40 protein-coding genes (1 of these 40 only partly in view) are annotated in these 44,023 nt (G+C 72.9%); 21 read left to right on the forward strand and 19 right to left on the reverse strand.

Going from position 1 to position 44,023, the window contains the following annotated elements; genetic code table 11:
• Window positions 1–532: the 3' portion of a lysophospholipid acyltransferase family protein gene (locus tag ACZ4TV_RS27675; protein WP_468137720.1), read on the forward strand. Its footprint begins 191 nt before the window's first position; the window shows 532 of its 723 coding nt (coding positions 192–723); its start codon lies beyond the left edge, outside the window; the stop codon is at window positions 530–532.
• Between the two features lie 61 nt (window positions 533–593).
• Here ACZ4TV_RS27675 and ACZ4TV_RS27680 read toward each other — a convergent pair whose 3' ends face one another.
• The 6 genes from ACZ4TV_RS27680 to ACZ4TV_RS27705 all read right to left on the reverse strand — a co-directional run bounded on the left by ACZ4TV_RS27680 (window position 594) and on the right by ACZ4TV_RS27705 (window position 6,814).
• Window positions 594–1,196: a transglutaminase-like domain-containing protein gene (locus ACZ4TV_RS27680; protein WP_468137721.1), complete on the reverse strand. Its 603-nt coding sequence runs from the start codon at window positions 1,194–1,196 to the stop codon at window positions 594–596.
• 74 nt (window positions 1,197–1,270) lie between these two features.
• Window positions 1,271–2,365, reverse strand: coding sequence for a threonine aldolase family protein (locus tag ACZ4TV_RS27685; RefSeq protein ID WP_468137722.1), 1,095 nt, complete (start codon window positions 2,363–2,365; stop codon window positions 1,271–1,273).
• On the reverse strand, window positions 2,344–3,105 hold the full coding sequence (locus ACZ4TV_RS27690) for an SDR family NAD(P)-dependent oxidoreductase (RefSeq protein WP_468137723.1): 762 nt from the start codon (window positions 3,103–3,105) through the stop codon (window positions 2,344–2,346). Before ACZ4TV_RS27690 ends, ACZ4TV_RS27685 begins: the two co-directional genes overlap by 22 nt.
• 26 nt (window positions 3,106–3,131) lie before the next feature.
• Window positions 3,132–4,538, reverse strand: a complete 1,407-nt coding sequence (locus ACZ4TV_RS27695; RefSeq protein WP_468137724.1) for a DUF6421 family protein — start codon at window positions 4,536–4,538, stop codon at window positions 3,132–3,134.
• An 81-nt stretch (window positions 4,539–4,619) separates the two neighbouring features.
• Entirely contained in the window at window positions 4,620–5,693 is a 1,074-nt protein-coding gene (locus ACZ4TV_RS27700; RefSeq protein ID WP_468137725.1) for an alpha/beta hydrolase, read from the reverse strand.
• On the reverse strand, window positions 5,693–6,814 hold the full coding sequence (locus ACZ4TV_RS27705) for an LLM class flavin-dependent oxidoreductase (protein ID WP_468137726.1): 1,122 nt from the start codon (window positions 6,812–6,814) through the stop codon (window positions 5,693–5,695). Before ACZ4TV_RS27705 ends, ACZ4TV_RS27700 begins: the two co-directional genes overlap by 1 nt.
• A gap of 49 nt (window positions 6,815–6,863) precedes the next feature.
• Between ACZ4TV_RS27705 and ACZ4TV_RS27710 the strand changes: the two genes are divergently transcribed.
• Both ACZ4TV_RS27710 and ACZ4TV_RS27715 read left to right on the forward strand, forming a co-directional pair.
• Window positions 6,864–7,523 carry a helix-turn-helix transcriptional regulator gene (locus ACZ4TV_RS27710; RefSeq protein ID WP_468137727.1) on the forward strand — a complete coding sequence of 220 codons (660 nt, stop codon included), beginning with the start codon at window positions 6,864–6,866 and terminating at the stop codon, window positions 7,521–7,523.
• A gap of 190 nt (window positions 7,524–7,713) precedes the next feature.
• On the forward strand, window positions 7,714–8,406 hold the full coding sequence (locus tag ACZ4TV_RS27715; RefSeq protein WP_468137728.1) for a glycerophosphodiester phosphodiesterase: 693 nt from the start codon (window positions 7,714–7,716) through the stop codon (window positions 8,404–8,406).
• A 22-nt stretch (window positions 8,407–8,428) separates the two neighbouring features.
• Here ACZ4TV_RS27715 and ACZ4TV_RS27720 read toward each other — a convergent pair whose 3' ends face one another.
• Window positions 8,429–8,968, reverse strand: a complete 540-nt coding sequence (locus tag ACZ4TV_RS27720; RefSeq protein ID WP_468137729.1) for a GNAT family N-acetyltransferase — start codon at window positions 8,966–8,968, stop codon at window positions 8,429–8,431.
• A 131-nt stretch (window positions 8,969–9,099) separates the two neighbouring features.
• Between ACZ4TV_RS27720 and ACZ4TV_RS27725 the strand changes: the two genes are divergently transcribed.
• The 4 genes from ACZ4TV_RS27725 (at window position 9,100) to ACZ4TV_RS27740 (ending at window position 12,148) form a co-directional block, all read left to right on the forward strand.
• Complete coding sequence (locus tag ACZ4TV_RS27725) at window positions 9,100–9,690, forward strand: DUF5134 domain-containing protein (RefSeq protein WP_468137730.1); 591 nt, start codon at window positions 9,100–9,102, stop codon at window positions 9,688–9,690.
• An 81-nt stretch (window positions 9,691–9,771) separates the two neighbouring features.
• A complete protein-coding gene (locus tag ACZ4TV_RS27730; protein ID WP_468137731.1) occupies window positions 9,772–10,713 on the forward strand; it encodes a M56 family metallopeptidase in 942 nt (313 codons plus the stop codon).
• 52 nt (window positions 10,714–10,765) lie between these two features.
• The gene (locus tag ACZ4TV_RS27735) at window positions 10,766–11,410 is read left to right on the forward strand and encodes a phosphatase PAP2 family protein (RefSeq protein WP_468137732.1); all 645 of its coding nucleotides are present in this window, start codon (window positions 10,766–10,768) and stop codon (window positions 11,408–11,410) included.
• A 102-nt stretch (window positions 11,411–11,512) separates the two neighbouring features.
• Complete coding sequence (locus ACZ4TV_RS27740; protein WP_468137733.1) at window positions 11,513–12,148, forward strand: TetR/AcrR family transcriptional regulator; 636 nt, start codon at window positions 11,513–11,515, stop codon at window positions 12,146–12,148.
• Window positions 12,149–12,160: 12 nt separating this feature from the next.
• Here the strand turns inward: ACZ4TV_RS27740 and ACZ4TV_RS27745 are convergent, their stop codons facing one another.
• Window positions 12,161–13,645, reverse strand: coding sequence for an LVIVD repeat-containing protein (locus tag ACZ4TV_RS27745; protein ID WP_468137735.1), 1,485 nt, complete (start codon window positions 13,643–13,645; stop codon window positions 12,161–12,163).
• 77 nt (window positions 13,646–13,722) lie between these two features.
• On the opposite strand from ACZ4TV_RS27745, the gene ACZ4TV_RS27750 reads away from it, so the two are divergent.
• Window positions 13,723–14,376, forward strand: coding sequence for a DUF305 domain-containing protein (locus tag ACZ4TV_RS27750; RefSeq protein WP_468137736.1), 654 nt, complete (start codon window positions 13,723–13,725; stop codon window positions 14,374–14,376).
• Between the two features lie 52 nt (window positions 14,377–14,428).
• Window positions 14,429–15,787: an FAD-dependent oxidoreductase gene (locus tag ACZ4TV_RS27755; RefSeq protein WP_468137737.1), complete on the forward strand. Its 1,359-nt coding sequence runs from the start codon at window positions 14,429–14,431 to the stop codon at window positions 15,785–15,787.
• On the opposite strand, the gene ACZ4TV_RS27760 is transcribed toward ACZ4TV_RS27755, so the two are convergent.
• The 3 genes from ACZ4TV_RS27760 to ACZ4TV_RS27770 all read right to left on the reverse strand — a co-directional run bounded on the left by ACZ4TV_RS27760 (window position 15,784) and on the right by ACZ4TV_RS27770 (window position 18,812).
• Window positions 15,784–16,158, reverse strand: a complete 375-nt coding sequence (locus ACZ4TV_RS27760; RefSeq protein ID WP_468137738.1) for an ArsR/SmtB family transcription factor — start codon at window positions 16,156–16,158, stop codon at window positions 15,784–15,786. The two genes, ACZ4TV_RS27755 and ACZ4TV_RS27760, sit on opposite strands and share 4 nt — an antisense overlap.
• A 132-nt stretch (window positions 16,159–16,290) precedes the next feature.
• On the reverse strand, window positions 16,291–17,400 hold the full coding sequence (locus ACZ4TV_RS27765; protein ID WP_468137739.1) for an NADH:flavin oxidoreductase/NADH oxidase: 1,110 nt from the start codon (window positions 17,398–17,400) through the stop codon (window positions 16,291–16,293).
• A gap of 77 nt (window positions 17,401–17,477) precedes the next feature.
• Window positions 17,478–18,812 (reverse strand): wax ester/triacylglycerol synthase family O-acyltransferase, encoded by a 1,335-nt coding sequence (locus tag ACZ4TV_RS27770; RefSeq protein ID WP_468137740.1) that lies wholly within the window; start codon window positions 18,810–18,812, stop codon window positions 17,478–17,480.
• 223 nt (window positions 18,813–19,035) lie between these two features.
• On the opposite strand from ACZ4TV_RS27770, the gene ACZ4TV_RS27775 reads away from it, so the two are divergent.
• From ACZ4TV_RS27775 to ACZ4TV_RS27785, 3 genes are all read left to right on the forward strand, one after another.
• Window positions 19,036–20,127, forward strand: a complete 1,092-nt coding sequence (locus ACZ4TV_RS27775) for a WD40/YVTN/BNR-like repeat-containing protein (protein ID WP_468137741.1) — start codon at window positions 19,036–19,038, stop codon at window positions 20,125–20,127.
• Between the two features lie 11 nt (window positions 20,128–20,138).
• The gene (locus tag ACZ4TV_RS27780) at window positions 20,139–20,825 is read left to right on the forward strand and encodes a uracil-DNA glycosylase (protein WP_468137742.1); all 687 of its coding nucleotides are present in this window, start codon (window positions 20,139–20,141) and stop codon (window positions 20,823–20,825) included.
• A gap of 96 nt (window positions 20,826–20,921) precedes the next feature.
• On the forward strand, window positions 20,922–21,836 hold the full coding sequence (locus tag ACZ4TV_RS27785; RefSeq protein WP_468137743.1) for a sirohydrochlorin chelatase: 915 nt from the start codon (window positions 20,922–20,924) through the stop codon (window positions 21,834–21,836).
• Between the two features lie 79 nt (window positions 21,837–21,915).
• Here ACZ4TV_RS27785 and ACZ4TV_RS27790 read toward each other — a convergent pair whose 3' ends face one another.
• The 3 genes from ACZ4TV_RS27790 to ACZ4TV_RS27800 all read right to left on the reverse strand — a co-directional run bounded on the left by ACZ4TV_RS27790 (window position 21,916) and on the right by ACZ4TV_RS27800 (window position 24,986).
• Window positions 21,916–22,983 (reverse strand): lactonase family protein, encoded by a 1,068-nt coding sequence (locus tag ACZ4TV_RS27790; RefSeq protein ID WP_468137744.1) that lies wholly within the window; start codon window positions 22,981–22,983, stop codon window positions 21,916–21,918.
• Window positions 22,984–23,036: 53 nt separating this feature from the next.
• Window positions 23,037–24,173, reverse strand: a complete 1,137-nt coding sequence (locus ACZ4TV_RS27795; RefSeq protein ID WP_468137746.1) for a nitric oxide synthase oxygenase — start codon at window positions 24,171–24,173, stop codon at window positions 23,037–23,039.
• Between the two features lie 231 nt (window positions 24,174–24,404).
• Window positions 24,405–24,986 carry a GNAT family N-acetyltransferase gene (locus ACZ4TV_RS27800; protein WP_468137747.1) on the reverse strand — a complete coding sequence of 194 codons (582 nt, stop codon included), beginning with the start codon at window positions 24,984–24,986 and terminating at the stop codon, window positions 24,405–24,407.
• Window positions 24,987–25,128: 142 nt separating this feature from the next.
• Here ACZ4TV_RS27800 and ACZ4TV_RS27805 point away from each other — a divergent pair, with 142 nt between their 5' ends.
• Window positions 25,129–27,426 carry a HelD family protein gene (locus tag ACZ4TV_RS27805; RefSeq protein ID WP_468137748.1) on the forward strand — a complete coding sequence of 766 codons (2,298 nt, stop codon included), beginning with the start codon at window positions 25,129–25,131 and terminating at the stop codon, window positions 27,424–27,426.
• Here the strand turns inward: ACZ4TV_RS27805 and ACZ4TV_RS27810 are convergent.
• The 4 genes from ACZ4TV_RS27810 to ACZ4TV_RS27825 all read right to left on the reverse strand — a co-directional run bounded on the left by ACZ4TV_RS27810 (window position 27,416) and on the right by ACZ4TV_RS27825 (window position 31,853).
• Window positions 27,416–28,918 (reverse strand): FUSC family protein, encoded by a 1,503-nt coding sequence (locus ACZ4TV_RS27810; RefSeq protein WP_468137766.1) that lies wholly within the window; start codon window positions 28,916–28,918, stop codon window positions 27,416–27,418. The two genes, ACZ4TV_RS27805 and ACZ4TV_RS27810, sit on opposite strands and share 11 nt — an antisense overlap.
• Window positions 28,919–29,243: 325 nt before the next feature.
• Complete coding sequence (locus ACZ4TV_RS27815; protein WP_468137749.1) at window positions 29,244–29,672, reverse strand: universal stress protein; 429 nt, start codon at window positions 29,670–29,672, stop codon at window positions 29,244–29,246.
• Window positions 29,673–29,682: 10 nt separating this feature from the next.
• Window positions 29,683–31,209, reverse strand: coding sequence for an APC family permease (locus tag ACZ4TV_RS27820; protein ID WP_468137751.1), 1,527 nt, complete (start codon window positions 31,207–31,209; stop codon window positions 29,683–29,685).
• Window positions 31,210–31,259: 50 nt separating this feature from the next.
• Window positions 31,260–31,853 carry a histidine phosphatase family protein gene (locus ACZ4TV_RS27825; protein WP_468137752.1) on the reverse strand — a complete coding sequence of 198 codons (594 nt, stop codon included), beginning with the start codon at window positions 31,851–31,853 and terminating at the stop codon, window positions 31,260–31,262.
• 117 nt (window positions 31,854–31,970) lie between these two features.
• On the opposite strand from ACZ4TV_RS27825, the gene ACZ4TV_RS27830 reads away from it, so the two are divergent.
• The 4 genes from ACZ4TV_RS27830 (at window position 31,971) to ACZ4TV_RS27845 (ending at window position 34,667) form a co-directional block, all read left to right on the forward strand.
• On the forward strand, window positions 31,971–32,456 hold the full coding sequence (locus ACZ4TV_RS27830) for an Lrp/AsnC family transcriptional regulator (protein ID WP_468137753.1): 486 nt from the start codon (window positions 31,971–31,973) through the stop codon (window positions 32,454–32,456).
• A gap of 54 nt (window positions 32,457–32,510) precedes the next feature.
• Window positions 32,511–33,191, forward strand: a complete 681-nt coding sequence (locus ACZ4TV_RS27835; RefSeq protein ID WP_468137754.1) for an HAD family hydrolase — start codon at window positions 32,511–32,513, stop codon at window positions 33,189–33,191.
• A gap of 68 nt (window positions 33,192–33,259) precedes the next feature.
• Window positions 33,260–33,553: a cytochrome P450 gene (locus tag ACZ4TV_RS27840; protein WP_468137755.1), complete on the forward strand. Its 294-nt coding sequence runs from the start codon at window positions 33,260–33,262 to the stop codon at window positions 33,551–33,553.
• A gap of 37 nt (window positions 33,554–33,590) precedes the next feature.
• Entirely contained in the window at window positions 33,591–34,667 is a 1,077-nt protein-coding gene (locus ACZ4TV_RS27845; RefSeq protein ID WP_468137756.1) for an FAD-dependent oxidoreductase, read from the forward strand.
• Window positions 34,668–34,700: 33 nt separating this feature from the next.
• Here ACZ4TV_RS27845 and ACZ4TV_RS27850 read toward each other — a convergent pair whose 3' ends face one another.
• Entirely contained in the window at window positions 34,701–36,563 is a 1,863-nt protein-coding gene (locus tag ACZ4TV_RS27850; RefSeq protein WP_468137757.1) for an ABC transporter ATP-binding protein, read from the reverse strand.
• Window positions 36,564–36,657: 94 nt separating this feature from the next.
• Here ACZ4TV_RS27850 and ACZ4TV_RS27855 point away from each other — a divergent pair, with 94 nt between their 5' ends.
• From ACZ4TV_RS27855 to ACZ4TV_RS27870, 4 genes are all read left to right on the forward strand, one after another.
• The gene (locus tag ACZ4TV_RS27855) at window positions 36,658–37,158 is read left to right on the forward strand and encodes a MarR family winged helix-turn-helix transcriptional regulator (protein WP_468137758.1); all 501 of its coding nucleotides are present in this window, start codon (window positions 36,658–36,660) and stop codon (window positions 37,156–37,158) included.
• 47 nt (window positions 37,159–37,205) lie between these two features.
• Window positions 37,206–40,154 (forward strand): FAD-binding and (Fe-S)-binding domain-containing protein, encoded by a 2,949-nt coding sequence (locus ACZ4TV_RS27860; protein ID WP_468137759.1) that lies wholly within the window; start codon window positions 37,206–37,208, stop codon window positions 40,152–40,154.
• Window positions 40,155–40,313: 159 nt separating this feature from the next.
• The gene (locus tag ACZ4TV_RS27865; RefSeq protein ID WP_468137760.1) at window positions 40,314–42,149 is read left to right on the forward strand and encodes an ABC transporter transmembrane domain-containing protein; all 1,836 of its coding nucleotides are present in this window, start codon (window positions 40,314–40,316) and stop codon (window positions 42,147–42,149) included.
• Window positions 42,146–43,927 (forward strand): ABC transporter ATP-binding protein, encoded by a 1,782-nt coding sequence (locus ACZ4TV_RS27870; protein ID WP_468137761.1) that lies wholly within the window; start codon window positions 42,146–42,148, stop codon window positions 43,925–43,927. Before ACZ4TV_RS27865 ends, ACZ4TV_RS27870 begins: the two co-directional genes overlap by 4 nt.
• Window positions 43,928–44,023 lie beyond the last annotated feature (96 nt).

Raw genomic sequence — 44,023 nt, forward strand, 5'->3', positions numbered from 1 at the left:
GCGCTTCATGGCGAAGGAGTCAGTGTTCCGGCACAAGGTGTCCGGCCCGCTGATGCGCGCGATGAAGCACATCCCCGTCGACCGTACGCAGGGTGAGACGGCGTACCAGCACGCGCTGGACTCGCTGCGGTCCGGCGAGATCATCGGGGTGTTCCCCGAGGCGACGATCTCCCAGTCCTTCACCCTCAAGAGCTTCAAGTCGGGTGCGGCGCGCATGGCACAGGAGGCCGGCGTTCCGCTGATCCCGGTCGCCCTGTGGGGCACCCAGCGGCTGTGGACCAAGGGCCGCCCGAAGAACCTCAAGCGCAGCCACATCCCGGTGACGATGCGGGTGGGCGAGCCGATCGACGCCCCGGCCGACCAGTACGCCGGGGCCATCACGCGCCGGGTGCGCGAGCGGGTGCAGGAGCTGCTGGACGCCGCCCAGCGCGCCTACCCGGACAAGCCCAAGGACACCGCCGACTCGTGGTGGCTGCCGGCCCACCTGGGCGGCACCGCGCCGACCGCGGCCCAGGTCCGCGAAGCCGGCTGATCCCCTTCCGCCTTCCGCCCGCACGCGGCCCCGCCCGAGGGGGACGGGGCCGGGGCAGCCGTCAGAGGGCCGTCGGCAGCTTCCGCCACAACTCCGGCCGGTCGGCGGACTCCTGGAGGGCCTTGAGTGCGGCCGGGTGCGCGGCGGCGTACAGCTCGGGGTAGTCGACCTCGCCGAGCTCCGGGCGTACGGGGAAGGCCAGTTGCTCGCACTGGAGGTCGAACCGGGCCTCGACGCCGGGCTTGTTGCCGCGCGCGTCCAGGCGGGCCCACCGGCCGACGCCGGGCAGCCACACGGCGATCAGGCCGTGGACGACGTGGCCCGAGCCCTCGTCGTCGGCGAGGCGCTGGTAGCAGAGGGCCGCCGGGATGTCCCGGGCGCGCAGCAGGGCGGCCAGGGCGTGGGACTTGGCGTAGCAGATGCCGTTGCGGGTGGCGAGGACGTCGGAGGCGCGCCAGGTGACGCGCATGTCACCGGAGTCCGCCGAGTGCGGGACGGTGTCGCGGACGAACTCGAAGGCCGCCTCGGCGTACGCGTACGCGTCGCCGCCCGCGGCGCTCCAGAGGGCGTCGGCGGTCTCGCGTACGAGGGGGTGGGCGTGGTCGATCACGTCGTCGGCCGCCAGATAGGCGGCAAGGTCGGGTTGCTCCTGGATCAGTTCCATGATCCAGGAGCATACCTATGCGACGCAACGCATAGCTATCCCATTGTGGTGCGGGCACGCCCGCACGGACATGCCTAGCGGGAAAGCTCTTCCTTCAGGGCCTGGAGGAAGCCGTCCACGTCCTCCTCCTGGGTGTCGAAGCCGCACATCCAGCGGACGTCACCCGCGGCCTCGTCCCAGAAGTAGAAGCGGTAACGCTGCTGCAGCCGGCGCGACACCTCGTGCGGCAGCCGCGCGAACACCGCGTTCGCCTGCACCGGGTAGAGGATCTCCACGCCGTCCGTCTCGCGCACTCCCGCCGCGAGCCGCTGCGCCATCGCGTTGGCGTGCCGGGCGTTGCGCAGCCACAGGTCCTTGGCGAGCAGCGCCTCCAGCTGCACCGACACGAACCGCATCTTGGACGCGAGCTGCATCGACATCTTGCGGATGTGCTTCATCTGCCGGACCGCGTCCGGGTTGAGCACCACCACGGCCTCGCCGAACATCATGCCGTTCTTCGTGCCGCCGTACGACAGCACGTCCACGCCGACCGCGTTGGTGAAGGCGCGCATCGGCACGTCGAGCGAGGCCGCGGCGTTGGCTATCCGGGCCCCGTCGAGGTGGACCTTCATGCCGAGCCCGTGGGCGTGCTCGCAGATCGCCCGGATCTCGTCCACCGTGTAGACGGTGCCCAGCTCGGTGTTCTGGGTGATCGACACAACCTGCGGCATCGCCCGGTGCTCGTCCTCGAAGCCCCAGGCCTCCTGGTCGATCAGCTCGGGGGTGAGCTTGCCGTCCGGGGTCGGCACGGTGAGCAGCTTGAGGCCCGCCATCCGCTCCGGAGCGCCGCCCTCGTCCACATTGATGTGGGCGGTCCTGGCACAGATCACCGCACCCCAGCGGTCCGTCATCGCCTGGAGGGCGGTGACGTTCGCGCCGGTGCCGTTGAAGACCGGGAAGGCTTCCGCGTACGGCCCGAAGTGGCTGCGGATGATCTTCTGCAGGTGTTCGGTGTACTCGTCCTCGCCGTAGGCGACCTGGTGGCCGCCGTTGGCGAGTGCGACGGCGGCCAGGATCTCCGGATGCACCCCCGCGTAGTTGTCGCTCGCGAAACCGCGCACCGCCGGGTCGTGGTGGCGCCGGGCGTCGGTCTTCCCGGCATCGGTTCTCACGGTTGCGGAGTGAGCCACAGACGCTGTCCGTTCACATCGATTGCGGGCCGCTCCCAGACGCCGGCGATGGCCTCGGCCAGCTCCTTCACGTCGGTGAAACCCGCGAACTTCGCATTGGGACGCTCGGCGCGCATCGCGTCGTGCACCAGTGCCTTGATGACCAGGATCGCAGCTGCCGCGCCCGGGCCCTCGTCACCGCCCACCTTGCGGAAGGAATCCGCCATGGCGAGCGTCCAGGCCTCGGCGGCCGCCTTGCCGGCGTTGTACGCGGCGTTGTTGGCGACCGGCTTGTGCGCGCCGGACTGGCTGACCAGGACGTAGCGGCCGCGGTCGCTGCGCACCAGTCCGTCGTGGAAGGCGAGCGAGGTGTGCTGGACGGTGCGGATGAGGAGCTTCTCCAGGAAGTCCCAGTCCGCGAGGTCGGTGTCGGTGAAGCTGTTGCTGCCGCGCCAGCCGCCGACGAGGTGGACCAGCCCGTCGACCCGGCCGAACTCCTTCTCGATCTGCTCGGCCCAGGCCTTGGCGGCGGCGAGGTCGAGCAGGTCCACGGTGTCACCGGTGATGGTCGCACCGCCGTGGGCGTAGCGTGCCGCGTCCACGGCCTCGGCGAGGCGCGCCGGATCGGCGTCCGACGCGATGACCACCGCCCCCGCCTCGGCGAGGCGGAGCAGGGTGGCGCGACCGGCGGGCCCACCGGCCCCGGCCACCGCCACCACCGCACCCTGCAGCTTTCCGTTGCCGTTCCCGGAGCCGTTCATCTGTGCAGCCTCCTGTGGGCGAGCGCTCACGCGGCGACTCGCTCGGCCTGCTCGGCATTCAGGGCGGTGATGCCCTTCGTGGAGGCGATCACTCCCTTGAGCTTCTTGGCGAGCGCCTCAAAGAACATGCTGAGCGGAAACTCGTCCGGAAGCACGTCGTCCACGAGCTTGCGCGGCGGCTGCGTCATGTCGAGGGCGTCGGGACCCTTGGCCCACTTGGAACCCGGGTGCGGGGCGAGGTACGTCGAGACCAGCTCGTAGGCCTTGAACCAGTGCACCAGCTTCGGGCGGTCGATGCCGGCCCGGTAGAGGTCCTCGATCTCGGCGCACAGCTGGTTGGTGACCTGCGGGGCGCGCATCCAGTCGATCTTCAGCTTGTTGTCCGTCCAGCGCACGACGTCGTGCTTGTGGAGGTAGGCGAAGAGCAGCTGGCCGCCGAGCCCGTCGTAGTTGCGGTTGCGGTCGCCGGAGACGGGGAAGCGGAACATCCGGTCGAAGAGGACGGCGTACTGCACGTCACGGCCGTGCTCGTTGCCCTCGGACTCCAGCTTCACGGCCTCCTTGAAGGCGGTGAGGTCGCAGCGCAGCTCCTCCAGGCCGTACATCCAGAACGGCTGGCGCTGCTTGATCATGAAGGGGTCGAACGGCAGGTCGCCGTGGCTGTGGGTGCGGTCGTGGACCATGTCCCACAGGACGAAGGCCTTCTCGCAGCGCTCCTGGTCGGTGACCATGGCGGCGATGTCGGCGGGCAGCTGGACGCCGAGGATGTCGACGGCGGCCTCGGTGACCTTGCGGAAGCGGGCGGCCTCGCGGTCGCAGAAGATGCCGCCCCAGGTGAAGCGCTCGGGGGCCTCGCGCACGGCGATGGTCTCCGGGAAGAGCACGGCGGAGTGGGTGTCGTAGCCCGCGGTGAAGTCCTCGAAGGTGATGCCGAGGAAGAGCGGGTTGTCGTACCGGGTGCGCTCCAGCTCGGCGAGCCACTCGGGCCACACCATCTTGAGCGCGACGGCCTCCAGATTGCGGTCCGGGTTGCCGTTCTGCGTGTACATCGGGAAGACGACGAGGTGCTGGAGCCCGTCGGCGCGCTCGGCGGCCGGGTGGAAGGCCAGCAGGGAGTCGAGGAAGTCCGGCACCCGGAAGCCGTCCGCGGCCCACTTGCGCAGGTCGGAGACGAGCGCCTGGTGGTACGCCGTGGCGTGCGGGAGCAGCGGGGACAGCGTCTCCACGGCGCGGATCACCCGCCCGACGGCGGCCTCGGCCGTGTGGCGGGCGGGGGCGCCCTCGGCCTCGAAGTCGATGGAGCCGTCCTTGGACTGCCAGGGGCGGATCTCCTCGACGGCCGCCTTGAGCTCGGGCCACGCAGGGTGGTCGACCACCCGCGTCCCAGCGGTTATCACGGCCCCGCCGGCACCCGGCACAAGAGTTTCCGTCATGTCACTTCCTCCACAGGAGAACCTCACGTCAAGGCAGAGTAAACGTGCGAGGCTCTTCCACTCAAGAGGGAACTCAGGAAATTATCCTGCGCCACCCCCCGCTTCACCGAAAGTCTTCCCGTCCGTCAGGGTGGAATTGATGACTCCGCCCAGTCGCGCCAAGGCCTCCCCGGCCTGCGGCAGCACTCCGGCCAACGCGAGGAAGCCGTGGAACATCCCGGGATGAGCGTCGAGAACCGCGGGAACCCCGCTCTCCCGCAGCCGCCGGTGGTACGAGAGGCCGTCGTCCAGCAGCGGGTCGCACCCGGCGACCACCACATGGGCGGGCGGCAGCCCGGTCAGGTCCGCGCCCAGCGGCGAGGCCAGCGGATGCCGGCCGTCGCCTCCCGGACCGAGGTACTGCTCCCAGAACCAGCGCATGTGCGCCGCGGTCAGGAAACAGCCCTCGGCGTTCGTCCGGTACGACTCCCCGTCCCGGGCCGCGTCCAGGGCCGGGTAGATCAGCACCTGGAGCGCGACGGCCGGTCCCCCGCGCTCGCGGGCGAGCAGCAGCGAGGCCGCGGCAAGGTTGCCGCCCGCGCTGTCCCCGGCGACGACCAGGGCGGCCGGGTCGGCGCCCAGCTCGCCGAGGTGGGCGCCGGCCCAGCACAGGGCCGCGTGGGCGTCCTCCAGGGCCGCCGGGAACCGGTGCTCGGGGGCCCGCCGGTAGTCCACCGAGACCACGGCCGCGCCGGCCGCCCGCGCGATGTTGCGCGCGGTGGTGTCGTGGGTGTCCAGGTCGCACAGGACCCAGCCCCCGCCGTGGCAGTACACCACGGTGGGGCGGGGCCCGGGCCAGCGCTCCGGGTCGGGCAGGTAGACGCGCACGGGGACCGGCGGGGCACCCGGCGGGCCGGGGACCGTCCGGTCCTCGACGGCCCCGACGCGGGGCGGGTCCGCGGGCGGCCGGGGGGCGGCCGCCAGGATCCGCCGGGCCTGCCCGGCGTCGGTGACGCTCCCGCCGACGTCCGGGAAGGCGGCGGTGAGGGCGTCGACGAAGGGCACGGCGGCGGGATCGAGCCGGGCACGACCGGTGCGGGCGGGAGGGATGCGGGCCGGCGAAATGCGGGCCGGAGGGATGCGGGCCGGAGCGGGATCCGCGGCGGGGTCGGTCATCACAGCTCCCGGAAGTGCGGGATGACCTTCTCGCCCCACTGCCGCAGGGTCTCCAGGCAGGCCTCCTGCTCCACCGTGCCCATCTGGATCAGGCACATGATCTCGTCGGCCCCCGCCTCCCTCAGCCGTTCCACGTACGCGATGGCGTCGTCGGCGGTCCCGTAGGCGTGGTCGGCGTTGAAGGTGGCCGTCGAGGTGGGCCGGACCGGGATGTCCAGCTCGTGCAGCCGGGCCACCACCTGCTCGGCGGCCTCGCGCATCCGCGCGCCCTCGTCGGCGCCCGCGACCACGGCCTCGTCCGGGATCCCCGTCCCGCCGTACCAGTGGCCGATGGACTGGGCGAAGAAGCGCTGGCCGCGGGTGCCGATCCGCCGCGCCTCCTCCCGGTCGTCGAGCACGATGGTCGGGCACAGCACGGAGAAGTGGTCGTTGACCACGGTGGACACGAAGCGGCTCCCGTCCCGCCCGGCGATCGCGGCGTCGTAGCCGGAGCGCATCCTCGCGATCGACTCCGGTCCGGCGAAGCCCATCACCAGGGCCCCGATCCCCAGCTCGGCTGCCTGGACCAGGGTCTCGTCCCGGCTGCACGCCAGGAACAGCGGCGGGTGGGGGGTCTGCCGCGGCCTCGGCAGGATCGGGTGCGGGTCTATGGCGATCAGCTCGCCGTGGTACTCCAGCTCCTCCTCCTGCCAGGCCCTGCCGATGATCCGCAGGGCCTCCTCGACCTCCGCCGCCGTGCGGTCCCGGTCCACCCCGCACAGCGAGGTCTCCTGCTCGGTGCCGCCGCGTCCGGCCCCCAGGTCGAGCCGTCCTTCCGAGAGCAGGTCGAGCATGGCGGCCCGCTCGGCGACCCGGACCGGGTGGTTGAAGTTGAAGGGCATGCACACGACGCCGTGCCCGATGCGTATGGTGCTGGTCTTGGCGGCGACGAAGCTCAGGAAGACCTCGGGGGCGGACATGTGTGCGTACCACTTCAGCGAGTGGTGCTCGACGGCCCAGATCCGGTCGAATCCCATGCGCTCGGCGAGCACGGCCTGCTCGACGCAGTCGCGGATGACCTGGTGCTCCCGTTCCACCGTCGGGTCGGCGAGCTGAGCTTCGAAGATCACGGAGAATTTCACTGTGCCTCCAGGGTTGCGTCGCGTGCCCGGTCTTACTTCTATTCGGAATATGACTAGTAGTCAGAAGACGAAGAAGCAAGAGCTTCCACCGACCGCGTGGGCCGTTCTCGGCCTGCTGTCCTTCCCCGGCGAGCGGACCGGTTACGAGCTGAAGAAGTGGGCGGACTCCTCGCTGCGCTTCTTCTACTGGTCGCCGGCGATCAGCCAGATCTACGCGGAGCTGCGCCGCCTGGAGGAACTGGGTTACGCCGCCTCCGCGCGCTCGGGCCCCGAGGAGGCGCGGGCCAAACGCCGCTACGCCATCACCCCCGCCGGGCGCGAGGCCCTGTCCGGCTGGGCCGCCGACGCCGCGGAGGCCGGGCCCCCGGTGCTCAAGCACGGCCTGCTGTTGCGGATCTGGCTCGGCCACCTGGCCGATCCCGAGCGGCTGCGCGCGATGGTCGGCGAGCACCTGGAGCGCACGCGGGCCGAACTGGCCGCGGTACGCGAAGCGATGGAGCACGCGAGCGGCGTACCGCAATGGGCCTTCCCGGCCCTCGCGCTGCGCTGGAGCGAGCGGCAGCACCTGGCCGAACTGGAGCTGGCCGAGGCCCTGCTCATCGACCTGGAGGGGCTCGCGGAGGGCTCGCGGGCCCAGCGGTCTCACGCTGGACCCGAGGGTGAGACTCCGCACCGTCAAGCCGACGGGGACGCGCCCACGCCCGAGTGACGCGACGGGGCCGCAGCCGGCCGCCGCGGGGCGCAGGACCCTGGCGGGAAGCGGCCGGGGCGCCCTTCCGGGGCGCTGCACGGGCGGTCCCTTCGGACCCCCGGCGCACTAGCATGCGTCCTCATCGCGCGCGGCCGGTAGGGACACCGCGACCGCGCGGGGAGCCGCCGTCGACGGAAGCGAGAGAACCTTGACTTTCCTCACCATCGGTCACCGCGGGGTCATGGGTGTCGAACCGGAGAACACCCTGCGGTCGTACCTCCGAGCGGAACGTTCCGGCATGGACGCCATCGCCCTGGACCTCCGGCTGAGCAAGGACGGCGCCCTCGTCGCCCTGCACGACCCCGAGGTGGACCGGACCACCGACGGCTCGGGGGCCGTCGCCGATCTGACCCTGGCCGAGCTGCGCGAGCTGGACGCCGGTCAGGGCGAGCACGTGCCGGTCTTCGAGGAGGTCCTGGACGCGGTCCGGACCCCGCTCCAGGCGTCCGTGGGCGACCGGGCCGCCGCCGGGGTGCTCGCGGAGCTCATCCGGCGCCGCGACCTGACGTCCCGGGTGGAGGTCGCCTCCTGGCACGAGGCGGTGCTCACCGAGACGGCCCGGCTGGTGCCCGGCGTGCGCACCACCCTGTACGCGGACTCCCCCGGCGGCGATCCCGAGGGCCTCGTGAACCGGGCGCTGGCCGCGGGCGCGGGAACGGTCGCCGTGGACATCCACCGGATCACGCTGGAGACCGTGGAGACGGCGCACGCGGCCGGACTGCGGGTGACCGGCCGGACGGTCAACACCCTGGACCAGTTGCGGCTGGCGCGGGCGCTCGGGCTGGACGGCGTGGCCACGGACTTCCCGGAGATCCGCAGCACGGGCCGCTTCACCGCCTGACGGCGGCTCCGCCGGACACCCCCTAGAGCGGCTTGACCAGCAGCTCGAAGGCCAGGTCGTCCCTGAGCGGGATGCCGAAGCGCTCGTCACCGTAGGGGAAGGGGCTCAGCTCGCCGGTGCGCCGGTAGCCGCGGCGCACGTAGTAGGCGATGAGCTCGTCCCGTACGTTCACCACCGTCATCCGCATCTCCCGGGCACCCCACGTCTCGCGGGCGCGGCGCTCGGCCTCGGCCAGTATCTCCTTGCCGAGGCCGGCGCCCTGGAGCCCGGGGCGGACGGCGAACATCCCGAAGTAGGCGTGGTCTCCCCGGTGTTCGAGCTGGCAGCAGGCGACGAGTTCGCCCGCGCGCTCGACGACGAGCAGGACCCCGTCCGGACTGTCGATGACGGCGCGCACCCCGTCCGCGTCCGTGCGCTGCCCTTCCAGGTAGTCGGCCTCCGTGGTCCAGCCGGCCCGGCTGACGTCCCCGCGGTACGCGGACTCGACGAGCGCCACCAGTTCCGGTACGTCCGCCTCCACGGCGCTGCGGAAACTCAGGGCGGCGGGCTGGGCGGTGGACATCGGGCGCTCCGTTCGGTGCGGTGGCATATGACATGCCTGGTGCGGCAGGGAGAGCGTATCCCGGGGCCGCGTGAGGGCGGTGCGAGAGGGGCATCTCTCCCCGTGACGCCGACGAACCGGGAGGTTCCGCCGTGCACGGATCCGCCACGTCCCTTTCCGCCTCCCTATCCTCCTGGCTGCTCGTGCTGCTGTGCGCGGTGAGCGGCGCGTACTGCCTGCGGCGGGTGCGCGGCTCGGGCGACACCGCTGCCGCCGGGGAGGCGGTGATGGGCTTCGGCATGGCGCTGATGGCCGTGCCCCTCGGGCACGCCGACGGGTGGCGGGTTCCCGTGCTGGGGGCCGTCTTCTGCGGCGCGGCGCTGCACGCCTTGTGGCTGCTGCGGGGCGGGGTGCACCACGCGCACCACCTGGTGGGCTCCCTGACGATGGTCTACATGACCCTGACGGCGGGATCCGGGACCGGGACCGGGAACGGACACGGACACGGACACGGTGCCGGGCTGCCGCTGCTGACCGGGGCGCTCCTCCTCTACTACGCCGGGTACGTGGTGCTCGGCGGGACCAGGCTGGCCGCCGCGGGCGGTACGGCCGCCGCCGGCGGTGCGCCCACTGCGGGCGAGCCGCAGCCGGTCGCCGCCGGCCGGGGCGGAGCCGCGGAAATCGTCCGTGCCTGCCGACTGGCCATGGGGATGGGGATGTTGGCCATGCTGCTCATGATGTGACGACGCCCGGGGACGTGTCCTGCGTCACCAATGCCGCAAGGCCGTACCCGCAGGTAGCCCCGCGCTCATAGGCTGGCGGCCATGATGGTCCCCGCCGTTCTCCTGTTGCTCGGCGCCCTGACCGCGGTGCTCGCTCCCCGTCTGCTGGCCCGGGCCCGATGGCCCGAGCGCGAACCCGTCGTGGCCCTGTGGGTGTGGCAGTGCGTGGTCGGCGCGGTGCTCCTGTGCTTCGGGCTGTCGATGCTGCTGAGCGCGGCGGCCGCCTGGCAGGCGGTCCGTGGCCGGCTCTTCGGCGCCGCCCCGCGCGGGGTGGTCGACGCCTACGCCCTGGGCGCGTCCGGCGGGCCCTGGGCGGCGGGCACCGCGCTCATACTGGCGGGCGGTGCGCTGTGGACCGGGGCGATGCTGACCGGGGAAGTGCTGCGGGCGCGGGCCCGGCGGCGCGCGCAGGGCAGTGAACTGCTGGTGCGGGCCCCGCTGCTGCCCGGGGAGGAGCCCGTGGGCGCGCGGCTCGTCGTACTGGAGGGTACGCGGCCGGATGCCTGGTGGCTGCCGGGCGCGGCCCCGCAGTTGGTGGTGACGACGGCGGCGCTGGCCCGGCTGAAGGGCAGTCAGCTGGACGCCGTACTGGCGCACGAACAGGGCCACGCGGCGGCCCGGCACGACTGGCTGCTGCACTGTTCGCGGGCGCTGGCCCGGGGCTTCCCGCAGGTGCCGGTCTTCGCGGCCTTCGAGGCGGAGATGCACCGGCTGGTGGAGCTGGCGGCGGACGATGTGGCCTCGCGGCGGTTCGGACGGCTGACGGTCGCGCTGGCGCTGGTCGGACTCAACGAGGACCGGGGGGTGTTCGGGGCTTCTGCCGCGCAGGAGGCGCACGTTCCGCAGCGGGTGCGCAGGCTGCTGTCGGCCGCTCCCCGGCTGTCGCCCGGCCGCCGGCTCCGGCTGACGGCGCTGGCCACGCTGGTCCCGGCGATACCGCTGCTGGTGGCCTTCGTACCGGGGCTGAGCGCTCTGGCCTACTAGGTCCTGTCCGGGCCCGGCGCCGCCGGACGGCCGCCGGTGCGAGGATCTCCCCATGCGGAACGATCACTTGCGATGGGTGGGCATCGGCTGTGCGCTGCTCGGGGCGGTCCTGACGGCGCTGGTGGTGGCGGGGTGGCGGCCGCTCGTCTCGTACGACGACCAGGTCGCCCGGGACCTGCACGCTCACGCCGTCGCGCACCCCGGGGTCACGGACGTCATGCGCGTGTTCACCGACTGGGTGTGGGACCCCTGGACCATGCGGGCGCTGGCCGCCGTCGCCTTCCTCCTCCTGTGGTGGCGCGGCGACCGGGAGCGGGCGCTGCGGGTGGCGGTGGCCACGGTGGCGGCGACGGTGGTGGTCCAGGGGCTGAAGGCACTGGTGGGGCGCGAGCGTCCGGTGTGGCCGGATCCGGTGGACGGGGCGCAGTACGCGGCCTACCCGTCCGGCCACGCGATGACGGCGACGGTGGTGTGCGGACTGCTCCTGTGGCTGCTCCCCCGCCCGGTCCCGCGGTGGGCTCCGGCCGCCTGGGCGGTGGTCGCGGTTTCGGTGCTCGGGGTCGGCTTCACCCGGGTCTACCTCGGGGTGCACTGGCTGGCGGACGTGGTGGCGGGCTGGCTCCTGGGCGTGGCCCTGGTGGCTCTCGCGACGTCCGGATCGATCCGCCGGCGCGGATCGCGTCCTGCGGAACGGTGAGGGTGTGGTGTGCCTGCTCTGGGCGATCCCCCGTGTCACCCAGAGCAGGCGACCCCGTGCGCTGAGTATATTGGCTCCGAGCCAGTCAACGCAGGAGTAAGCATGTCCCCGCGCAGCGCATCGGTCAATGAAGAATTGCGCAGACGTTCCCGGGAGCGGCTGCTCCAGGCCACGGTCGAGCTCGTCGCCGAGCGGGGCTACGAGGCGACGACGCTCGGCGACATCGCCGACCGGGCGGGCGCGGCACGCGGTCTGGTCTCGTACTACTTCCCGGGCAAACGGCAGTTGCTGCAGTCGGCGGTGCACCGGCTGATGCACCTCACCCTGCACGCCGCGCTGGAGCGGGAGCCCCGTAGCGAGGACGGGCGCGAGCGGCTCGCGCGCGCCGTCGACGCGATCCTCGGACTGGCCCGGGACGAGCCGCTGCTGATGCGCACGCACATGGCGGGCATCCTCACGGCCGAGGGCTTCGTGCAGTGCCCGGAGCAGCAGCGGCTGGCGCAGCTGCTGCGGGACACGGTCACGCGCTACGGTTCGGCCGACGTGGACGCGGACTATCCGCTGCTGCGGGCGCTGCTGATGGGGGCGGTGGTGGCGATCCTGCTGCCCGGGGCGCCGATGCCGGCGACCCGGCTGCGGGCCGAGCTGTTCCAGCGCTACGGACTGGACTGGGAGCTCGGCGTTCCGCCGGACGGCGGGCCGCCCGGCGGAACGTTTCACTCCGGAGCCGTGGGGTGAGGCATCCGGCCGTCAGTGGTATTCGGGCTGCGTCTGGACGTTGAGCCGGTCCATCCACACCCACTTCGCGCTCTCGGTCCGCCCGTCGTCGAGCCTCAGCACGTCGAGGCCCTTGGCGATGTCGTTCGAGTAGATGTGCCCGTTGTAGTAGTACGCGGACCAGGACCCGCCGGTGCGGAGCCCGTCCGTGGTCAGCGGGCCGCGCTCGAAGTAGCCGATCTCCTCGGGGCGGGCGGAGTCGGTGAAGTCCCAGACCGAGATGCCGCCCTGGTACCAGGCCTGGACCATGATGTCGCGGTCGCCGCCGACCGGGATCAGCGAGCCGTTGTGGGCCACGCAGTTCTCGGTGGCGGCCTGGTGGCGCGGGATCTTGAAGTAGCTGCGGAAGACGAGCTTGCGCTGGTCGCCGCCGCCGGTGATGTCGTAGATCCCGTCGGCGCCACGGTTGGGGCCGGTGGCCTCGTTGCAGGTGGCGCCGCCGCCCCCGCCGAGCTCGTCGGTGAACACGACCTTGTTCGCCCGCTCGTTGAAGGTGGCCGAGTGCCAGAACGCGAAGTTCACGTTGTCCTGCACCCGGTCGATGACCCGCGGCTGCTCGGGTTCGCTGATGTCGAAGAGGATGCCGTCGCCCATGCAGGCGCCGGCGGCCAGCTTCTTGGACGGCAGCACGGTGACGTCGTGGCAGCCGGTGGTCTTGGAGACGCCGGGGTTGGTCGGCCCGCCCGGGTTGCCGCCGTCCGGGAAGAGGATCGGGAAGGCGACGACCGCGGCCTGCGTCGGCGCGTGCTTCGGGACCTTCACCACCGAGATGCCGTCGTGCGGGGGCTTGCAGTCCGGGAAGGCCTCGTTCGGGGAGTACGAGGCGACGTAGAGGTAGATGTCGCGGCCGCTCGGCACCAGCGTGTGGGTGTGGGAACCGCAGGCCGTCTCTACGGACTTGATGTACTTCGGGTTCTTCTTGTCCTTGATGTCGAAGATCTTGATGCCCTCCCACGAGGACTTCTCCGTCGCGGGCTGCGAGACGCTGTTGCAGGAGTCGTCGCTGCGCGAGGAGTCGGTGGAGAGGAACAACAGGTCTCCGAGGACCGAGATGTCGTTCTGGCCGCCGGGGCAGAGCACCTGGCTGACGGTCTTGGGCGCCTTCGGGTTGCCGATGTCGTAGATCGTGAAGCCGTTGTAGTTGCCCGCGTAGGCGTACTTGCCCTGGAAGGCCAGGTCGGAGTTGGTGATTCCGGGGAAGCTGCTGGGGATGTTGGCCAGGGGTGTGATGTTCCGGCTGTGGACTATCTCGTCCTGGCCGGGGATGTCGCCGGGGGCGAGCTCCCTGCCCTGGGCGATGCCCGGGTACTGCCCGGAGGCGCTCCCGGGCGTCAGTTCGCCCGGGTCCGGGGTGGCGGCGGCGGGTCCGGCCGCCAGCAGGGTGGTGAGGAGCCCGGCCGCTGCGACGGCCGCTCCCAGACTCCTGTTTCGCACTCTGGGGGTGTGCAACGAGGTCACTGTGCCTCCCATGGGAGTCCGATCAGTTCCGTTCGGGGTGGGAACGGAACCAGGACCCCGGCAGTATCTTCCTCTTCATGGACATGGCAAAAGGGGCGCACAGTCGATTCGTCGGAGCGGCCGTGGCCGCCGGCCTCCTGCTCGTACTCGCCGGCTGCCAGGGGGACAGCGGGACGGACACGGCGAAAGACGGACAAGCGGTGGTCATCGCACCGGGCAAACCGGGTGAGAAGTCGCGCACCCTCTCCCCCGAGCAGGCCGCCAAGGCGCAGCCGGACGACACCCCCAACGCGGCCGACCACGCCTACGTACGGAACATGATCGAGCACCACCGCCAGGCCCTGACGATGAGCGCACTCGCCCCGGCACGGGCCTCGGCGGACGGGGTCAAGCGGCTCGCGGAGCGGATCGCGGCCGCGCAGCAGCCCGAGATCGGGGCGATGGAGAGTTGGGTCGCCCGGCATCCCGCGCCGGCCGTCGGCTCCGGGGGCCACGACCACGGCGCGATGCCGGGCATGGCGACGGAGCAGCAGCTCCAGGAGCTGACCGCGGCCAAGGGGGCCGACTTCGACCGGCTCTTCCTGAAGCTGATGACCGCCCACCACCAGGGCGCCCTGAAGATGGCCGGCGAGGCGCTGGCCGGCGGCAACAACGTGGCGGTCGAGGAAATGGCCACCGAGGTGGTGGCCACGCAGAGCGCCGAGATCCACCGGATGCGCGCGATGGGCTGACGGCGGAGGGTGCCGGTGTCATGCTGGGACCACCTGCGGGAGGAGCTCCGCCGTGCTTCGTATCGCCGTCGTCGGATCGGGCCCCAGCGGGGTCTACGCGGCCCAGACGCTGGTTCAGCAGCGGGAGGTGCCCGGAATACTGGTCGACGTGCTGGACCGGCTGCCCGCTCCGTACGGGCTCGTACGGTACGGGGTCGCCCCGGACCACGAGAAGATCAAGTCGCTGCAGGGCAGCCTGCGCACCGTGCTGGAGGACGAGCGGATCCGCTTCCTCGGGAACGTCGAGGTCGGCGGCGAGGACCTGTCCACCGAGCGGCTGCTGGAGCTGTACCACGCGGTGGTGTACTGCGTGGGCGCGGCGCGGGACCGGCTGCTCGGCATCCCCGGCGAGGAGCTGGCCGGGGTGCACTCCGCCACGGCCTTCGTGTCCTGGTACAGCGGACACCCGGATGCCGCCGCCGAGGTCTTCGACCTGTCCGGTGTGGATTCGGCGGTGGTGGTCGGGGCGGGCAACGTCGCCGTGGACGTGACGCGGATCCTGGCCCGGGGCACGGCGGAACTGGCGCCTACGGACATGCCGCAGCCGGCGCTCGGCGCACTCGCGGACAGCGGGTTGCGCAGGGTGGCGATGGTGGCCCGGCGCGGCCCCTCACAGGGCAAGTTCACCACCAAGGAGCTGCGGGAACTGGGCACGCTGCCCGGTGTGGACGCCTGGGCGGACCCCGCCGAGCTGGCACTCGACCCCATGTACGCCGATCCGGGCGCGGCCGCCGCCCTGCCCGCGGTGGCGCGGCGCAACCTGGACGTGCTGCGCGCCTGGGCCGAGGCGGGGCCCGGCGAGGGGCCGCGCCGCATAGGGCTGCGGTTCTTCCTGCGCCCGGTGGAGATCCTCGGCGGGCCCGACGGCCGGGTGACCGGGATGCGCTTCGAGCGGACCGCCCCGGACGGCCGCGGCGGGGTGACGGGGACCGGGGTCCACGAGGACGTCGAGGCGCAGTTGGTGCTGCGCTCGGTGGGGTACAAGGGCGTCCCGCTGGCGGGGCTGCCCTTCGACCCCGCGAAGGGCACGGTCCCGCACGCGGCGGGACGGGTGCTGCGCGGGGGCCGGGCCTCGCTCGGCGAGTACGTGGCGGGCTGGATCAAGCGCGGTCCGACCGGGGTGATCGGCACGAACCGGCCCTGCGCCAAGGAGACCGCGTCCTCGCTGCTCCAGGACGCGGGGACGCTGGCCCGGCGCGAGCTGCCGGGTGACCCGCTGGACGCCCTGCGGGCGGCCGGCCTGCACCCCGTGGAGTGGCCGGGCTGGCTGGCCATCGAGGCGGCCGAGGCCGACCTGGGCCGGTCCCTGGGCCGCCGCTCGGTGAAGATCCCCGACTGGCCGGGGCTGTGGGGCGCGGCCGGCCTGGCTTAGGCCGTCTCTCCGGGGGCGCCGGAAGCGGAAGCCAGGCGCGCTTCCTCGGCAGCGGCCGCCGTGAGGACGCTGTCGAGGAGGCCGGGGAAGAGGGCCTCCAGGTCCTCCCGGCGCAGGGCGTTGAGCTTGGTGGTGCCGCGGTAGGCCTGGCGGACGACACCGCTCTCCCGCAGGACGCGGAAGTGGTGGGTGGTCGTGGATTTGGTGACCGGCAGGTCGAAGGAGGAGCAGGCCAGATCCCCGGCCGAGGCGGCCAGATCCAGGACGATGGACAGCCGGACCGGGTCGGAGAGCGCGTGCAGCACGCCCTCCAGACGGATCTCGGCCGCCTCGGGGTGGGCGAGGGTGCGGGAGGCGTCCCGTTCCGTCATGTCCCTGCTCCACTCACTCGGCGCGCTCTGCGCCCCCATCGTACGAGAGTCGTCGAAGGAGACACGGGAGTCGCGGAAATCGGCGGAAACGAGCGGTGCGGCTCCGGCGAGGGCGCCGGAGCCGCACCGCCGTCACCAGGACCGGTGGTACTGCCCGGGCGTACGGATCTCCGCGCCCAGCTCGTCGGCCGCGCGGCGGGCCCAGTACGGGTCGCGCAGCAGCTCCCGGCCGAGCAGGACCGCGTCGGCCTCCCCGTTGGCCAGGATCTTCTCGGCCTGCTCCGGCTCGGTGATCAGGCCGACGGCCGCCACGGGGAGGTCGGTCTCGGCCTTGACCCGGGCGGCGAACGGCACCTGGTAGCCCGGGCCGACCGGGATCCTCACCCCGGGGGCGAGGCCGCCGGTCGAGACGTCGAGGAGGTCCACGCCGTGCTCCCGGAGCAGCCGGGCCAGCCGCACCGTCTCGTCGGCGGTCCAGCCGTCCTCCTCCAGCCAGTCGGTGGCGGAGATCCGGAAGAAGAGCGGGAGCTCCCCGGGCCACACCGCGCGCACGGCGTCGACGACTTCGAGGGCGAAGCGGGTCCGGTTCTCGAAGGAGCCGCCGTAGGCGTCGGTGCGCTTGTTGCTGTGCGGGGAGAGGAACTCCCCGATGAGGTAGCCGTGGGCGCCGTGGATCTCGACGACCTCGTAGCCCGCCGCGAGCGCGCGCTCGGCGGCGGCCGCGAACTGGCCGGCGATCTCGCCGATCTCCTCGACCGTCAGCTCGTGCGGCACCAGGTGGCCCTCGGCGAACGGCACGGCGCTCGGGGCGACGGGCTGCCAGCCGTGCGCGTCCGGTCCGACCGGGGCGCCGCCCTTCCAGGTCCGGTCGGTGGACGCTTTTCGGCCGGCGTGCGCGATCTGGATGCCGGGGACGGTGCCCTGGGCCTTGAGGAAGGAGGTGATCCGGCGCAGCGCCTCGACCTGGGTGTCGTTCCAGATGCCGAGGTCGTAGGGGGAGATCCGGCCCTCCGGGGAGACGGCGGTGGCCTCCTGGATGATCAGGCCGGTGCCGCCGACGGCGCGGGCGGCGTAGTGGGCGAAGTGCCAGTCGTGGGCCACGCCCGCGTTCGGCCCGAAGGCCTCGGCGCTGTACTGGCACATCGCGGCCATCCAGACCCGGTTCGGCGCGGTGACCGAGCGGAGGGTGTAGGGGGTGAACAGGGCCGCGAAAGCAACGGGGGCGGCGGGGGCAGCACTCATCGGGCTCTCCAGATCTCACCGGCGCGCCGGGGTCGGCGCCGAAGTACGAGATTCACCATACTACGAAACTCCTCGTACTACGAGACTTCTCGTACAAGGGCATCGAGCTCCGCGCGCAACGCCCCGGCCAGCGCGGACAGGTCCGGAACGGCGGCCGCGTCCGCGACCAGGCCGTAGTGGACGGTTCCCTTGTACGTGGAGACCGCGACGGCCAGCGACTGGCCGCGGGCCAGCGGGGCGAGCGGATAGACCTCGCGGACCCGGCTGCCGCCGAGGGAGAAGGTGAGGCCGGGCAGCGGCACGCTGGTGACCAGGATGTCGAAGAGCAGCCGGGCGGCCTGGGCCACGAGCGGGCCGCCGAGCCGGTGCCCGAGCGGATGGACGTGGTCGGCGAGCAGGGCGACGGCCCCGGCGCCGCGGGCGGGTCCGGCGTCCTTGTTGCGGTCCATGCCGATGCGCACGCGGTACAGGCGGCGCAGCGGATCGGGCTCGGCGATCGGCAGCCGGAGCAGGTACCCGGAGAGCCGGTTCCCGGCGCGTGCGGCGCCGCCGGGTCCGCGGCGGCGCGACACCGGAATCAGGGCGCGTGGCCCCGGTCCGCTCGGCTCGGGGTCCCCGCGCTCGGCCAGCCAGCGCCGCAGCGCGCCGGCGACCAGGGCGATCAGTACGTCGTTGACCGTGCCGCCGGCCCCCTTGCGGATCAGGTTGACCTCGTCCAGGTCGAGCGCGAGGCCCACGACCCCACGGGTGCCCGCAGCGCCGGCCGGATCCGCGGTGAGCGCCGCCGGGACCCCGAGCGGCAGTCCGGCGCGGGCCACGGCGGCGCCGATCTCCAGGGCCTGGCCGACGTCCTGGACGCGGGCGGACAGCACTCCCGGGAGCCGGCTCAGGAGGGAGCCGGCCCGCCGCTCGGGGACCGGGCGCGCGGGAGGACGCAGGGCCGCCCCCTCGTCGAACAGCTCGGCCGCCAGGGCGAGCGCGGCCAGGCCGTCGGCGAGGGCGTGGTGGAACTTGAAGAGCACCGCGAAGGAATCCGGGTCCGGCCCGGCCAGCACGTGCGCCTCCCACGGCGGCAGTTCTCGGTCCAGCGGACGGGCCATCAGCGGCCCGGCGGCGGCATGGGGGGCGGGGTCGTCCGTACGGACGAGGAACACGTGCCGCGCCGGGTCGAAGCCGGGGTCCGGCGACCAGGCGGCGGCGCCGACGGGCAGCAGTACGTCGCGGATCCGGCGGCGCAGGCCCGGCACGCCGGCGCAGCGGGCGGTGAGCAGCTCGGCGGCGTGCTCGGCAGCGCCGGGTCCTCGGCCTGCTTCGGCAGTGAAGACGGCGAGGGCGCCGAGGTGCATGGGGTGGTCGGCGGATTCGATCCGCCAGAAGGCGAGGTCGAGCGGGGACAGGTGCTCGGTGGCCACGTAAGTCCTCTCGCGTGCGGCGACAGTGGCCTGAAGTCAATCCATTCCGAACACCGACATGCAAGCATCAATCATTTCTACGCCGTAAATGGTCGCCGTCGATCGGCCGTCCAGGCTGTCGCGCGGGCCGCCGGGCCGCTGTCAGTGGGCGGGTGCAGACTGGCCGGAACGACGCTCCACACGGAACGCCCCGCATGGACGACGAGGTCCGGAGGTGCCGGCCATGGCCGACGTACTACTGCTCGTGGGAACCCGTAAAGGACTCTTCATCGGCCGCCGCCGGGACGGCGGGCCGTGGGAGTTCGACGGACCCCACTTCAACGCCCAGGCCGTGTACGCGGTCGCCGTCGACCGGCGGGGCCCGGCGCCCCGGCTGCTGGTCGGTGGGGACAGCACGCACTGGGGGCCGTCCGTCTTCAGCTCCGACGACCTCGGGGCGACCTGGCAGGAGCCCGCCGCGGCCGCCGTGAAGTTCCCCCAGGACACCGGCGCCTCGCTGGAGCGGGTCTGGCAGCTGCAGCCGGCCGGGCCCGAGGCCCCGGACGTGGTGTACGCGGGGACGGAGCCTGCCGCGCTGTTCCGTTCGACGGACCGGGGCGAGTCCTTCGAACTGGTCCGCCCGCTGTGGGAGCACCCGAGCCGCGGGAAGTGGCAGCCGGGCGGCGGCGGCGAGGGACTGCACACGGTGATCACCGATCCGCGCGACCCGGACTCGGTGACGGTGGCCGTCTCCGCCGCCGGGGTGTTCCGGACCCAGGACGGCGGAGCCAGCTGGGCGCCGTCCAACGAGGGGGTCTCGGCGGTGTTCCTGCCGGATCCGCACCCCGAGTTCGGCCAGTGCGTGCACAAGATCGCCCAGGACGCCGGGAACACGGACCGGCTGTACCTGCAGAACCACTGGGGGGTCTACCGCAGCGACGACGGAGGGGCCCGGTGGACCGACATCGGCGGTGGGCTGCCCTCCGACTTCGGCTTCGCGGTGGCCGCCCATCCGCACCTGCCGGACACCGCCTACATCTTCCCGCTCAACGCCGACTCCGACCGGGTCCCGGCCGAGCACCGGTGCCGGGTCTTCCGCACCCAGGACGCGGGCGCCAGCTGGGAACCGCTCACGCGCGGACTGCCCGCCGGCGACCACTACGGCACGGTGCTCCGGGACGCGCTGTGCACCGACGACGCGGACCCGGCGGGGATCTACTTCGGCAACCGCAACGGCGAGCTCTACGCCAGCCACGACGACGGCGAGAGCTGGCAACTCCTGGCCGAGCACCTGCCGGACGTCCTGTGTGTGCGGGCGGCGACGATCGGCCAGTAGAGTGATCCACCGTGGCAGCGCGACCGTTGAACGAGATCGTCGAGCCGGGCTGGGCCCGGGCTCTGGAGCCGGTGGCGGGGCAGATCGCCGCCATGGGCGACTTCCTGCGCGCGGAGATCTCCGCGGGGAGAACCTACGTACCGGCCGGGGCGAATGTGCTGCGCGCCTTCCAGCAGCCCTTCGACGAGGTGAAGGTCCTGATCGTCGGCCAGGACCCGTACCCCACCCCCGGGCACGCGGTCGGCCTGTCCTTCTCGGTGGCGCCCGACGTGCGGCCGGTACCGCCGAGCCTCGACAACATCTTCCTGGAGCTGCACCGGGACCTCGGGACGGGCCGGCCCGCGAACGGCGACCTCACGCCGTGGACCCGGCAGGGGGTGCTGCTGCTCAACCGCTCGCTCACGACCGCGCCCCGCCGGTCGAACGCGCATCAGGGCAAGGGCTGGGAGGCCGTCACCGACCAGGCGATCCGGGCGCTGGCCGCGCGCGGCAAGCCACTGGTGTCCATCCTCTGGGGCCGGGCGGCCCGCAATCTGCGGCCGCTGCTCGGCGACCTGCCCGTGGTGGAGTCCTCCCACCCGTCCCCCAAGTCCGCCGATTTCGGGTTCTTCGGCTCCAGGCCGTTCAGCCGGACGAACGAGTTGCTGGTGGGCCAAGGTTCACAGCCTGTGGACTGGCGCTTGCCGTCCGTCAGTTGAGCGTATCTGATATTCACCGGATAAATACGGACAGATGCCGCCCGAGAAGGCCCTGCCCGAACACCTGCTTCCGATAAGCCAGTAGCATGCGGCGCCATGAGCTCCCCCACTGGGCCCGCAAATGGCCTGCCCGTACGAATGCCGCGACCCCGCCAGACCGGACGGCACCGCCGGCCCGAGCCCGCGGCGGCGCCCGAGGGCGCGCCCGCGCTGGTGCTCGCCGTGCCCGGTGCCCCCTCGGCCGCCTCGCGGGGGCTCGCGGAAGAGATCATCAGCATCGGCCGCTCCGAGCTGCCGGGCCTCGACGCCCGGATCGGCTTCCTCGACGGTGACGACGCCTCCGAGTTCCCGTCCCTGTCCGGCGTGCTGACCGCCGTCGCGACCGAGCGTGCCGCGCGCGCGGACTTCGCCCGCGCCGCCGGCCACGAGGTGCCCGCGCCGACCGGCCCGGACGCCGTGGTCGTGCCGCTGCTGGCCGGTCCGGACGGCGATCTGCTCCGCCGGGTCCGCCAGGGCCTGATGGACTCCTCGGCCGCCGCCGAGCTGGCCGACGTACTCGGCCCGCACCCGCTGCTCGCCGAGGGCCTGCACGTGCGGCTGTCCGAGGCGGGTCTAGCGCGTGCCGACCGCGCCCGGCTCTTCACCGTGACCACCGCCGCCGACGGCATCGTGCTGGCCACCACGGGTGGCGAGGAGGCCGTCCAGGCCGCCGGGATCACGGGCATGCTGCTCGCCGCACGGCTCGCCGTGCCCGTCAAGGCGGCCGCGCTGGACGAGGAGGGCTCGGTGGCCGCGGTCGCCGAGCAGCTGCGCCGCGAGGGTTCCACGCAGCTCGCGCTGGCCCCGTACCTGATCGGCCCGGAGGCCGCCGACGGGCTGCTGGACACCGCCTGCAAGGAGGCCGACTGCGCCGCGGCCGAGGTGCTCGGCGCCTACCCGGCGCTCGGCAAGCTGGCCGTCGCGCAGTACTCCGCGGCCCTCGGGATCGACCAGGGCGCCGCTGCGCACTGAGGCCCCGGACAGACCGTACGAGGGCCCGCCCCGGAAGTCCGGGAGGCGGGCCCTCGTCGTGTGCGGCCGCTCGCGGAGGTCAGCCGAAGACCACGCAGGCGGCGGCCGGCACCTCCAGCCGCCCGGCACGGCCGGGCTTGCCCGTCAGCGGGTCGACGTCGAACCAGGTGACGTTCCCCGACCACTCGTTGGAGACGTACAGCCGGCGCCCCGACGGGTCGGCGACGAGGTCCCGGGGCCAGCTGCCCCCGCAGTCCACTGTGTCCGTGAGCTGCGGTTTCTCCGGCGCGTCGGCGAGCGAGAAGGTGGCGATGACGTTGGAGCCCCGCACCGCCGCCCAGAGGAAGCGCCCGTCGGACGACACCACGGGCGTCGAGGGGTAGTCCCGTGCGGCCCCTGGAGCGCCCGCAGGGGCGAGCGAAACCTCGCCGACCGGTTCCAGTTCACCCGAGGCCGCGTTCCAGCGGCAGACGGTCAGCTGTGGCTCCAGCTCGTGCAGGACGTAGAGCACCGTGCCGTCGGGGTGGAAGGCGAGGTGGCGGGGTCCGCTCCCCGCGCGCAGGACGGTCTCGGCGTGGAGCGTGAGCGCCCCCGTGGCCGGGTCCGGCGCGCAGACCCGTACCGAGTCGGTGCCCAGGTCCACGCTGAGCACCCAGCGGCCGGTCGGATCGGGCAGCACCTGGTGGGCGTGCGGGGCCTGCTGCCGTTCGGCGTCGGGGCCGGAGCCGTGATGGGCGAGGACGCTGACGGGCCCGCTCGGGCTGCCGTCGGCGGCGAGCGGCAGGCTGCTGACGCTCCCGGACGTGTAGTTGGCCGTCAGCAGGCGGCGCCCGCGGACGCTGAGATGGGTTGGGCCCGAGCCGTCGACGGGCACCGCCCGGCCCAGAACCGCGAGCCCCTCGGCCGTGGGCCGGAAGGCGCCCACGGCGCCCGGTTCCGTCTCGCTCACCGCGTAGAGCACCCCGGTGTCCGGGGCGAGGGCGAGACAGGAGGGATCGGGGAAGACGTCGGTGGTGGCGAGCGCAGTCAGCGCTCCGGTGAGCGGATCCACGGCCGCGGTGGTGATACCGCGGCCGCCCCCCGAGGTGAACGAGCCGATGTAGGCCCGGTGTCCGCCGCCTTGGTCCGTACTGTTCGCGCCGCCCACGGGATGCCCTTTCCGCCGTCCGGATCCGTTCGGAGCCGACCGTAACAGAAGGTCTAGACCAAGTCCCGTCCTTCCGCCCGTTCCCGCGCGCCCGGGTGATGGACGTACGCCGTACTGCTCTGGCGGTCGTCGTAGGTGCGGTGGAAGACGGGGGTCGCGGAACCGGAGATCGGCGGCACGATCCAGGACCACTCCGCACCTACCTCACGTCCCTTGCGCTGCTCCCGTTCCATGTGGGACAGGAAGCGCCGGGACTCGGTGTGGTGGTCGGCGATGGTGACGCCGGCCCGGTCGAAGGAGTGCAGGACCGCCCGGTTGAGCTCGACGAGCGCCCGGTCCTTCCAGAGGGAACGATCGGTGGAGGTGTCCAGACCGAGGCGGCGGGCGACGGCGGGCAGGAGGTTGTACCGGTCGGTGTCGGCGAGGTTGCGTGCGCCGATCTCGGTGCCCATGTACCAGCCGTTGAACGGCGCGGCCGGGTAGTGGATGCCGCCGATCTCCAGGCACATGTTGGAGATGGCGGGTACGGCGTGCCAGCGCAGTCCCCAGTCCGCCCAGCCGTCGTCGTCGGGGTGGTCGATCGGCACCTCCAGGACGGCGTCCGCGGGGGTGTCGAACCAGCGGGGTTTGTCGTCGACGCCCTGGACCACCAGGGGCAGGAGGTCGAAGGGGGTACCGGAGCCGCCCGCCCAGCCGAGCTGGAGCAGCGCCTCGGTGAGCGGGGCGTTGCGGGCGTCGCCGACGGTTATGGAGGGGTGGTCGCCGTAGCCGGCGTACCGGACGAGTTGCTCGCTCCAGATCAGCGGGCCGGGGCGGTCCGGGGCGTCCGGGGCGAAGACCGTGATCGTGGGTCTGACCCGGCCGCCGTTGGTGGCCTCGCGCAGGTGCTCGAAACACTCTGCGGCGATGTCCTCGGCGTCGGTGAGCCCGCGGCGGTCGCGCACCCGCAGCGAGTTCCAGTAGAGCCGGCCTATGCAGCGGTTGCTGTTGCGCCAGGCCACGCGCGCCCCGTGGACCAGCTCCTCGGGGGTGTGCACGTAGCTTCCGGTGTCCGCTAGCTCGGCCCGCACGGCGGCGAGCCGGGCCCGTGGGTCACCGGCGTCCGCGTTCTCGCGGTGGAAGAGTCGGATGAACTCCTCGGCCGCTTCCCACACCTGAGCGGTGGTGGAGCGCTGTTGAAGAATTTCCATTCCGGGCGGTTACCCCCTGTCCGGCCAGATCCACCCTGCACGTGCCGGATGAATGTGCAATGAACAATTATCCGTTGTACCTGCCGCAGGTCAGCGCCGTGCCGGCCTGCGCCGCCGGAGCACTCCTCCGGGTGATCCTCCCAGATCCGACGGCGCACAGGGGTCGGTGGGGCGTACGATCCGGCGCAGTCCCTGGGTTGAACATCCGTGCGGCGCCGTGGCGCGGGCCGGTCAGTGGCAGGGCCGGCTCATGAAGAGCGCCTGCTCGCCGGCGGCGGGCGTGCCGTCGTACAGGGTGGTGTCGAGGCCGCAGAAGGTGAATCCCATGCGCCGATAGGCGTGCACGGCGGGAGCGTTGACGGAGCTGACCTCCAACCACAGCTGCTCCGCGCCCCGTTCTCGGGCGAACTGCGCGGCGCACTCCATCAGCGCGCGGCCGATGCCACGGCCCCGGTGGCCGGGCGAGACCTCGATGTCCTCAATCGTCAGCCGCCGGTTCCAGCCGGCGTAGCCGACGGCGGCGAAGCCGCACACCCGGCCGCCGTCGAGGGCGACGAAGGTGCGCGCGTCGGCCTCCGAGCCCGCGTCGCCGCCGAACCCCTGCTCGTCGTGCTCCTCGGGCGGGAACATCTTGAACACGGGCGGGTCGACGGGGACCTCGCGGAGCAGGAAGCCGAAGCCGTCGTCGGAGGGGGACACCTCGAAGACCGTGGCGGTGGTGAAGGAGCCGTCCAGGGCCTCGATGGCGCCCGCGTCCTCGGGGCGGGCGGGGCGGTAGACGATTCCGGCGGCGGAGCCGTGTGCGGTGGTCATGAGATCCACCGTACGCAAGAAATCCCCCGGCCGAATTCGCTGCCGAGGGATGAGAGAGCGTATATTTGATGGTTCGCGACTTCATGGAAAACGACATCACAAAGCAACGCTAAGACGACACTGTATCGCGGCAGGAGTGCAATTGTCAACCGAGGAATTCCGGAAAGAGCAGCAATTCGTCACCGACCTCTATCGGCGCCTCGACGACCTGCGTGACCAGGCCGAACGTGCGGTGGAGGGGGCTTTGCGCGATGCCGGAACCGGGTTTCAGGCCCGGCTGGAGCGTGATGTCCTGGTCGCCGAGCAGTCGGGCCTGCTGTCCGCACTGAATTCGGGTGAGAACGGCCTGTGTTTCGGCCGTCTGGAGTTCTCCGACGGCCGTGACCACCACATCGGCCGGATCGGAATCCGCGCGGACGACGCGGAACGGACGCCGCTGGTCGTGGACTGGCGCGCGGAGGTGGCCCGGCCGTTCTACCTCGCCACCGGCCACACGCCCATGGGACTGCGCCGCCGCCGCCACATCAGCAGCCGGGGCCGTGAGGTCACCGCTCTGCACGACGAGATCCTCGACCTGACGGACGCGGAGCGCACGGGGCACGAGGGCGCCGACGCGGACGCCGTGCTGCTCGCCGCGCTCGACGCCGCGCGCACCGGCCGCATGCACGACATCGTGCGCACCATCCAGGCCGAGCAGGACCGGGTCATCCGCTCCACGCACCGGGGGGTGCTGGTCGTCGAGGGCGGTCCGGGCACCGGCAAGACCGCGGTCGCGCTGCACCGCGCCGCGTACCTGCTGTACGCGCACCGGGAGCTGCTCGCCAAGCGGGGGGTGCTGATCGTCGGACCGGGCCCGGCCTTCCTGGGCTACATCGGCCAGGTGCTCCCGGCGCTCGGCGAGACGGGCGTGCTGCTCTCCACCCCCGGCGAGCTCTTCCCCGGCGTGCACGCCACGGGCGCCGACCGCCCCGGGGCCGCCGCGGTGAAGGGCCGGGCCGCGATGGCGGAGGTCCTCGCCCGGGTCGTGGCCGACCGGCAGTGCCTGCCGGAGACCGTGCCGTCGGGAACCGGCGAGGAGTACGACACGGTCCCCGAGCCCGCGTTGGAGATCGACCACGACGACTACGGGACCCTGCTGCTGGACCGCACCATGGCGTACGAGGCGCGGGACCGGGCCCGGGCCACCGGGCTGCCGCACAACCAGGCTCGCCCCTCCTTCGCCTTCTCGGTCATCGACGCGCTCACCGCGCAGCTCACCGACCGGCTGGGGGCCGATCCGTACGGTGGTCCCAACCTGCTCGGTTCGGACGAGGTCGTCCAGCTCGGCAAGGAGATCGCGATGAGTCCCGCCGTGCACGCGGCGATCGACTCGCTGTGGCCCTCCCTCACCCCCGAGCGGCTGGTCTCCGACTTCCTGGCGGAGCCCACGCACCTGCCCGCGCACGAGGCGGAGCTGATCCGGCGCGCGCCCTCGCCGCGGCCGGACTGGACCGCGGCCGACGTGCCGCTCCTGGACGAGGCGGCCGAGCTGCTCGGGGAGGACGACGGCGCCCGGCGGGCCGCCGAGGAGCGGGAGCGGCAGCAGCGCATCGCGTACGCGCAAGGGGTGCTGGACCTGTCCGAGGGCTCCCAGTCGTACGAGTTCGAGGACGAGGAGAGCGAGTTCCTCGCGGCCCACGACATCATCGACGCGGAGCGGATGGCCGAGCGCCAGGAGGAGGCCGACCACCGCAGCGCCGCCGAGCGGGCCGCGGCCGACCGCACCTGGGCCTTCGGGCACGTCATCGTCGACGAGGCGCAGGAACTGTCGGAGATGGCGTGGCGGCTGCTGATGCGGCGCTGCCCGACCCGCTCGATGACGCTGGTCGGCGATCCGGCGCAGACCGCCGACGAGGCGGGCTGCGGCTCGTGGGAGCGGATCCTCACCCCCTACGTGGGCGAGCGCTGGGAGCTGGTCCGGCTGGGGGTCAACTACCGTACGCCGGCCGAGATCATGGAGGTGGCGGCGGCCGTACTGCGAGAGCGCGATCCCGGCTTCGAACCGCCACGGTCGGTACGGAGCACCGGGGTGCGGCCTTGGGTGTGCGCGACCGGGGACCTGGCGGGGGCGCTGGCGCGCGCTGTGCGGCGGGAGCTGCCGGCCGAGGGACGGCTCGCGGTGATCGCTCCGCGTGCGCGGCACGCGGAGCTGGCCGCCGTGCTGCCGGGGGTACGGGAGGGCGCGGAGCCGGATCTGACCCGGGAGGTCGTCCTGCTGGATCCGCGCCAGGCCAAGGGGCTGGAGTTCGACACGGTGATCGTGGTGGAGCCGGCCGACTTCCAGCCGAGCGACCTGTACGTGGCGCTGACCCGGGCCACCCAGGCCCTCGGGGTGGTGCACACCACCGGCCGGCTGCCCGCGGGCCTGGCGGCGGCCTCGGAGGGACTGGTCAGGCGCTGACCACGAACGGCGCCCGCGGGTCGGTGCCCAGCGGGGTGGCGAGTTCGGCGAGCGCCCGCTCCAGGCCCTGCAGATGGGCGAGCGCGGGCTCAGTGGCGGGGATGTGCGGCACGATGTCGCGCGCCGTGGTGGGTCCGCTCCGTCCCGGTTCCTCGGCGGTCAGCGCCTCCACCGCCGCTTCGACGCGCCAGCAGGCCGCGGCGAGGCGGGCGTCGTGGCTCGCGTCCGGGTCGGCGGCGACGGCCACGAGCCCGCGCACCTCACGGGCGCAGTCGTCGAGCAGCGCGATGACCTGGCCGGCGCGGGCCTTGCGGGCACGGAACGGGCTGAGGGGGTGGACCAGCGGCGCGAGCGCCATCCGGACCCGGGCCAGCAAGGTCTCCAGCTCGGCCGCGTGCGGCGCGGGGTCGGCCGTCGGGGAGCCGGCGAGGCGGGCGGCGGCCTGCGCCGTGGCCGCGTGCACGCAGTGCAGCGCGCGCTGGATCCAGGCGTCGTTCGTGGCGTGGGTGGTGACCGGCAGGACGAGGATCACGGCCAGCGCGGCGCACACCGCGCCGACGGCAGTCTCCTCCAGGCGCAGCACGAGCAGGCCGGGATCCAGCACGCCCAGCAGGCCGTAGAGCAGCCCTGCCATCAGCGTGACGGCGAGGATCATCCAGCTGTACGAGACCGGGGCCGTGTAGAAGATCGCGAAGACGCACACGGCCACCAGGGCGGCGGTGGGGGCGGGCGCGCCGTTCAGCGGGATGGCGATCAGCACGCCGGCGGCCACGCCGACGACGGTGCCGAGCACGCGGCGAAAGCCCCGTACCAGGGTTTCTCCGCGCGAGGCGGTGTTGACGAAGATCCACCAGGCGGTGCCGACGGCCCAGTACCAGCGGTCCTCGGAGAGCGCCTGCCCGATCGCGAGGGCGACCGCGCACGCGGCGGTGGCCTGGAAGGCCTGGCGCGTGGTGGGCCGGGCCAGTCCCCGCCCGGGCAGTGGTGCGGGTGCGGCGGGCGGAGGAGTACGCCGCTCGATGGGCCAGAGCAGGAACCGCACGGCGCCGGCGGCGGCCAGGGCCAGGACCACGGCGGCGTACAGCTCCGGGAGCTGGCCGGGGACGGCGTGCAGGAACTGCGTGATGAAGAAGTTCATGAACGCGAAGATCCCGAGCGCGTGTCCGCGCGGGCCCCAGCGGCGGGCGTAGACCCCGCAGAAGACGACGAGGACGAAGACCGCGTCCCGGGCGAGGGGGACGCCGTGCAGGGTGGTGGCGAGGGCCAGGACCGGGAATCCGGCGGCCGGCAGCAGGGCGGTGGTGACCGTCTGGCGGCGCACGGTCGCGTCGGTGACGGTGAAGAGGGCGAGCAGGGCCGCCAGTCCCCCGGTGATGGAGGCGCTCAGGGAGAGACCGCACAGCTCGGCGAGGGCGACGGCGGCGCAGACGCCGATCACCGCGCGAGCCGAGGTCCTGAGCCTCATACGCCCCGGATCCGGAGCCACGAACATCCTCTTCACGGCGGTGTGCCGCCCCCCTTGCGTGGTGCGCGCCGGCCCGGCGTCCGCCCGGGGGTGGTGGGCGGCGGACGGGCACGGCGAAGGCGCCGCGCTCCGGAACCGGCCTCGTTGCCGTCCGGCGCTGCGCGGCGCCGAAAGTACATGGATACACCACAGATAAGCATCCGCAGCGGCATTGGCTCAAGTGGACCCCTGGATACTGGGCCATTGGTCCAGTCCGGCTCGGGAATTCTCGGCCACCGGGAGGCCAACGGACCATGGGGTACCGACCACGGGGTGCCCACGGGACCGGCCGTGCGGACACGGCTCGCCGGGGTCAGCGTTCCGGGAGGTCCTCCGTCGGCACGCACAGGACGGGCACCGGTGAGAGGTGCAGCAGCTTGTGCGGGGTGGAGCCGAGCAGGGCGCCGCGGAGCGGGCTGTCGCCCCAGCTGCCGACGATGATGACCCGGGCGTGGTGGCGCTCGGCGGCATCCAGCAGGGCCTGGGCCGGCTTCTCGTCGACCACCTCGACCGTCGACGGCACGCCGGCCGCGTCGGCCTCCTCGACGGCGTGCGCGAGGGCGCTGCGGCCCGCTTGGCGGACGGCCTCCCGGTGGGAGCGGGACTCCTCGCCGGTGGGGCCCGGGGCGGCCGCGCCGTAGACGAGGACGAGGGGCTCGCCGAACGCGGCGGCCACCTCCAGCGCCACGCGCAGGGCCCGTTCCGCGCCGGGCGATTCGTCGTAGCCGAGGACCACGGACATCGGGGACTCCTCAGCGCTTCCTGGCGTGGACGAGTGCCGGGTCGGCCACGCCGCGCCGTTCCTGCCAGAACCTGCGGTCCCGTACCCGCCAGACGCACATGACGAGCAGCCCGACGACGGCGATCGCGATGCCGATGACCAGCGGCGGGCCGAGCCCGAACCAGGAGACGCCGCTGGCCGAGTTCTCCGGGTTCGACATGTCGCCGATCGACTCCACCAGCAGCCAGGTCAGCAGGCCGGCGCCGAGCACCGGGCCGACTCCGATGAGCAGCAGGTTGTGCGCGTTCTCCAGCAGGTGGCGGCGGTAGTAGACGGCGCAGGCGAGCCCGGTGAGCGCGTAGTAGAAGGCGATGAGCAGGGAGAGGGCGGTGAGCGAGTCCAGGAGTGCGTTCTCGCTGATCTGATTGACGACGAGGTACCAGCCGATGGCGATGCCGGCCACCCACCACGTGCTCACGTCCGGCGTGCGGAACCGCGGGTGGATGTGCGCGAGCGGCGGCGGCAGCGCGTACCGGCGGGCCATGGACAAGGCGGTGCGGGAGGCGGGGATGATCGTGGTCTGGGTGGAGGCGAGCGCGGAGGTGCAGACGGCGGCGAGCACCACCCAGTCCCAGCCGCCCATGACCTCGTGGGCGAGTACGGCGAAGAGGGCCTCCTCCTCGGCCGCGTTCTCGGCGAGGAAGGCGGTGCCGGAGTAGCCGACGACCGCGAAGCCCACGGACAGGTAGGTCACCAGGAGGACCACCGTCGACCAGATTCCGGCCTTGCCGGGCGCCGTGGCGGAGTGCTCGACCTCTTCGGTGAGGTTGACCGCGGACTCCCAGCCCCAGTAGATGAACACGCCGAGCAGCAGGCCGCCGGTGAGGGCGGCGCCGCCGGCCCCGAAGGGGTTGAGCCAGCTGATGGACGGTTCCAGCGAGTCGAGGGTGCTGGTGCCGGCGTAGATCCGGTAGATGGCGACCACCGCGAAGGTCAGGAGGAAGAAGACCTGGGCGAGGATGAGGATGTCCTGGAGGTGGGCCGACAGCTCGGTGCCGATGACGCAAATGGCGGTCATGACGAGGATCACGAGGACGGCCAGGGACTGCCGTACGACGTCGTTGGCGGCCCAGCTTTCGAGGCCCGCCGCCAGCAGGCCGAAGTGGACGGCGACGTCGGCCAGTGAACCGATGACGAGCACTCCGGTCATCGCGATGGCCCAGCCGCCGAACCAGCCCGCCCAGGGGCCCATGGCCCGGGTGACCCACGAGAAGGTGGTCCCGCAGTCCTGGTCGACCTTGTTGAGGTAGTAGAAGGCGGCGGCGATGAGGACCATCGGTACGAAGGACGCCAGCATGACGCCCGGCGCGTAGATCCCGACGAGGGCCACGATCGGCCCGATGACGGCGGCCAGGGAGTAGGCCGGCGAGGTGGAGTTCAGGCCGATGACGAGCGCGTCGAGGAACCCGATCGCGTTGGCCTTGAGCCCCGCCTCCTCGGTCCCCGTCCCGGGGCCGTCACCCGCCGCGCCGTCACCCGCCGCACCGTCCTGGCTCATGTACGCATGGTCACGCACGCGGCAGCGCCGCGCGAGGTGGAGCCACCCGGTCAGGGTCGGGTGTTCCAGCCCGCGACCACCGGGAGGCCGTGCTCCGTGGAGAGCACGCTGACGGTGCCGGTGGCCAGCAGGAACAGCCGGCCGTCCGCGGGCTCCAGGCCCAGGTAGCGGGCGGTGAGGACGCGCAGGAAGTGACCGTGGGCGACGAGCACCACGTTGCCGCGGTCGGCGCGGAGCACGGGGGCGGCCCGGGCCAGGACGCGGTCCGCGCGGGCGCCCACCTCGGCGGCGCTCTCGCCGGGGTGGGCCGGGTCGCCGTGCGGGACGCCGTGGGTCCACAGGGACCAGTCCGGCGTGGTCCGCAGGATCTCCGCGGTGGTGACGCCCTCGTAACCGCCGTAGTCCCACTCGTACAGGTCTGGGTCCGTGCCCGCGCCCTTGAGCCCCGCGAGTTCGGCCGTGGTGACGGCCCGGCGCAGCGGGCTGGTCAGTACCAGGGCCGGGTGCCGGTCTTGGAAGAACGGGGCCAGTGAGATGGCCTCTTCGACCCCGCGCGCGGTCAGCGGCACGTCGGTGCGTCCGGTGTGCCGCCCGTCGGCGCTCCAGGAGGTCTCGCCGTGCCTCACCAGCAACAGGTCACTCACCCTTCGGACCCTATGCCTTCCGGCAGGTCGGCGCCGTGGGTACCGGGCCTTCCGGCTGCCGCACCGCACGCCGCATGCCGCATGCCGGGCGAACTGGGCCATTGGTACAGTCGCGGCATGGCGGTGGACGAGCTCGACACCAGAATCCTGCGCCTGCTGATCGAGCAGCCGCGCACCAGCGTCCGCGAATACGCCCGGATCCTCGGCGTCGCGCGCGGCACGCTGCAGGCCCGGCTGGACCGGCTGGAGCGCACCGGTGTGATCACCGGGACCGGGCCGGTGCTCTCCCCCGCCGCGCTGGGGCACCCGGTGCTGGCCTTCGTGCACATCGAGGTCACCCAGGGGCACCTGGACGACGTGGGTGACGCGCTGGCCGCCGTACCGGAGATCATCGAGGCCTTTTCGATCACCGGCGGCGGTGACCTGCTGACCCGTGTGGCGGCCCGGGACAACGCTCACCTGGAGGACGTGATCCAGCGGCTGATCCAGCTGCCGGGCGTGGTCCGCACCCGTACGGAGGTGGCCCTGCGCGAGCGGGTCCCGCACCGGCTGCTGCCGCTGGTCGAGTCCGTGGGGAGGAATGCCGGCGCGCGCAAGGGCTGACAGGATGGCCGGGACCAGGCATGCGCGGCCGGGCGGACGGAACGGGCACAGCGGATGATTTCCGTCATCTTCGATCTCGACGGCACCCTCGTGGACAGCGAGCCGAACTACTACGAGTCCGGGCGCCGCACCCTGGAGCGGCACGGGGTTCCCGATTTCACGTGGGAGCAGCACTCCCGTTTCATCGGCATAGGCACGCTGGAGACACTGGGGATCCTCAAGGACCGGTACGGGATCCGGGCGCCGGTCGCCCAGCTGCTCGCCGAGCAGAACGCCGCCTACCTGGAGCTGGCCCGTACCCGCACCGAGGTCTTCCCGCAGATGCGCGTGTTCGTCGAGCGGCTGTACGCCGGGGGCGTGCCGATGGCGGTGGCCTCCGGCTCCTCGCGCGAGGCGATCGACGCCGTACTGGCGGGCACCGGCCTGGACGCGCTGCTGACCACGGTGGTCTCCGCCGAGGAGGTCGCGCACGGCAAGCCCGCTCCGGACGTCTTCCTGGAGGCGGCCCGCCGGCTGGGCGCCGAGCCCGCCGACTGCGTGGTCGTCGAGGACGCGACGCCGGGGGCCCTGGCCGCCCGCGCCGCGGGCATGGACTGCGTGGCGATCCCGTACGCGACGGACATCGCCGGCGACCCGGCCTTCGCGTCCGCCGGGCTCCTCTTCCCGGGCGGACAGGCGGAGTTCAGCGCGGAGGCGGCGCACGGCTGGCTGACGGCGCGCAGCCGGACCGCCTGACGGACGGTCTGCCGGGCGGCCCATCGGACGGCCCACCGGTTCGGTCGGCGGACCGGTCGGCCTGGTCGATGCACCGGGACGAGCGGTGGTTCCCGGACCCGGAGGCCTTCCGCCCCGAGCGGTGGGACGCGGACGCCCCGCATCCGGTGCCCGAACACGCCTGGTTCCCCTTCGGCGGCGGCCCGCGGGCCTGTCTGGGGGCCCGGTTCGCGCTGGTGGAGGCCGCGCTCGTGCTGGCCGTACTGGGACAGCGGTTCCACCTCGACAGCGGGAGCGGGCGAGCCGAGGTGTTCCCCGGGCTCACACTGCAGCCCGTCGGGCCGGTCCTGGCGACGCTCCGCCGGGCGGCCTCGTCGTCGTAGCGGGAAGATCCCGCTACGACGACGAGTTAGTAGAACCGTGAACAATGCGACGCGGGACGTGGACGTGGTGGTCATCGGCGCCGGGCAGGCAGGCCTGTCCAGCGCGTACCACCTGGCGCGGGCGGGGCTCGACCACGTGGTCCTGGACCACGCCCCCCGCCCGGGCGGGGCCTGGCAGTTCCGCTGGCCCTCGCTCACCTACGGCAGGGTCCACGGGATGCACGCCCTGCCCGGCATGGAGCTGACGGGCGCCGACCCGCTGCGGCCGTCGTCCGAGGTGATCGGGGAGTACTTCACCGCGTACGAGGACCGCTTCGACCTGCGCGTACGGCGCCCCGTCGACGTGTCGGCCGTACGGGAGGGGGACGCCGGACGGCTGCGCGTGGAGACCTCGGACGGCATCTGGTCGGCCCGCGCCCTGATCAACGCCACCGGGACCTGGGACCGGCCGTTCTGGCCGCGCTATCCGGGCCAGGAGACCTTCCGCGGCCGCCAGCTGCACACCGCGAACTATCCGGGACCGCAGGAGTTCGCCGGGGCGCGGGTGATCGTCGTGGGCGGTGGCACCTCGGCGGTGCAGCACCTGCTGGAGATCGCCGAGGTGGCGGCGGAGACCACCTGGGTGACGCGGCGGCCGCCGGTCTTCCGCGACGGGGATTTCGGCGAGGCCGAGGGCCGGGCCGCGGTGGCGCTGGTGGACGAGCGGGTGCGCCGGGGACTGCCCCCGCAGAGCGTGGTCAGCGTGACGGGACTCCCGCTCAACGAGGCGGTCCGGGCCGGTCTCGCCTCGGGAGTACTGGACCGTCGGCCCCTCTTCGACCGCATCACCGGCACGGGCGCCGTCTGGGCGGACGGGGACCGCGTCGAGGCGGACGTCATCCTGTGGGCCACCGGGTTCCGCGCGGCGGTCGATCACCTGGCCCCGCTGCGCCTGCGCGAGGCGGGCGGAGGCATCCGGGTCGAGGGGACCCGGGCCGTGCGCGACGAGCGGATCCATCTGGTCGGCTACGGCCCGTCGGCGTCGACCATCGGCGCGAACCGCGCGGGCGGCGCCGCGGTCCGCGAGATCCGCCGACTGCTGACCCGCGAACGGGCCGCGGCCGCCGTGGCATGATCTTCTGCCCTTCGCTCCGGCTTTCGGTTACGGTCACACATTCACCGGAGCCAGCTGGACGCCCTCGGGCGGCTCCGGCGACAGCACGGCGTCCCGGTCCCGGCGGACCAGGGCCGCGTACCGGCCGTCCGCTTCCAGCAGTTCCTCGTGGGTCCCACGCTCGGCGATGCGGCCCGCGTCCAGGACCACGATCTGGTCGGCATCGCGGACGGTGGAGAGGCGGTGCGCGATGGTGATGGTGGTGCGGCCGGCGGAGAGGTTGTCGATGGCCTGCTGGACGGCATGCTCGGTACGGGTGTCGAGGGCGCTGGTGGCCTCGTCGAGGATCAGCACCGGCGGGTCCCGCAGGATGGTGCGGGCGATGGCCAGGCGCTGCTTCTCGCCTCCCGAGAACCGGTAACCGCGCTCGCCGACCAAGGTGTCGTACCCGTCGGGCAGGGACGCGATGTGGTCGTGGATCTGGGCCGCGCGGGCCGCCTCGGTGATCTCCTCGTCGGTGGCGTCCGGCTTGGCGAAGCGCAGGTTGTCCGCGACCGAGGCGTGGAACAGGTAGGTCTCCTGGGAGACGACGCCTATGGAACGGGCCAGCGAGTCGAAGTCGAGGTCGCGCACGTCCACCCCGTCGAGGGCGACCCGTCCGCCGGTCACGTCGTAGAGCCGGGGCACCAGATAGCTGAGGGTGCTCTTGCCGGAGCCCGTCGGGCCGACCACGGCGAGGGAGCCGCCGGCCGGGACCGTGATGTCGATCCCCGAGAGGGTCGGACCGCTCTTGGCGTCGTACGTGAAATGCACGTCCTCCAGCGTGACCTCACCCTTGGCGCGGTCCAGCCGCACCGCGTCCGCGCGCTCGGTGATGTCCACCGGCAGGTCGAGGTACTCGAAGATGCGGGCGAACAGCGCGAGCGAGGTCTGTATCTGCACACCCGTCGACAGCAGGCTCACGGCGGGCCGGAAGAGGCCCTGCTGGAGGGTGACGAAGGCGACGAGGGTGCCGACGGAGAGCGAGGGGGCTCCCGTCTGGAGGGCTATGCCGGCGGCCCAGTAGATGAGCGCGGGCATCGCCGCCATGACGATGCCGATGGTGGACATCCGCCAGCGCCCGGCCATGCTGGAACGCACTTCGAGGCCGACGAGCTTCTCCGACTCCGCGGCGAAGGCCGAGGTGAGGGACTCGGAGCGGCCCATGGTGCGGCCCAGCAGGATGCCGCTCACCGACAGCGACTCGGTGACCGTCGCGGCCATGGCGGCCATCTGCTTCTGACGCTTCGTGGTGATCTTCTTGCGCTCGCGGCCGACCCGCCGGCTGATCCACACGAAGACGGGCAGCAGGAGCAGCGAGACGAGGGTGAGCCGCCAGTCGAGCACGAGCATGGCGACGACGGAGGCTATGACGGCCGTCAGGTTCGAGACGAGCGAGGTCGCGGTGGAGGTGACGGTGGCCTGCATACCGCCGATGTCATTGGCGATGCGGGACTGCACCTCGCCGGTGCGGGTCCGGGTGAAGAAGGCCAGCGGCATCCGCTGGAGCTGGGCGTAGACGGCGGTGCGCAGGTCGTGCATGACGCGCTGGCCGACCGTGGTGGAGATCAGGGTCTGGAGCACACCGAAGACGCTCGTGACGACGGCGGTGAGGATCATGCCGAGGGCGAGCAGGCTGAGCAGGCCGGTGCGGCCCTGCGGGATCGCGACGTCGAGGATCTCCTTGAGCAGGAACGGCGAGGCGACGCCGACCAGTGAGGAGGCGCCGACGAGCAGACCGACGACGGCGAGCCTGCCGCGGTAGGGCCGGAAGAGCCCCACGATGCGGCGCAGCTCCCGCGGCTGCTCCGCCGGGGCGGGCCGGCCGGGGTCTAGAGGATCCTTCGACGGGGTCCACTTCGGTTCGTCGTGAGGCATGGGCACCCTCTCGGGGTCAGGAGGTCGATGCCATGGGAGCATAGGTCATTGTTACCTATACTCACAATGAACGGGGTCCTGATATCGTTCCCGCATGAGCTCCACCTCGACCTCCGCCTCCGCCTCGGCATCCGGCTCGGACACCGCTTCGGCCTCCGACACCGATCGCCTCCTCGCCGAACAGCTCCTGCGCCTGACGCGCAGGCTCCACCGGATCCAGAAGCGCCACATGGTGCCGCTCGGGATCACTCCCGCCCAGAGTCGGCTGCTGCGCCTCGTCTCGCACTACGAGGGCGAGCAGCCACCCCGGATGGCGGATCTCGCCACCCGCCTGGAGGTCGTGCCCCGTGCGGTGACCACCCTCGTGGACGGCCTGGAGGCGGCCGGGTGCGTGCGGCGAGCGCCCGATCCCGCGAACCGCCGGGTCATCAGGATCGAGCTCACCGACACCGGTCGCGCCACGTTGCGCCGTCTGCGCAACGCGCGAACCGACGCGGCAGAGGAGATCCTGGCTCCGTTGACCGCAGGCCAGCGCGAAGTGCTCGGCGGCCTGCTGAACGCGCTGTCGGACGCCCCGGCGGAGCGCAGCTGCTGAGTGGAAGGCCGCGCCTGCGCGGGCCGCGATGAGGCGAGGGGTCGCACATGCCGCTGCTGGAACCGAAGCCCGGGGCCCTGCGCCCGCGCAGCATCAGCGGCCCCGCCCCCGACCGGGTCCCCGGGCACCGGGCCTCCGGCACCCCGGAGCCGCTGCGCACGGAGCTGACCGAGCTGCTGGGCGCCGACAAGGTGCTGTGGAAGGTCTCCGACCTGGTCCGCTACGCCTCCGACGCCTCCCCTTACCGCTTCGTCCCCCAGGTCGTGGTGATCGCCGAGGACATCGACGACGTCTCCGCGGTCCTCTCCTACGCCCACGGCCGCCAGCGCGAGGTCGTCTTCCGCGCCGCCGGGACCTCGCTCAACGGGCAGGCCCAGGGCGAGGACATCCTGGTCGACGTACGCCGCCACTGGGCCGGGATCAAGGTGCTGGACGAGGGCCGGCGGGCCCGGATCCGGCCCGGCACCACCGTGCTGCGGGCCAATGCCGCTCTCGCCCGCCACGGCCGGATCCTCGGCCCCGACCCGGCCAGCGCCATCGCCTGCACCCTCGGCGGGGTCGTGGCCAACAACTCCTCCGGCATGACCGCGGGCACCACGAGGAACTCGTACCGCACGCTCTCCTCCCTCACCTTCGTCCTGCCCGGCGGCACCGTCGTGGACACGGCCGACCCGCTCGCCGACGAGGAGCTGGCGCGCGCCGAACCTGCCCTGTGCCACGGCCTGATGGAGATCAAGAAGGAGATCGAGGCCGATCCCGCCCTGGTCGCCCGGATCCGCGCCAAGTACGAGATCAAGAACACCACCGGCTACCGCCTCGACGCCTACCTGGACGGCAACACCCCCGTCGAGATCCTGCGGGGGCTGATGGTCGGCTCGGAGGGCACCCTCGGCTTCATCTCCGAGGTCGTCTTCGACACCCTTCCGCTGGACCGCGAACTCTGCTCCGCCCTGCTGTTCTTCCCCTCGCTGCCCGCCGCGGCCGCGGCCGTGCCCCTCTTCAACGAGGCGGGCGCGATCGCCGTCGAGCTGATGGACGGCAACACCCTGCGGGCCTCGGTCAGCGTCGCGGGGGTGCCCGCCGACTGGGCGGACCTGCCCCGGGAGACCACCGCACTGCTCGTGGAGTTCCGGGCTCCGGACGCGGCGGGCCGGGAGGCCTGCGCGCGCCGTGCCACGGAGGTCCTGGCCGGGCTCGACCTGGTCGCCCCGGTGGCCTCGGTCACCAATGCCTTCACCAGCGACCCCCGGGCCGTCAACGGCTACTGGAAGGCCCGCAAGGCCTTCGTCACCGCCGTCGGCGGAGCCCGCGCCCCCGGCACCACACTGATCACCGAGGACTTCGCCGTACCGCCGTCCCGGCTGGCAGAAGCCTGCGAGGCGCTCCTCGAACTCCAGGCGGAGCACGGCTTCGACGCGGCCGTCGCCGGTCACGCGGCCCACGGCAACCTGCACTTCCTGCTCGCCTTCGACGCCGCCGCCCCGGCCGACGTCGAGCGGTACGGGGCCTTCATGGAAGCCTTCTGCCGGCTCACCGTGGAGCGGTTCGACGGCTCCCTGAAGGCCGAGCACTCCACCGGCCGCAACATGGCCCCCTTCCTGGAACTGGAGTGGGGCCCCCGGGCCACCGAGCTGATGTGGCGCACCAAGCGGGTCGTCGACCCGGACGGGGTGCTCGCCCCGCGCGTCCTCCTCGACCGCGACCCGCAGGCCCACCTGCGCGGCCTGAAGACGATTCCGCAGGTGGAGGCGGTGGCCGACCCCTGCATCGAATGCGGCTTCTGCGAACCGACCTGCCCCAGTGAGGACCTGACGACCACTCCGCGCCAGCGGATCGTGCTGCGCCGCGAGATGGTGCGCCAGCAGCCCGGCTCCCCCGTGCTGGACGGACTGCTCGCTTCCTACGGTTACGACGCGGTGGACACCTGCGCGGGCGACTCCACCTGCAAGCTCGCCTGCCCGGTCGGCATCGACACCGGGGCGCTGATGAAGGACTTCCGCCACCGCCGGCACAGCGCGCGCGAGGAGGCCACGGCCGCGCTGGCCGCGCGGCGGTTCCGGACCGTCGAGGCCGCCGCCCGGCTGGCCGTGGCCGCCGCCGACCAGCTGGGCGCGCGGCTGGCCGGCCGGATCGGGGACCGGCTGCTCGAGGCGGTCACGGGGGCCGCGCGCAAGGCCGTACGACCGGACCTGGTTCCGCAGTGGCTGCCGCAGATCCCCGGCGCCGCCGCGCGGAAGCTGCCCGTGACGCGGCGGGTGGGCGCCGCGGCGGTGTACTACCCGGCCTGCGTCAACCGGATCTTCGGCGGCCCGGCGGGCCGGCCCGGCCCCTCCCTGCCGGAAGCCGTAGTGGCCGTGTCGGAGCGGGCCGGGAAGCCTGTCTGGATCCCGCGCGACGTGAACGGCACCTGCTGCGCCACGATCTGGCACTCCAAGGGCTACGACGCCGGAACCCGGGTGATGGCGAACCGGATCGTCGAGGCGGCCTGGAGCTGGACGGCCGGCGGGCGGCTGCCGCTGGTCGTGGACGCCTCCTCCTGCACCCTGGGCATCGCGCACGAGGTGGTCCCGTACCTGACGGAGGCCAACCGGGCGCTGCACGCGCAGTTGCGCATCGTCGACTCGATCGTGTGGGCCGCGGAAGAGCTGCTGGCGCACCTGGAGATCCGGCGTACGGTGGGCTCGGCCGTGCTCCACCCCACCTGCTCGATGCGGCACTTGGGCGACGAGGCGCAGCTGCGGGCGGTCGCGGAGGCGTGCGCCGAGGAGGTGGTGGTCCCGGACGACGCGGGCTGCTGCGCCTTCGCGGGCGACCGGGGCATGCTGCACCCGGAGCTGACGGCCTCGGCGACGGCGCGCGAGGCCGCGGAGGTGACGGCGCGGCCCTTCGACGCGCATCTGTCGGCGAACCGGATGTGCGAGGTGGGCATGGACCGGGCGACGGGGCGAAGCTACTCTTCGGCTCTGCTCGAACTGGAGCGCGCCAGCCGCCCCTGAGCGCCGGTGTGCGCGCCCCCGTGACCAGGCATTACATCGTCACCCGGGGCCGCAAACCTCTTCGCTGCAGTACTCGGCCGACGGAAAATCGATTGCCCGGCGCCGGTCCGGAAGGCGAACCTTGCACGGTTTGAACCACTCGACCAGTCATGGGGCGTCATGCAGATCAGCGATCTTCCGTATCCGGATCCGGGGGTACCCGACGCTCGGTCAGGCCCCCGGTTCCTCCTGTGGCTCGGGCGTGGTCAACTCGGCGGACAGCTCAAGAGCCTGTGCTGGGGGTTGCTGCACTTCTCCGGCATCGCCGGGCTGCCGTACGCCGTGGGCCTGGGCGTCGACGCGGTCGTCGACCGCGACCCGGACCGGCTGCTGCTCGTCGGCGGACTGCTGGTACTGATCGGCGTCGCCATCTCGGTCGGTGACACCATGCTCCACCGCACGGCCGTCACCAACTGGATCACCGCCGCCGCTCGCGTGCAGCAGTTGCTCGCGCGCAAGACGGCCGAACTGGGCTCCGCCCTGACCCGGCGGGTCGCCGCGGGTGAGGTGGTCGCGGTGTCCACGGGCGACGTGGAGAAGATCGGCTGGTTCGTCGAGGCGGTCTCCCGCTTCCTCGCGGCCGTCTTCGCCATCGTCCTCGTCTGTGTCGGCCTGCTGTTCTACGCACCCGAGCTGGGCGTGGTCGTGGCCATCGGCGTGCCTCTGATCGCCGTGGCCTCGCTGCCGCTGCTGCCGCGCGCCACCCGACGCGCCGACATCCAGCGGGAGAAGGCGGGCAAGGCCACCGAGCTGGCCTCCGACACCGTGGCGGGCCTGCGCGTCCTGCGCGGCATCGGCGGTGAGGAGCTCTTCCTCGGCCGCTACCGCGAGGCCTCCCAGGAGGTCCGCAAGGCTGCCGTCCGCAGCGCCCGGATGTGGGCGCTGATCTCCGCGATCCAGGTGCTGCTCCCGGGCGCGCTGCTGATCACGGTGGTCTGGTACGGCGCCACGCTCGTCGTGGACGGGCGCATCGCGGTGGGCGAACTCGTCGCGGCCTTCAGCGCGGTGGCGACGCTGCTCTACCCGCTGCGGCACTTCGAGGAGATCGCCATGGCGTACTCCTTCTCGCGTCCCTCCGCCCAGCGGACCGCCCGGGTGCTGTCGCTGACCCGGACGGACGCCGACGAGCGGCCCGCGCGGGCCGGGGCACCGCAGGCACCTGCCGCGGGAGGCGACCTGTACGACCCGCAGACCGGGCTGCTGGCCCCCGCGGGCCGGTTCACGGCCGTCGTGTGCGGGGACCCGGACCTGGCGGGCCGGCTCGCGGAACGCCTCGGCGGCCACCCCATGGACGGGGACGCGGAGACCGGCGGGCCGTCGGTGCTCCTCGGCGGCGTCGCGCTGGACGAACTCGCACTGGACACCGCGCGCACACTGGTCCTCGTACAGGACAAGGATCCGGTGCTGCTGTCCGGAACGCTGCGGGAGCTGTTCGACGTACCGGCTTCCGGAGCGGTCGAGTCCGCGGCCGCTCTGGGCGCGGCCCAGTGCGCCGACGTCCTGGACGCGCTGCTGCAGTCGGCGCCGGACGGGGTCGAGGACCCGATGGACGCCCGGATCACCGAGCGCGGCCGGTCACTGTCCGGCGGGCAGCGCCAGCGCCTGGCGCTGGCGCGGTCCCTGGTCACCGACCCGGAGGTGCTGGTGCTCGACGAGCCGACCTCCGCGGTCGACTCGCACACCGAAGCGCGCATCGCGGAGGCGGTCGCGGCCCTGCGCGCCGGGCGCACCACGGTAGTACTGGCCTCCTCGCCGCTGCTGCTGGACCGCGCGGACCGGGTCGTACTCATCGACGAGGGCACGGTGGCCGCGGTGGGTACCCACCGCGAGTTGCTGCACCGCGAGCCGCTGTACCGGGCGGTGGTCACCCGCGAGACGGACGAGGAACAGCGGCTGGCCGGGCTCGAACTGACAGAGCTGGAAGAAGCACTCACAGAGATCGAGGAATCCGCATGATCGGCGTGGCGCCGCCGGAGTACGATCCGGCGGCCCCCGAGTCGGCCGCGACCCTGCCCGTGGGCACGTCGGCGACCGTACGGGGCTATGTGCGCGGCTTGTTCCGGCGCCATCGGCGTGCCTTCGTGGTGCTGGTGAGCGTCAACGCGGTCGCGGTGATCTCCTCCATGGTCGGCCCGTACCTGCTCGGCCGGATCGTGGACGATCTGGCGTCGGGGGCGCGCGAGCTCCATCTGGGGCGCGCTGCGCTGCTGTTCGCGCTGGCGCTGGCCGTCCAGACGTTCTTCGTCCGGCTGGTCCGGCTGCGCGGGGCGATGCTGGGCGAGGAGACGCTGGCCGATCTGCGCGAGGACTTCCTCGTGCGGTCGGTGGGACTGCCTCCGGGCGTGCTGGAGCGGGCCGGTACCGGTGACCTGCTGTCGCGGATCACCACGGACATCGACCGGCTGGCCAACGCCATGCGTGAGGCAGTGCCGCAGCTGGCCATCGGCGTGGTGTGGGCGGGGCTGCTGTTCGGGGCGATCGCGGTGACCGCGCCGCCGCTGGCGCTGGCCGTGCTCGTGGCGCTGCCGGTGCTGGTGATCGGCTGCCGCTGGTACTTCCGGCGGGCGCCGTCGGCGTACCGCTCGGAGGCGGCCGGCTACGCGGCGGTCGCGGCCGTGCTCACCGAGACGGTGGACGCGGGCCGCACGGTCGAGGCGCACCGCCTCGGGCCGGAGCGGATCGCGCTGTCGGAGCGGCGGATCAAGCAGTGGACGGCGTGGGAGCGGTACACGCTGTTCCTGCGGACGGTCCTCTTCCCCGTCATCAACGTCACGTTCATGACGATCCTCGGCTCGGTGCTGATGATCGGCGGCTACTGCGTGCTGCGCGGATGGATGTCGGTCGGGCAGCTGACCACGGGCGTGCTGCTGGCGCAGATGCTGGTCGACCCGATCGGTCTGATCCTGCGCTGGTACGACGAACTGCAGATCGCCCAGGTCTCGCTGGGCCGCCTGGTGGGCGTACGGGAGATCGAACCGGGCGCGGGGGACGCGAAGGTGACTCCCGACGGCCGGGACGTCCGGGCGCACGAGGTCCACTTCGGCTACCGGGAGGGTGTGGACGTCCTGCACCAGGTGTCGATGTCCGTGCCGCCTGGCACCCGGATGGCGCTGGTCGGGCCCTCGGGGGCGGGCAAGTCCACCCTGGGCCGGCTGCTGGCGGGCATCTACGCGCCCCGGACCGGCGAGGTCACCCTCGGCGGGGCGCGGCTGTCGCGGATGCAGGCGGAGCGGGTGCGCGAGCACGTGGCACTGGTCAACCAGGAGCACCACGTGTTCGTGGGCTCGCTGCGGGACAACCTCCGCCTCGCGCGGACGGGCGCCGGGGACACGGAGTTGTGGGCGGCGTTGGCCGCGGTGGACGCGGACGGCTGGGCGCGGGCCATGGAGGCCGGTCTGGACACGGAGGTCGGTTCCGGCGGCACGGCGCTGACCCCGGCGCAGGCGCAGCAGATCGCGCTGGCCCGGCTGGTGCTGGCGGACCCGCACACGCTGGTGCTGGACGAGGCGACCTCGTTGCTGGACCCGCGGGCGGCTCGGCACTTGGAGCGTTCGCTGGCCCGGGTGCTGGACGGGCGTACGGTCATCGCCATCGCCCACCGGCTGCACACCGCGCACGACGCGGACGTGATCGCGGTGGTCGAGGGCGGCCGGATCAGCGAGCTCGGCTCGCACCACGAGCTGGTCGCCGCCGACGGCGCGTACGCGGCGCTGTGGCGGTCCTGGCACGGCTGACCCCGGGGGGGGGGGGGGGGGGGGGGGGGGGGGGGGGGGGGGGGGGGGGGGGGGGGGGGGGGGGGGGGGGGGGGGGGGGGGGGGGGGGGGGGGGGG

This window comes from Streptomyces sp. NPDC028910 (assembly GCF_055564955.1).

Bases quoted from the DNA above. Each gene is read 5' to 3' on its own strand.
- ACZ4TV_RS27680 (WP_468137721.1), bottom strand. From the start codon at position 1,196: ATGGAACTGATCCAGGAGCAACCCGACCTTGCCGCCTATCTGGCGGCC.
- ACZ4TV_RS27835 (WP_468137754.1), top strand. From the start codon at position 32,511: ATGATTTCCGTCATCTTCGATCTCGACGGCACCCTCGTGGACAGCGAG.
- ACZ4TV_RS27730 (WP_468137731.1), top strand. From the start codon at position 9,772: ATGATGGTCCCCGCCGTTCTCCTGTTGCTCGGCGCCCTGACCGCGGTG.
- ACZ4TV_RS27815 (WP_468137749.1), bottom strand. From the start codon at position 29,672: ATGTCCGTGGTCCTCGGCTACGACGAATCGCCCGGCGCGGAACGGGCC.
- ACZ4TV_RS27775 (WP_468137741.1), top strand. From the start codon at position 19,036: ATGGCCGACGTACTACTGCTCGTGGGAACCCGTAAAGGACTCTTCATC.
- ACZ4TV_RS27750 (WP_468137736.1), top strand. From the start codon at position 13,723: ATGGACATGGCAAAAGGGGCGCACAGTCGATTCGTCGGAGCGGCCGTG.
- ACZ4TV_RS27840 (WP_468137755.1), top strand. From the start codon at position 33,260: ATGCACCGGGACGAGCGGTGGTTCCCGGACCCGGAGGCCTTCCGCCCC.
- ACZ4TV_RS27690 (WP_468137723.1), bottom strand. From the start codon at position 3,105: ATGAACGGCTCCGGGAACGGCAACGGAAAGCTGCAGGGTGCGGTGGTG.
- ACZ4TV_RS27795 (WP_468137746.1), bottom strand. From the start codon at position 24,173: ATGGAAATTCTTCAACAGCGCTCCACCACCGCTCAGGTGTGGGAAGCG.
- ACZ4TV_RS27830 (WP_468137753.1), top strand. From the start codon at position 31,971: ATGGCGGTGGACGAGCTCGACACCAGAATCCTGCGCCTGCTGATCGAG.
- ACZ4TV_RS27785 (WP_468137743.1), top strand. From the start codon at position 20,922: ATGAGCTCCCCCACTGGGCCCGCAAATGGCCTGCCCGTACGAATGCCG.
- ACZ4TV_RS27800 (WP_468137747.1), bottom strand. From the start codon at position 24,986: ATGACCACCGCACACGGCTCCGCCGCCGGAATCGTCTACCGCCCCGCC.
- ACZ4TV_RS27850 (WP_468137757.1), bottom strand. From the start codon at position 36,563: ATGCCTCACGACGAACCGAAGTGGACCCCGTCGAAGGATCCTCTAGAC.
- ACZ4TV_RS27870 (WP_468137761.1), top strand. From the start codon at position 42,146: ATGATCGGCGTGGCGCCGCCGGAGTACGATCCGGCGGCCCCCGAGTCG.
- ACZ4TV_RS27720 (WP_468137729.1), bottom strand. From the start codon at position 8,968: ATGTCCACCGCCCAGCCCGCCGCCCTGAGTTTCCGCAGCGCCGTGGAG.
- ACZ4TV_RS27860 (WP_468137759.1), top strand. From the start codon at position 37,206: ATGCCGCTGCTGGAACCGAAGCCCGGGGCCCTGCGCCCGCGCAGCATC.
- ACZ4TV_RS27765 (WP_468137739.1), bottom strand. From the start codon at position 17,400: ATGAGTGCTGCCCCCGCCGCCCCCGTTGCTTTCGCGGCCCTGTTCACC.
- ACZ4TV_RS27700 (WP_468137725.1), bottom strand. From the start codon at position 5,693: ATGACCGACCCCGCCGCGGATCCCGCTCCGGCCCGCATCCCTCCGGCC.
- ACZ4TV_RS27695 (WP_468137724.1), bottom strand. From the start codon at position 4,538: ATGACGGAAACTCTTGTGCCGGGTGCCGGCGGGGCCGTGATAACCGCT.
- ACZ4TV_RS27740 (WP_468137733.1), top strand. From the start codon at position 11,513: ATGTCCCCGCGCAGCGCATCGGTCAATGAAGAATTGCGCAGACGTTCC.
- ACZ4TV_RS27820 (WP_468137751.1), bottom strand. From the start codon at position 31,209: ATGAGCCAGGACGGTGCGGCGGGTGACGGCGCGGCGGGTGACGGCCCC.
- ACZ4TV_RS27855 (WP_468137758.1), top strand. From the start codon at position 36,658: ATGAGCTCCACCTCGACCTCCGCCTCCGCCTCGGCATCCGGCTCGGAC.
- ACZ4TV_RS27865 (WP_468137760.1), top strand. From the start codon at position 40,314: ATGCAGATCAGCGATCTTCCGTATCCGGATCCGGGGGTACCCGACGCT.
- ACZ4TV_RS27760 (WP_468137738.1), bottom strand. From the start codon at position 16,158: ATGACGGAACGGGACGCCTCCCGCACCCTCGCCCACCCCGAGGCGGCC.
- ACZ4TV_RS27735 (WP_468137732.1), top strand. From the start codon at position 10,766: ATGCGGAACGATCACTTGCGATGGGTGGGCATCGGCTGTGCGCTGCTC.
- ACZ4TV_RS27710 (WP_468137727.1), top strand. From the start codon at position 6,864: ATGACTAGTAGTCAGAAGACGAAGAAGCAAGAGCTTCCACCGACCGCG.
- ACZ4TV_RS27810 (WP_468137766.1), bottom strand. From the start codon at position 28,918: ATGTTCGTGGCTCCGGATCCGGGGCGTATGAGGCTCAGGACCTCGGCT.